The sequence below is a fragment of the Streptomyces thermoalcalitolerans genome (genome assembly GCF_039525155.1).
GTDB lineage: Bacteria > Actinomycetota > Actinomycetes > Streptomycetales > Streptomycetaceae > Streptomyces > Streptomyces thermovulgaris.
This window is the reverse complement of record NZ_BAAAHG010000010.1, coordinates 1-57,671: the sequence shown is the minus strand read 5'-3', so window position 1 is coordinate 57,671 and position 57,671 is coordinate 1. Positions and strand designations below refer to the sequence as shown.

General features: G+C 72.6%; 47 protein-coding genes. 20 read left to right on the top strand and 27 right to left on the bottom strand.

Features of this window, described 5'->3' with window-relative positions:
• Positions 1-168: 168 nt before the first annotated feature.
• Entirely contained in the window at positions 169-660 is a 492-nt protein-coding gene (locus ABD224_RS08720; protein WP_344048683.1) for a lamin tail domain-containing protein, read from the top strand.
• Positions 661-942: 282 nt separating this feature from the next.
• Here ABD224_RS08720 and ABD224_RS08715 read toward each other — a convergent pair whose 3' ends face one another.
• Entirely contained in the window at positions 943-1,881 is a 939-nt protein-coding gene (locus ABD224_RS08715) for an MIP/aquaporin family protein (RefSeq protein ID WP_344048681.1), read from the bottom strand.
• A gap of 474 nt (positions 1,882-2,355) precedes the next feature.
• Here ABD224_RS08715 and ABD224_RS08710 point away from each other — a divergent pair, with 474 nt between their 5' ends.
• Genes ABD224_RS08710 through sbnA form a run of 5 tightly spaced genes read left to right on the top strand, consistent with a single transcriptional unit; the run spans position 2,356 to position 11,401 of the window.
• Positions 2,356-4,884 (top strand): Pls/PosA family non-ribosomal peptide synthetase, encoded by a 2,529-nt coding sequence (locus ABD224_RS08710; protein WP_344048679.1) that lies wholly within the window; start codon positions 2,356-2,358, stop codon positions 4,882-4,884.
• Between the two features lie 14 nt (positions 4,885-4,898).
• Positions 4,899-8,183 carry a non-ribosomal peptide synthetase gene (locus ABD224_RS08705; RefSeq protein ID WP_344048677.1) on the top strand — a complete coding sequence of 1,095 codons (3,285 nt, stop codon included), beginning with the start codon at positions 4,899-4,901 and terminating at the stop codon, positions 8,181-8,183.
• A gap of 53 nt (positions 8,184-8,236) precedes the next feature.
• On the top strand, positions 8,237-9,241 hold the full coding sequence (locus ABD224_RS08700; RefSeq protein ID WP_344048675.1) for a TauD/TfdA family dioxygenase: 1,005 nt from the start codon (positions 8,237-8,239) through the stop codon (positions 9,239-9,241).
• Complete coding sequence (gene sbnB / locus ABD224_RS08695; protein ID WP_344048673.1) at positions 9,238-10,317, top strand: 2,3-diaminopropionate biosynthesis protein SbnB; 1,080 nt, start codon at positions 9,238-9,240, stop codon at positions 10,315-10,317. The genes ABD224_RS08700 and sbnB overlap by 4 nt, the downstream gene beginning before the upstream one ends.
• A 37-nt stretch (positions 10,318-10,354) precedes the next feature.
• Positions 10,355-11,401 (top strand): 2,3-diaminopropionate biosynthesis protein SbnA, encoded by a 1,047-nt coding sequence (sbnA, locus tag ABD224_RS08690; RefSeq protein ID WP_344048671.1) that lies wholly within the window; start codon positions 10,355-10,357, stop codon positions 11,399-11,401.
• A 189-nt stretch (positions 11,402-11,590) separates the two neighbouring features.
• Here the strand turns inward: sbnA and katG are convergent, their stop codons facing one another.
• The gene (katG, locus tag ABD224_RS08685) at positions 11,591-13,822 is read right to left on the bottom strand and encodes a catalase/peroxidase HPI (protein ID WP_344048669.1); all 2,232 of its coding nucleotides are present in this window, start codon (positions 13,820-13,822) and stop codon (positions 11,591-11,593) included.
• A gap of 32 nt (positions 13,823-13,854) precedes the next feature.
• Complete coding sequence (locus ABD224_RS08680) at positions 13,855-14,292, bottom strand: Fur family transcriptional regulator (protein ID WP_067389508.1); 438 nt, start codon at positions 14,290-14,292, stop codon at positions 13,855-13,857.
• 440 nt (positions 14,293-14,732) lie between these two features.
• On the opposite strand from ABD224_RS08680, the gene ABD224_RS08675 reads away from it, so the two are divergent.
• Positions 14,733-15,566, top strand: coding sequence for a CAP domain-containing protein (locus ABD224_RS08675; protein WP_344048665.1), 834 nt, complete (start codon positions 14,733-14,735; stop codon positions 15,564-15,566).
• 83 nt (positions 15,567-15,649) lie between these two features.
• Here ABD224_RS08675 and ABD224_RS08670 read toward each other — a convergent pair whose 3' ends face one another.
• The 7 genes from ABD224_RS08670 to ABD224_RS08640 form a co-directional block, all read right to left on the bottom strand.
• Complete coding sequence (locus ABD224_RS08670; RefSeq protein WP_344048663.1) at positions 15,650-16,465, bottom strand: SAM-dependent methyltransferase; 816 nt, start codon at positions 16,463-16,465, stop codon at positions 15,650-15,652.
• Positions 16,466-16,818: 353 nt separating this feature from the next.
• Positions 16,819-18,783, bottom strand: coding sequence for a helix-turn-helix domain-containing protein (locus ABD224_RS08665; protein WP_344048661.1), 1,965 nt, complete (start codon positions 18,781-18,783; stop codon positions 16,819-16,821).
• Positions 18,784-18,859: 76 nt separating this feature from the next.
• Positions 18,860-19,660, bottom strand: a complete 801-nt coding sequence (locus ABD224_RS08660; RefSeq protein WP_344048659.1) for a 3-hydroxybutyrate dehydrogenase — start codon at positions 19,658-19,660, stop codon at positions 18,860-18,862.
• A 54-nt stretch (positions 19,661-19,714) separates the two neighbouring features.
• Positions 19,715-20,194: an NUDIX hydrolase gene (locus tag ABD224_RS08655; protein ID WP_344048657.1), complete on the bottom strand. Its 480-nt coding sequence runs from the start codon at positions 20,192-20,194 to the stop codon at positions 19,715-19,717.
• Between the two features lie 92 nt (positions 20,195-20,286).
• Entirely contained in the window at positions 20,287-21,897 is a 1,611-nt protein-coding gene (gene lnt, locus ABD224_RS08650; protein ID WP_344048655.1) for an apolipoprotein N-acyltransferase, read from the bottom strand.
• 42 nt (positions 21,898-21,939) lie between these two features.
• Positions 21,940-22,482: a hypothetical protein gene (locus ABD224_RS08645; protein ID WP_344048653.1), complete on the bottom strand. Its 543-nt coding sequence runs from the start codon at positions 22,480-22,482 to the stop codon at positions 21,940-21,942.
• A 69-nt stretch (positions 22,483-22,551) separates the two neighbouring features.
• The gene (locus ABD224_RS08640) at positions 22,552-23,337 is read right to left on the bottom strand and encodes a glutamate racemase (RefSeq protein ID WP_344048651.1); all 786 of its coding nucleotides are present in this window, start codon (positions 23,335-23,337) and stop codon (positions 22,552-22,554) included.
• Between the two features lie 39 nt (positions 23,338-23,376).
• Between ABD224_RS08640 and ABD224_RS08635 the strand changes: the two genes are divergently transcribed.
• From ABD224_RS08635 to ABD224_RS08620, 4 genes are all read left to right on the top strand, one after another.
• Complete coding sequence (locus tag ABD224_RS08635; protein ID WP_425580940.1) at positions 23,377-24,576, top strand: glycosyltransferase; 1,200 nt, start codon at positions 23,377-23,379, stop codon at positions 24,574-24,576.
• 324 nt (positions 24,577-24,900) lie between these two features.
• Positions 24,901-25,458 carry a DUF6643 family protein gene (locus ABD224_RS08630; protein WP_344048647.1) on the top strand — a complete coding sequence of 186 codons (558 nt, stop codon included), beginning with the start codon at positions 24,901-24,903 and terminating at the stop codon, positions 25,456-25,458.
• Between the two features lie 686 nt (positions 25,459-26,144).
• On the top strand, positions 26,145-26,744 hold the full coding sequence (locus tag ABD224_RS08625) for an Rv1733c family protein (RefSeq protein ID WP_344048645.1): 600 nt from the start codon (positions 26,145-26,147) through the stop codon (positions 26,742-26,744).
• A 110-nt stretch (positions 26,745-26,854) separates the two neighbouring features.
• The gene (locus ABD224_RS08620; protein WP_344048642.1) at positions 26,855-29,287 is read left to right on the top strand and encodes a right-handed parallel beta-helix repeat-containing protein; all 2,433 of its coding nucleotides are present in this window, start codon (positions 26,855-26,857) and stop codon (positions 29,285-29,287) included.
• On the opposite strand, the gene ABD224_RS08615 is transcribed toward ABD224_RS08620, so the two are convergent.
• The gene (locus ABD224_RS08615; protein WP_344048830.1) at positions 29,257-31,533 is read right to left on the bottom strand and encodes a hypothetical protein; all 2,277 of its coding nucleotides are present in this window, start codon (positions 31,531-31,533) and stop codon (positions 29,257-29,259) included. The genes ABD224_RS08620 and ABD224_RS08615 overlap by 31 nt on opposite strands.
• A 361-nt stretch (positions 31,534-31,894) precedes the next feature.
• Here ABD224_RS08615 and ABD224_RS08610 point away from each other — a divergent pair, with 361 nt between their 5' ends.
• Entirely contained in the window at positions 31,895-32,722 is an 828-nt protein-coding gene (locus tag ABD224_RS08610) for a DeoR/GlpR family DNA-binding transcription regulator (RefSeq protein ID WP_344048640.1), read from the top strand.
• Positions 32,723-32,791: 69 nt separating this feature from the next.
• The gene (locus ABD224_RS08605) at positions 32,792-33,265 is read left to right on the top strand and encodes an SRPBCC family protein (protein ID WP_344048638.1); all 474 of its coding nucleotides are present in this window, start codon (positions 32,792-32,794) and stop codon (positions 33,263-33,265) included.
• 73 nt (positions 33,266-33,338) lie between these two features.
• Here ABD224_RS08605 and cds1 read toward each other — a convergent pair whose 3' ends face one another.
• Complete coding sequence (cds1, locus tag ABD224_RS08600) at positions 33,339-34,463, bottom strand: L-cysteine desulfhydrase Cds1 (RefSeq protein ID WP_344048636.1); 1,125 nt, start codon at positions 34,461-34,463, stop codon at positions 33,339-33,341.
• Positions 34,464-34,853: 390 nt separating this feature from the next.
• Here cds1 and ABD224_RS08595 point away from each other — a divergent pair, with 390 nt between their 5' ends.
• Together ABD224_RS08595 and ABD224_RS08590 are read left to right on the top strand one after the other, a co-directional pair.
• Positions 34,854-35,177 (top strand): hypothetical protein, encoded by a 324-nt coding sequence (locus ABD224_RS08595; RefSeq protein ID WP_344048634.1) that lies wholly within the window; start codon positions 34,854-34,856, stop codon positions 35,175-35,177.
• Between the two features lie 184 nt (positions 35,178-35,361).
• Positions 35,362-35,871, top strand: a complete 510-nt coding sequence (locus tag ABD224_RS08590) for an ATP-binding protein (RefSeq protein ID WP_344048632.1) — start codon at positions 35,362-35,364, stop codon at positions 35,869-35,871.
• Positions 35,872-35,958: 87 nt separating this feature from the next.
• Here ABD224_RS08590 and ABD224_RS08585 read toward each other — a convergent pair whose 3' ends face one another.
• Entirely contained in the window at positions 35,959-37,197 is a 1,239-nt protein-coding gene (locus tag ABD224_RS08585) for an ROK family protein (protein WP_344048630.1), read from the bottom strand.
• A 48-nt stretch (positions 37,198-37,245) separates the two neighbouring features.
• Entirely contained in the window at positions 37,246-37,896 is a 651-nt protein-coding gene (locus ABD224_RS08580; protein ID WP_344048628.1) for an alpha-ketoglutarate-dependent dioxygenase AlkB family protein, read from the bottom strand.
• A gap of 91 nt (positions 37,897-37,987) precedes the next feature.
• On the opposite strand from ABD224_RS08580, the gene ABD224_RS08575 reads away from it, so the two are divergent.
• Entirely contained in the window at positions 37,988-39,121 is a 1,134-nt protein-coding gene (locus tag ABD224_RS08575) for a methyltransferase (protein WP_344048828.1), read from the top strand.
• Positions 39,122-39,128: 7 nt separating this feature from the next.
• On the opposite strand, the gene ABD224_RS08570 is transcribed toward ABD224_RS08575, so the two are convergent.
• Together ABD224_RS08570 and ABD224_RS08565 are read right to left on the bottom strand one after the other, a co-directional pair.
• Positions 39,129-40,019, bottom strand: coding sequence for a class II fructose-bisphosphate aldolase (locus ABD224_RS08570; protein WP_344048626.1), 891 nt, complete (start codon positions 40,017-40,019; stop codon positions 39,129-39,131).
• Positions 40,020-40,044: 25 nt separating this feature from the next.
• Positions 40,045-40,926: an SIS domain-containing protein gene (locus tag ABD224_RS08565; protein WP_344048624.1), complete on the bottom strand. Its 882-nt coding sequence runs from the start codon at positions 40,924-40,926 to the stop codon at positions 40,045-40,047.
• Positions 40,927-41,438: 512 nt separating this feature from the next.
• Between ABD224_RS08565 and ABD224_RS08560 the strand changes: the two genes are divergently transcribed.
• Entirely contained in the window at positions 41,439-42,011 is a 573-nt protein-coding gene (locus ABD224_RS08560) for an Rv1733c family protein (RefSeq protein WP_344048622.1), read from the top strand.
• Positions 42,012-42,145: 134 nt separating this feature from the next.
• Positions 42,146-42,718, top strand: coding sequence for a MarR family winged helix-turn-helix transcriptional regulator (locus ABD224_RS08555; protein ID WP_344048620.1), 573 nt, complete (start codon positions 42,146-42,148; stop codon positions 42,716-42,718).
• A gap of 10 nt (positions 42,719-42,728) precedes the next feature.
• Here ABD224_RS08555 and ABD224_RS08550 read toward each other — a convergent pair whose 3' ends face one another.
• From ABD224_RS08550 to ABD224_RS08505, 10 genes are all read right to left on the bottom strand, one after another.
• Positions 42,729-43,454 (bottom strand): gamma-glutamyl-gamma-aminobutyrate hydrolase family protein, encoded by a 726-nt coding sequence (locus ABD224_RS08550; RefSeq protein ID WP_344048618.1) that lies wholly within the window; start codon positions 43,452-43,454, stop codon positions 42,729-42,731.
• Complete coding sequence (locus ABD224_RS08545; protein WP_344048616.1) at positions 43,451-44,941, bottom strand: aldehyde dehydrogenase; 1,491 nt, start codon at positions 44,939-44,941, stop codon at positions 43,451-43,453. Before ABD224_RS08545 ends, ABD224_RS08550 begins: the two co-directional genes overlap by 4 nt.
• 80 nt (positions 44,942-45,021) lie before the next feature.
• On the bottom strand, positions 45,022-46,476 hold the full coding sequence (locus ABD224_RS08540) for an APC family permease (RefSeq protein ID WP_344048614.1): 1,455 nt from the start codon (positions 46,474-46,476) through the stop codon (positions 45,022-45,024).
• 173 nt (positions 46,477-46,649) lie between these two features.
• Positions 46,650-47,336, bottom strand: a complete 687-nt coding sequence (locus tag ABD224_RS08535; protein ID WP_344048612.1) for a TetR/AcrR family transcriptional regulator — start codon at positions 47,334-47,336, stop codon at positions 46,650-46,652.
• 28 nt (positions 47,337-47,364) lie between these two features.
• Positions 47,365-48,210: a fumarylacetoacetate hydrolase family protein gene (locus ABD224_RS08530; RefSeq protein ID WP_067389422.1), complete on the bottom strand. Its 846-nt coding sequence runs from the start codon at positions 48,208-48,210 to the stop codon at positions 47,365-47,367.
• Positions 48,211-48,220: 10 nt separating this feature from the next.
• On the bottom strand, positions 48,221-49,147 hold the full coding sequence (locus ABD224_RS08525) for a 3,4-dihydroxyphenylacetate 2,3-dioxygenase (RefSeq protein ID WP_344048608.1): 927 nt from the start codon (positions 49,145-49,147) through the stop codon (positions 48,221-48,223).
• On the bottom strand, positions 49,140-50,606 hold the full coding sequence (locus ABD224_RS08520) for an aldehyde dehydrogenase (RefSeq protein WP_344048606.1): 1,467 nt from the start codon (positions 50,604-50,606) through the stop codon (positions 49,140-49,142). Before ABD224_RS08520 ends, ABD224_RS08525 begins: the two co-directional genes overlap by 8 nt.
• Positions 50,607-50,647: 41 nt before the next feature.
• Complete coding sequence (locus tag ABD224_RS08515) at positions 50,648-51,454, bottom strand: acetoacetate decarboxylase family protein (RefSeq protein WP_344048604.1); 807 nt, start codon at positions 51,452-51,454, stop codon at positions 50,648-50,650.
• Between the two features lie 34 nt (positions 51,455-51,488).
• A complete protein-coding gene (locus tag ABD224_RS08510) occupies positions 51,489-52,697 on the bottom strand; it encodes an NAD(P)/FAD-dependent oxidoreductase (protein WP_344048602.1) in 1,209 nt (402 codons plus the stop codon).
• Between the two features lie 3 nt (positions 52,698-52,700).
• Positions 52,701-52,889, bottom strand: coding sequence for a ferredoxin (locus ABD224_RS08505; RefSeq protein WP_344048600.1), 189 nt, complete (start codon positions 52,887-52,889; stop codon positions 52,701-52,703).
• Positions 52,890-53,241: 352 nt separating this feature from the next.
• Here ABD224_RS08505 and ABD224_RS08500 point away from each other — a divergent pair, with 352 nt between their 5' ends.
• Together ABD224_RS08500 and ABD224_RS08495 are read left to right on the top strand one after the other, a co-directional pair.
• On the top strand, positions 53,242-54,597 hold the full coding sequence (locus tag ABD224_RS08500; RefSeq protein WP_344048598.1) for a glutamine synthetase family protein: 1,356 nt from the start codon (positions 53,242-53,244) through the stop codon (positions 54,595-54,597).
• 80 nt (positions 54,598-54,677) lie between these two features.
• Positions 54,678-55,964 (top strand): cytochrome P450, encoded by a 1,287-nt coding sequence (locus ABD224_RS08495; RefSeq protein WP_344048596.1) that lies wholly within the window; start codon positions 54,678-54,680, stop codon positions 55,962-55,964.
• A gap of 200 nt (positions 55,965-56,164) precedes the next feature.
• Here the strand turns inward: ABD224_RS08495 and ABD224_RS08490 are convergent.
• A partial coding sequence (locus tag ABD224_RS08490) for a LuxR C-terminal-related transcriptional regulator (protein ID WP_344048594.1) occupies positions 56,165-57,671 on the bottom strand: 1,507 nt, incomplete at its 5' end.

The window sequence follows — 57,671 nt, the reverse complement described above, 5'->3', positions numbered from 1 at the left end:
AGGTGCACGGTAGCGAAGCCCGGTCGGGTTCTCCATCCCGGGACAGTGCGCCGCGCATTTTCCCGCCAACACAGGGGTCTTCACAATTCCCGCGCGAACTGGTCACCCGTTCGCCATGAAGTGTGTAAGCTCCTGCCGCTCCATTCGCACGACTGAGGGGGGAACCTCATGCGTATACGCGCCGCGCTCGCCGTCGCCGCCACGGCAGGCACCGTCGCCGTCGCCGCCGCTCCCGCGCAGGCCGCCGAGTACTCGTCGGCACTGAAGGTGCGGGGCATCCAGTACGACGCGCCCGGCCGGGACTCCAACAACTGCCGTACGGGCAACACCAAGAACGAGTATCTGACGATCAAGAACTACTCGCGCACCACGAAGGTCAATCTCAAGGGCTACGTCGTCAAGGACGCCGCCGGCAACAAGTTCACGTTCCGCGCCAACCACTACCTCGAGCCCGGCGACTACGTGCATCTGCGCGGGGGCAAGGGCACGGACTCCGACGCCAAGAACGTCGTCTACCGCCAGAACTGCAACTTCATCTGGAACAACGACAAGGACACCGTCTACCTGCTCAAGCCCTCCGGCGCCCGTGCCGACGTCCACTCCTACACCAAGGCCCGCAACGACCGGGACGGCAACGGTTACATCACCTACCACGGCTAGAAGGGGCCGTGCGCCAAAGCCGCCGGCCGCACCGGCCGCCCGCCGAAGCCGGCGGCGGCAGCGGTGGGAGCGGGGAAAGCACCACCCGCGGCGGCGTGTGCCCCACCGTCTCCGACTCCGGCACCTGCTGCCGGACGGGGTGGCTCTGCCGCACCGGCGACCGCGGAGCACGGACCGCCGCCGCGAGCGGCGCGCCGGCCACCCGCGTGCACCGCTCCGACACCCGGCGCTGGACGCGTTCCTGACCGGCACCGGGTTCTGACGTCCCGCCCGGTGGCAGTGTCACTCCTCCTCCACCGGGCGGGTGCGTCCGGGTTCCACGACCGCGCCCTCCTGGGCGCGGACGTGCAGGACGTCGCCGACGAAGAAGTCGTACACCAGGACGCCGACGACCCCGCCGATGAGCGGTCCGACGATGGGGATCCACCAGTAGCTGCTGAACGCCCCGGCCAGGCTGCCCGGAAACGCCAGGTCGCCCCAGCCCGCGGCAAAGGTGAACAGGCGCGGCCCGAAGTCGCGCGCCGGGTTGATGGCGTATCCGGCGTTCGGGCCGAAGGACATGCCGATGGCGGCGACCACGAAGCCGATGAGCAGCGGCCCGAGGTTGGACTGCACGGCCATGTTGCGCAGGTCGATGAGCGCCGCGACCAGCATGACCAGGAACGCGGTGCCGACGATCTGGTCCACCAGCGGGCCCCAGTAGCCGCCTTGGAAGTAGGGCGCCGGAAAGGTGGCGAAGATCGAGAAGGACGCGAGTGTGTGTCCGTTCGTCTTCGGTCCCGGCATCGCCTGGTCGAAGGCGTTGATGGCGTCGTGGTAGACGGCGTACACCAGCGCCGCTCCGGCGAAGGCGCCCACCACCTGCGCGGCCCAGTACGGGCCCACCTTCGCCCAGGGAAACCGGCGGCGCACCGCGAACGCGAGGGTGACCGCGGGGTTGATGTGCGCCCCGCTGACGCCTCCGGCCACGTACACACCGAAGACCACGCCCATCGCCCAGCCCCAGGTGATCAGCAGCCAGTCGCCGGAGCTGATGAAGAACGTCGTGGGCCCCGACGTACGGCCCGAGCCGGGCAGTCCGGCGACCGCCACGGCCACCGAACCGCATCCGAAGGCGATGAGGACAAGGGTTCCCAGGAACTCCGCCATGCATTCGCCCCAGAGCCCTCCACGGCGTTTGAGCCGTGAGGATTTCAACAAGGGCGGGATTTCCACGGCCATATCGGCCCCCTCAACAAAACGGTCGGGCGGACCATCGACACAGCCCTCCTCAGGGCGGCTCCGCCAGTGCTCAGTGTGCGCGTGGGGACGGACTGCGGCCACTTGACAGGATTGCACCTGAAAAATTCCCTGCTCCCGGCGCCCGTCCCCTCGAAGGCCCGGATCCGTCGAACACCCCGGCTCATAAGCGGGGCGATACGCCCACCGGCCCGCCCCAGAGGGGTACATGCCGCTCCGCATCCTCTCGAGGGGTGAACCCCCGTACGGGTGACATTGCTCGTCTCCCTGGCAGGGAGAACCGGGATGAAGATGCTTTGCGTGCTCCCGCGTCAGCCGATTCAACCGTAGTCCGAGTGGCAACCCGGCGATGACCGAACAAGACTGAGCCATGGTTTCGTGATCAGGCGAAAACGCACGGTCGCGGGAACCGGGCACCGCCGGCCGATGGTTTTTGACCTTTCTCAGGGAGCTCGCATGGTGGAGAAGTCTGCGGACATTCTGATGCCCGGGGCGGACGGATCCGCGCTCGTCGGGCGAGGAGACACCGCCCCGGCGACGACGGACACCGAAAGGGAACTCGCCGAAATCCTGGCGGACCTCGTGCACGTCGATCACGTTGCGCCCGACAGTCATTTCTTCGACGATCTGGGCGCCAATTCCCTCGTCATGGCCCAGTTCTGCGCACGGGTACGGAAGAGACCGAACCTGCCGTCCGTGTCCATGCGGGACATCTACCGCAACCCCACCATCCGCGACCTGGCCGCCGCTCTCGTCCAGACCGTACCGCCGCCCGGCGACACCCCGGCCCCGGACTCGCCCGCAAAACCGGCCTCGCCGGCCCCGCCGGTCCGGACGACACCGACGAGCACGGCGCGTTACGTCCTGTGCGGAACCGCTCAGTTGCTTGTTTTTCTCGGATATTCCTTTGCCGTCGCAGTGGCCACCGTAAAGGGCTATGCGTGGGTCGCCGCCGGGTCCGGATTCATCGACATCTACCTGCGCTCACTCGTGTTCGGCGGTGCCGGGTTCATCGCCCTGTGCGCCTTCCCCGTCGCCGCCAAGTGGATTCTCGTCGGCCGCTGGAAGCCCACCGAGTTCCCGCTGTGGAGCGTGGCCTATCTGCGCTTCTGGATCGTCAAGTCGCTGCTGCACGCCAATCCGATGGTTCTCTTCGTGGGGAATCCGCTGTACGTGATGTATCTGCGGGCCCTGGGGGCACGGATCGGCAGGAATGTCACGATTCTCTCCCCCTCCGTGCCGGTGTGCACCGACCTGCTCACCATCGGCTCCGGCACGGTGATCCGCAAGGACTCGTTCTTCCTCGGCTACCGCGCGCACGCCGGACGCATCCAGACCGGCCGGATCACGCTCGGCCGGAATGTCTTCATCGGCGAGAAGACGGTGCTCGACATCGACACCTCGATGGGTGACGGGGCGCAACTCGGCCATGCCTCCGCCCTGTACCGCGGCCAGCACGTCCCGGACGGCGAACGCCACCACGGCTCCCCCGCACAGCCCACGACGGTCGACTACATCCGGGTGGAACCGGCCCCGTGCGGCACGCTGCGCCGTGCCTGCTTCGCGCTGACCACCCTGCTGCAGCTGTTCCTTCTGTACCTGCCGCTCACGATCGGCGGCCTCTACATGCTGTTCGCACAGGTGCCGGCCCTGCGCACCCGGCTGGAGTCGGGCACGTCCCTGTCCTCGGTCCCGGAGTTCGTCACCGACACCCTGCTTCTGGCCAGCGCGCTGTTCTTCGGGCTCGTGGTCCTGGGCGTGGTGCTCCTGTTCACTGTTCCCCGGCTGCTGAACCTGGCCATCGAGCCCGACCGGGTCTACCCGCTCTACGGCTTCCACTACGCCCTGCACCGCGCGGTGGCCGCCATGACGAACATCAAGTTCTTCACCTGGCTGTGCGGCGACAGTTCGTACATCGTCCCCTATCTGCGCTGCCTCGGATACGACCTGTCCAGGGTGGAGCAGACCGGGTCGAACTTCGGCACCGAGCTTCAGCACGAGACGCCGTTCCTGGTGACCGTCGGCAGGGGCACGATGGTGGCGGACGGGCTGTCCGTCGTCAACGCGGACTTCTCCAGCTCCTCGTTCAGGGTGAGCCGGGCGACCATCGGCCCGCGCAACTTCCTCGGCAACAACATCGCCTATCCGGCCGGGGCCAGGACGGGCGAGAACTGCCTGCTCGCGACGAAGGTGATGGTCCCCCTCGACGGCGAACTGCGCCAAGGCGTCGGGCTGCTGGGCTCACCGTGCTTCGAGATCCCGCGGACGGTGGAGCGCGACACCCGCTTCGACCACCTCAGGACCGGTGAGGCGCTGCGCCGCGCCCTCGCCGCCAAGAACCGCTACAACCTCCGTTCGATGGCGCTGTTCCTGCTGCTGCGCTGGGGGAACGCCGCACTGCTGACGGCGCTCGCGCTGGCCGCCGTCGACCTGTACGGCCTGCTGGGCCCCGCGGTGATCGCCGGCTATCTGGCCCTCGCCCTGGCCGTCACCGCCGCCTACTGGATCCTGGTGGAACGGGCCGTCGCCTCCTTCCGCGCGCTCAGCCCGCGGCTGTGCTCCATCTACGACCCGTACTTCTGGTGGCACGAGCGCCTGTGGAAGGTCCCGGACGAGTACCTCGAGGTGTTCAACGGGACCCCGTTCAAGAGCCTGGTGTGGCGTCTGCTGGGGGTGCGGATCGGACGCAGGGTCTTCGACGACGGCTGCTACATCACCGAACGCACGCTCACCACCATCGGGGACGACTGCACCCTGAACGCCGCCAGCAAGATCCAGTGCCACTCGCAGGAGGACGGCACCTTCAAGTCGGACCGCACCACGCTCGGTGCCGGCTGCACGATCGGGGTCGGCGCGCATGTGCACTACGGCGTGACGGTGGGCGACGAGGCCGTACTGGCCCCCGATTCCTTCCTCATGAAAGGCGAGGAAGTCCCCGCACGGACGGAATGGGGCGGAAACCCCGCCGCTCCGATGGCGAGTTGAGGAAGAGGCATTCGATGGAAACGCTCGTGGCAGCGGACAGGGAGTTCTGGAGCGAGGTGCTGACCGCCGGCGGTTTCACCGCCGTTCCGCGGTGGGCGCGCGAGCCGGTGGCCGGTGTGGCCGAACACGAGGAGACCGTGCCGGCGGACACGACCCGGGCGGTGCGCGCTCTGGCGGCACACCTGGATGTGCCGGTGAGCGCGGTGCTGCTGGCCGCCCATGCCAAGGTGCTGGCCGCGCTGTCGGGTGAGCAGGACGTGGTGACCGGGTATGTCACGGGACCCGGACGCGGCCCGCTGCCCTGCCGGCTGACCGTCGCACCGCGGTCGTGGCGCCGGCTGGTGCTCGACGTCCGCCGTGTCGAGGCGGACCTGATCGCCCACCGGGACTTCCCGGTCGGCGAGCTGCGCCGGGACCTGGGGCTGACGGAACGGTCGTACGAGGTCGTCCTCGACCCCGCGGACGCCGGGTGCGACCTGCCCGAGGAGGAGGCCGTGCTGCGGGTGGCGTTCGGCGAGCGGGACGACCGGACGGTGCTGCGGCTGCGGTACCGCACGGACGTCCTGGACGCCGAGGCCGCGGCCCGGGTCGGCGGCTACCACCTGACCGCGCTGCGGCTGATGACGGCCGACCCGGACGCCGGGCACATGGGGCAGAGTCTGCTGTCGCCCGAGGAGGTGCGCCACCAGCTGGAGGGGCTGGCCGGCCCCCACCGGGAGCTGCCGCCGCTGCGGGCGCACCAGATCTTCGAGGAGCGGGTGCGGGAGCACCCGGACGCGGTGGCCGCGGTGCACAAGGACCGCTCGTGGACGTACGGGGAGCTGAACGCGCGGGCCAACCGGCTGGCGCGGGCGCTGCTGGCGCGCGGTCTGGGCCGGGAGGGCGTGGTGGCCGTGGTCACCGAACGCAATCTCGACTGGCTGGCCGCGGTGCTGGCGGTGTTCAAGGCCGGCGGGGTCTACCTGCCGATCGAGCCGCACTTCCCGGCCGGCCGCATCGCGGCGACGCTCTCCCGCGCCGGGTGCCGGCTGGTGCTGACCGAGCCGGGCAGCACCGGCAGCCTCGACGAGGCCCTGGCCACGCTGCCGGAGAAGGCCGGGAAGCTGCTCATCGAGACGGCGTACGCCGAGGGGCATGCCGACGAGAACCCCGAGGTGGAGGTCTCCCCCGGCCAGCTGGCGTACATCTACTTCACCTCCGGTTCCACCGGCGAGCCGAAGGGGGCGATGTGCGAGCACGCGGGCATGCTCAACCATCTGTACGCCAAGATCGACGACTTGGGGATCGGTCCCGGCCGGGTGGTGGCGCAGACGGCCCCGCAGTGCTTCGACATCTCGCTGTGGCAGCTGATCGCCGGACTGCTGGTGGGCGGGCGGACCCTGCTGGTCGAGCAGGACGCGATCACGGACGTGGAGCGGTTCGTCGACACCCTGGTGCGCGGCCGGGTCGCGGTGGCGCAGCTCGTGCCCTCCTATCTGGAGGTGGTGGTCTCGTACCTGGAGCGGCACCCGCGCGCACTGCCCGACCTGACCTGTGTGTCGGTGACCGGCGAGGCGCTGAAACGGGAGCTCGTGCAGCGCTGGTTCGCCCTCCAGCCGGGCATCAGGCTGGTCAACGCCTACGGTCTGACGGAGACCTCGGACGACACCAACCACGAGGTGATGGACACGGTGCCGGACCGGGTGCTGCTGGGACGCCCGGTCAGCAACGTACGGGTCTACGTCGTCGACGAGCGGCTGTCGCTGGTGCCGCTCGGCGCCCCGGGACTGATCGCGTTCTCCGGGGTGTGCGTGGGACGCGGCTACGTCAACGATCCCGAGCGGACCCGTGAGGCCTACCGCACGGACCCGTACCGGCCGGGCGAGCGGCTCTACCTGGGCGGCGACTGGGGGCGCTGGCACCCCGACGGAAAGCTGGAGTTCCTCGGCCGCCGGGACAGCCAGGTGAAGATCCGCGGGTTCCGCATCGAGATCGGTGAGATCGAGAACACCCTGCTGCGGGTGCCCGGCGTCCGGGACGGCGCGGTGGTCGTCGCCGACCTGGCGGGCCGGAGCACACACCTGATCGCCTTCTACACCGGCCGGCGCCTGCAGCCCCGGGAACTGCGGCAGGCGCTCGGGGCCTCGCTCCCCGCGTACATGGTTCCGTCCGCCTTCCACTGGCAGGAGGCGCTGCCGCTGACCGCCAACGGCAAGATCGACCGCAAGGCGCTGACCGCGCTGGCCGAACGGAGCGCGCCGTCGGCACAGAGCGGCACCGCCGGGGAGCGCACGGCGGGAGACCACGAAGACGCACCGCACACCCCGACCGAGCGCAGGCTGGCGGCCGTCTGGGCCGAACTGCTGGGCCTGGACCCGCACACGATCGGCCGGCGGGCCCACTTCTTCGACCTCGGCGGCACCTCGCTGTCGGCGGTGAAGCTCACCATCGCCCTGAACCGCGCGGTGTCCTTGAAGGACATCACCCGGCACCCGGTGCTCGCCGATCTGGCCGCGCGTCTCGACGGCACGGCCCGCCGGCGCCCGGAGCTGCTCCAGCCGCTGTCGGAGCCGGACGGCACCCCGGAGTGCGCGCTGGTGTGCTTCCCGTACGCGGGCGGCAACGCGGTCAACTTCCAGCCGATGGCGAGCGCCCTGGCCGGCGGCACCCTCGCCGTGTACGCCGTGGATCCGCCCGGGCACGACCTGGCGGCCGTCAGGGAGCCGTTCGCGCCGCTGGAGCAGGTGGTGGAGCAGGTCGCCGCCGAGATCGCCGGGCGCGGTCTGGGACGGGTCATGCTGTGGGGCCACTCCTCCGGTGCCGCGGCCGCCCTGGAGACGGCCCGGACGCTGCTCGGACGCGGAATCGAGGTGACGCGGGTGTTCCTCGGTGCGCAACTGCTCGGCACCGCCGCCGAACGGCGCGCCGCGATCGCCGAGCTGACGCAGCGGAGCAACGCCGAGATCGCCGCCGGACTGAGCGCGGACAGCGGCTACAGCGAACTCGGCGAGCTGAACGCGGAGCACGCCGAGCACATCGGCGCCGCCTACCGGCACGACTGCGTGTCCGCGCACCGCTATCTGGCCGACGCCCTGGAGAACCCGCCGGCGGTGAGACTGACGGCGCCGGTCACCGTGGTCGTCGCCGCCGACGACCCGAGCACCGCACGGTTCCGCGACCGCTGGCGGGACTGGGAGCTGCTGGCCGAGCAGGTGGATCTGCACGAACTCGCCGACGGGGGCCACTACTTCCCGCGCACCCGTCCCGCCGAGACCGCACGGGTCGTCCTGGGCGCCGCCGAACTGCTGGCCTCCTCCTGACCCCCTTCGAGGCTCGCCCGGGCCTCCTTGGTGACGAACGAAAGGAAACCGAGATGTCGTTCTCGTCCCCGGCGTCGGTGCTGGAGGTGGAGCTGCGGCCCGACCGGCCCCCCATCCTGCACCTGGAGCCCCCCGCGGACGCGGTCGGATGGGCGGCCGAGCACCGTGAGGCGCTGCGCGCGCAGGTCATCGAGCACGGAGCGCTGCTCGTGCGGGGCCTGGGACTGCGGGAGCCGGACCTGATCGCCGCCGTCTTCGCGGAACTGGGCGGCCCGCTCATGGCGGAACGGGAGGCCTTCGCTCCCCGGGAGCCCCGCGGCCCGGGGCTGTACTCCTCCACCGCCTGGCCCGCCAACCAGCCCATGTGCATGCACCACGAGCTGAGTTACGCGCTCGAGACCCCCGGTCTGATGCTCTTCGCGTGCACCGTCCCGCCCGCCGAGGGCGGGGCGACCGGCGTGGCCGACGCGGAGGCCGTGCTCCAGGCACTGCCCGCCGAGCTGACCGAGCGGTTCGAACGCGAGGGCTGGCTGCTGGTCCGCAGCTACAACGACGAGATCGGTGCCTCGCTCGCGGAGTCGTTCGGCACCGACGACCGCGAGACCGTGGAGAACTACTGCCGCGCCCACGCCATCGACTTCACCTGGCAGCCCGACGGCACTCTGCGCACCCGGCAGCGCCGCGCCGCCGTGGTGCGGCACCCGGTCACCGGCCGGCGCTGCTGGTTCAACCAGATCGCCTTCCTCAACGAGTGGACGCTGGCCCCGGAGGTGCGCGAGTACCTGGTGGACGAGTACGGCGAGGACGGGCTGCCGTTCAACACCCGTTTCGGGGACGGCAGTCCGATCGGTGAGGACGTCGTCCAGCTGCTCAACGAGACCTACGAGCAGCACACCCGGCGCGAGCCCTGGCAGGCCGGCGATCTGATGCTGGTCGACAACATCCGTACCGCGCACAGCAGAGAGCCCTTCACCGGCGACCGTCAGGTGCTGGTCGCCATGGCCGAGCCGCAGCGCCTGGCCGCGTACGACCCGAATCCGAAGGGAAGCCGTCGATGACTTCTGTGACCTCCCCCGCCACCGACCCGGAGGCCGCCCGCCCGGCCCCGGTGCCGTCCTTCGCGGTGATCACCGGCGCCCAGGTGCAGCGGGCGCTCCAGGGACGCGAGAAGGAACTCGTTCATCTGATCGAGGCGGCCTACCGGCTGCACGGCTCCGGTGAGACGGTGAACCCGCCGTCGTACTTCCTGCGTTTCCCCGACCGTCCCACGTCCCGGATCATCGCGCTGCCGGCCTCGGTCGGCGGGCCGGTGCGGGTGGACGGCCTGAAGTGGATCTCCAGCTTCCCGGACAATGTCTCCTCCGGCCTGCCCCGGGCGTCGGCGGTCCTGATCCTCAACGACCACGACACGGGCTACCCGTTCGCCTGCCTGGAGAGCTCCATCATCAGTGCCACCAGAACCGCGGCGTCCGCCGCGCTGGCCGCCGACTGGCTCACCCGCAACCGGCCGCGTCCCACCCGGGTGGGTTTCTTCGGCACGGGGCTGATCGCCCGCTACATCCACACGTTCCTGACCGGCACGGGATTCGCCTTCGACAGCGTCGGGGTGTACGACCTGTCGGCCGACAGCGCCGCCGGGTTCTGCGGCTATCTGCAGAAGGCCGGTGAGGCCGGGCAGGCCCCGGACATCACCGTGCACGACAGCCCCGAGGAGCTGATCCGCTCCAGCGATCTGGTGGTCTTCGCGACGGTCGCCTCGGAGCCGCATGTCACCGACCCGGCCTGGTTCACCCACCATCCGGTCGTGCTGCATGTGTCGCTGCGCGACCTCGCCCCGCAGGTGCTGCTCTCCTCGGCCAACTTCGTCGACGACGTCGAGCACTGTCTGAAGGCCGGCACCTCACCCCATCTGACCGAGCAGCTCACCGGAAGCCGGTCCTTCCTGGACGGCACCCTCGACGACGTCATGACCGGGCGGGTGGAGCCGCGCACCGACCGGACGGTGATCTTCTCCCCCTTCGGTCTCGGGGTCCTCGACCTCGCCGTCGGCAAGTACGTCTACGACGCGGTGGCCCGCGCCAACGACCTGCACGTCATCGACGACTTCTTCCACGAGCTGCGCCGATACGGCTGAACACCCCTTTTCTCGGCCCAGGCATCAGGAGGCCAGCGTGCCCGTCATATCCGCTCCCCACGCCTTCAACGAGGGTCAGCTCTATGTCGACCTGCGGTCGATCTTCGGGCGCTCGCTCTACCTGAAGTGCGAGGGCTTCAATTTCGCCGGCTCGATCAAACTGAAGGCCGCGATAGAAATGGTGGAGGCCGCAGAACAGCAGGGACTGCTGAAGCCCGACTCGATCCTGATCGAGTCCTCGTCGGGCAATCTGGGCGTGGCACTCAGCATGATCGCGGCCAGCAAGGGCTATCGCTTCCTGTGCGTGACGGACTCCCGCTGCAACCTGTCGGCCAGGCTGCTGATGGAGGCGCTGGGCAGCGAGGTGCACGTCATCGCCGACCTCGACGCCAACGGCGGGTTCCTCGGCGCGCGCATCGACTACGTACGCGGGCTGTGCGACTCGGACGACCGGTACGTCTGGCTCAGCCAGTACACCAACCCGAACAACTGGGGAGCGCACTACCGCAGAACGGCCCCGGAGATCGCCCGGCAGTTCCCGCGGCTGGACGTGCTGTTCGTCGGCGCGGGCACCACCGGCACCCTGATGGGGTGCGCGCGCTACTTCCGCGAGTGGCACCGGCCGGTGCGGATCATCGCGGTGGACACCGTCGGCTCGGTGGCCTTCGGCGGCAAGCCGGGCCGCCGGATGATCCCCGGGCTGGGCATGAGCATGCGCCCGCCGCTGCTCGACGAGTCCTTCGTCGACGAGGTGATCCAGGTGGAGGAGGCGGACACCATCCGCGCCTGCCACCGCCTCGCCCGGCACGGGTTCCTGTTCGGCGGTTCCACCGGGACGGTGGTCAGCGGTGCGATGGACTGGCTGTCCCGGTACGGAAGCGACGACCTGACCGCGGTGGCCATCGCCCCGGACCTCGGCGAGCGCTACCTCGACACGATCTACCAGTCCGCCTGGCTGAAGGATCTGTACGGCGATCAGATCCTCGATGCGGACACTCCCCAGGAGGTCACCGTCGGCTCCCCGGCCACCGGGTCCCGTCCGCAGCAGACCCCGAACGGACACCGCAAGGAGCACAAGGGATAGGAGACGCAGAAGGTACAGGAGACACAAGAGACAAAGGGCGCAAGGGGTACAAGAGGCAGACGAACCCCGCGTCATCGCAAGGGACAGCGCGCCGCCGGGGCCTTTGGGAGGAGTCGCGGGCGGACGCGCCCAGGCCGACCGGACGGACCGGTCGGCCTGGTGGTCGTGCGCGGTTGCGCCCGGCCGGGATCAGGCGAGGTCGAACCGGTCGAGGTTCATGACCTTGACCCATGCCGCGACGAAGTCCTTGACGAACTTCTCCTTGGCGTCGTCACTGGCGTAGACCTCCGCCAGCGCGCGCAGCTCGGAGTTCGACCCGAAGACCAGGTCGACACGGCTGCCCGTCCACTTGACCTCGCCGGTGGCGACGTCACGGCCCTCGAAGGTGGTGGCGTCCTCGGACGTCGGCTTCCAGGTGGTCCCCAGGTCCAGCAGGTTGACGAAGAAGTCGTTGGTCAGCAAGCCGGGGGTGCGGGTGAAGACACCGAGCTGCGACCGCTGGTGGTTGGCGCCGAGCACCCGCAGACCGCCGACGAGGACCGTCATCTCCGGGGCGCTCAGGGTCAGCAGGTTCGCCCGGTCGATCAGCAGGTACTCCGCCGGGAGCCGGTTGCCCTTGCCGAGGTAGTTGCGGAATCCGTCGGCGGTCGGCTCGAGCACCGCGAACGACTCCACGTCGGTCTGCTCCTGCGTGGCGTCCACGCGGCCCGGTGTGAAGGGCACCTCGATCTCGAACCCGCCCTCCTTGGCGGCCCGTTCGACGGCCGCGCCGCCGGCGAGCACGATCAGGTCGGCGAGCGATACCTGCTTGCCGCCGGTCTGGGCGGCGTTGAAGGACTCCTGGATCCGCTCCAGGGTGCGCAGCACCGTCGCCAGCTCGTCGGGGTCGTTGACCTCCCATCCGCACTGCGGCTGAAGGCGGATGCGGGCACCGTTGGCACCGCCGCGCTTGTCGCTGCCGCGGAAGGAGGAGGCCGATGCCCATGCGGTGGACACCAGCTGGGACACCGACAGACCGGAGTCGAGCACCTGGGCCTTGAGGGCGGCGATGTCCTCGGCGTCGATCAGCTCGTAGGTCCGCTCGGGCAGCGGGTCCTGCCACAGCAGCGTCTCGGAGGGCACCTCGGGGCCGAGGTAGCGCGAGACCGGGCCCATGTCACGGTGGGTCAGCTTGAACCACGCGCGGGCGAAGGCGTCGGCGAACTCGTCGTGGTTCTCCATGAAACGCCGCGAGATCTGCTCGTAGACCGGGTCGTACCGGAGCGCCAGGTCGGTGGTGAGCATCGTCGGGGCGTGGCGCTTGGACGGGTCGTGGGCGTCGGGGACGGTTCCGGCGCCGGCGCCGTCCTTCGGCCGCCACTGCCAGGCGCCGGCCGGGCTCTTGAACAGCTCCCACTCGTAGCCGAACAGGATCCGGAAGAAGCTGTCGTCCCAGGTGGTCGGGGTGTCCGTCCAGATGCCCTCGAGACCGCTGGTGATCGTGTCGGCGCCCTTGCCCGTGCCGTAGGTGCTCCGCCAGCCCAGCCCCTGCTCCTCCAGCGGGGCGGCCTCGGGGGCGGGGCCGACGTGGTGGGCCGGTCCCGCGCCATGGGTCTTGCCGAAGGTGTGGCCGCCGGCGATCAGCGCGACGGTCTCCTCGTCGTTCATCGCCATCCGGCGGAACGTCTCACGGATGTCGCGGGCCGCGGCGAGCGGGTCCGGATTGCCGTTCGGGCCTTCGGGGTTGACATAGATGAGCCCCATCTGGACCGCCCCGAGCGGCTCCTCCAGCTCGCGGTCGCCGGTGTAGCGCTCGTCGCCGAGCCAGGTCGTCTCGGGACCCCAGTAGACGTCCTCCTCCGGCTCCCACACGTCCTCACGGCCGCCGGCGAAGCCGAAGGTCTTGAGGCCCATGGTCTCCAGGGCCACATTGCCGGCGAGGATCAGCAGGTCGGCCCACGAGATCTTCTGGCCGTACTTCTTCTTCACCGGCCACAGCAGACGGCGGGCCTTGTCGAGGTTGGCGTTGTCCGGCCAGCTGTTGAGCGGGGCGAAACGCTGCTGGCCGGAGCCCGCGCCACCGCGGCCGTCGCTGATCCGGTAGGTGCCGGCGCTGTGCCACGCCATGCGGACGATGAACGGCCCGTAGTGGCCGAAGTCGGCGGGCCACCAGTCCTGCGAGGTGGTCAGCACCTCGGCGATGTCCCGTTTCACGGCCGGGAGGTCGAGGCTCTTGAACGCCTCGGCGTAGTTGAAGTCCTCGCCGAGCGGGTTGGCCGCGGGGGGATTCTTGGCGAGGATCTTCAGATTGAGCCGCTCCGGCCACCACTGGTGATTTCCGCCGCCCTGGGTCGGATGCGGTGCGCGTCCGTGCGCGACCGGGCAGCCTCCCGTTCCCTCCGTGTTCGCTTCGGTGACGATCTCATCGGGGTTCTCGGACATGAACTTCCTCCCGGGCTGGGCGTATCACGAGCTCAGGTACTGCCGGAGTCGGAACATCCGGGGCACAGGCCCCAGTAGATGACCTCGGTCTCGTCGATCGAGAAGCCGTGGTCCTCGGACGCGGTCAGACAGGGGGTGTCGCCGACGGCGCAGTCGACATCGGCGAGGGCACCGCACGAACGGCACACCACGTGGTGGTGGTTGTCCCCGACGCGCCCCTCGAACCGGGCCGGACTGCCGGCCGGTTCGACACGGCGCACGAGTCCCGCGGCGGTGAGCGCGTGCAGAGCCTCGTACACGGCCTGAAGGGAGACATGGCCCACGCGTTCGCGTACGCCGGAGGCGATCGCCTCGACACCGAGGTGATCACCCTCCCGCACGGTCTCGAGCAGCGCGACGCGCACGGCCGTCACCCGCAGGCCGGCACCGCGCAGCTCCTCGGCGGTGGCCGGGGTCCGGGGTCCGGTCATGCGCAGAACCTATGCGGGTACACATGAACGGCTCAAGGAAACGAACAAGACAAACCCAGGAGAGGCGCGCCCGTGACATCCGTCACATCCGCCGCCCTGCCTGAGCGTGCGGGATAGTAGACAGACCCCTCCCCATATGGGGTTATTTGCCCGATTGGCGGGGGCGTGCATCACGGTGGGCTCACAGATCCGCCCGTCCTCCCGGCGTACTCGCCGGTATCTCACACGGGACGCGGATCTGACGGGGCGACGGCACTTCACAGGGCGGGCAGAAGCCGGGACAGCATGTCCCGGTCCCCCTCCACAAGGGCTGCCCGCATCTACGATGCACAGTAGCAGCAAAGCCCTTTGCACTCACTGCGAAGCCGTTCCAACAATGGCCATCCCCAGGACGTCGCCGCAGGTCAGCAGCTTTCGGCGATCCCCCAGTGAGGTCACGCATGGGCAAGCACCGCAAGAAGAAAATTCACCGTCGCATAGTTGTCGCCGCCGTCGTCGTGAGCGCCGTGGGTGCACCGTCCGTCGCCCTGGCCTGCAGCGACTGGTGGGGCGGCGGAGGGTCCCCCGGCCAGGGGAACCAGGCGCCGGTCTCGGCACCGTGGAAGGCTCCGGCCGCTGCGAGCACTCCGGACGTCACCGCCCCGAAGCCCTGGACCCCGCCCCAGAAGTCCGAGGGCCAAAAGCCGGGAGACCAGAGGCCCTGGGCCCACAAGTCCGAAAACCGGAAGCACTGGGCACAGAAGCACTGGACCCAGAAGCACTGGGCACAGCAGCCCGAGCGCCGCAAGCCCTGGACCACCGCGCCCGGGTCCGGACCGGACTCCTCCGCTCCCTCCGCTCCCTCGACCCCCACCGCCCCCTCGTCACCGGACACGCCGGCCTCCGACGTCCCGATGTCCGATGCCGCCACGCGCATCGTGGAACTCGTCAACTCCGAGCGGGCCAAGGCCAGTTGCTCGCCCCTGAAGCCGAACACGACACTGACCAAGGCGGCCCAGGCGCACAGCGAGGACATGGCGGCCCACCGGAACATGTCGCACACCGGGTCCGACGGTTCCTCCCCGGGCGACCGGCTCACTCGCGCCGGGTACGACTGGCGCACCTACGGCGAGAACGTCGCCTACGGCTACAGCACTCCGGAGCAGGTCATGGCCGCCTGGATGTCCAGCTCCGGCCACCGGGCCAACATCCTCAACTGCTCGTTCACGGAGATCGGCGTCGGTCTCGCCCAGCCCGGCAGCTACTGGACCCAGGACTTCGGAGCTCCTCGGTAGGCGGGCAGCGGCCACGGTCCTGTCCGTCGGCCGCCGTGCCGAAGCGGCGGCCGACGGACAGGGCGCCGCGCCCGTCGCCGGGCTCAGTTCTTGCGCCCCACTCCGCCGAACATGGCGACCTCGGGCCGCTCGCGCTCGGCGCTGTCGTCGGGGCGCCAGTGGTTGCAGGAGACCACGCCGGGTTCCAGCAGTTCCAGCCCGTCGAAGAACCGGGCGACGGCGCCGGGGGTGCGCTGGGTCAGTTTCGGGGTGCCGTGCTCGTTCCAGAACGCCACCGCGGCATCGACGTCGGGCATGTCCGGCCGTGTGATGGTGTGCGACAGCACCAGGAAGCTGCCCTTCGGCAGACGGTCCATGTAACGCCGCACGATCCGGTACGCCTCCTCGTCGTCCTCGATGAAGATGACGACGCCGAGGAGCATCAGTGCCACGGGCTCGCTGAAGTCCAGGGTGCGTGCGGCCTGCTCCAGAATGGAGTCGACATTGCGCAGGTCATCGTCGAGATAGTCGGTGCGCCCCTCGGGAGTGCTGTCGAGCAGGGCGGCGGCGTGGGCGAGGACGATCGGGTCGTTGTCGACGTAGACGATACGGGACTCGGGCGCGACCCGCTGGGCGACCTGGTGGGTGTTGTCCGCGGTGGGCAGTCCGGTGCCGATGTCGAGGAACTGCCGCACACCCTGCTCACCGGCGAGGTGCCGCACGGCCCGCCCCAGGAACTTCCGGTCCGCCTGGGCGTAGTCCCCGATTCCCGGGTGCAGACGGCGGATCTCGTCCCCCGCCCGCTGGTCGACCTCGTAGTTGTCCTTGCCTCCCAGCCAGTAGTTCCAGATCCGGGCCGTATGCGGCTGGTCCGTCTTGATTCTCCTGCCCGGCTCGCCCAAGGCCGCTTTCTCGGTCACGTGATGCCCTCCAGGTCGGACCGTTGATCTCCAAGTAGCAATCTAGCGGCATGAGTTGAGGGAGAGGACCGTTTCGGCGGCGGGCCGGTGGGCGAAGTCGGCGCGTTCTGCGACCGGGTGGCCTGCAGGGTTCCCGGGCGCCCCCCTCCCCCGGGGCCGGTGCGCCGGGCGGAGACCGGATGCCCCCGCGGTCACCGCACCGCCGCCCGTGGAACGTGCCGGGCGGGGCATGGAGATGTCGCCCGTCGCTGGTCCGCCCGGGTCGCCCGCCCCGCTCGCACTCGTCGTCGCGGTGCGCCCACGGCCGCCGCCCCGGACGCTTCTCCCCCGGACCCGTGCGTGTGCCCGCGGGGTCAGCCGCGCAGGGCCGGTGCCGACAGACGGTGCAGGCGCAGAGCGAGCTGGATCTCCAGGGCACGGGCGGGGGTCTGCCAGTCCTCGCCGAGCAGACGGCCGACGCGCTCCAGGCGCTGGGCGACGGTGTTCACATGGACGTGCAGTTCGTCCTTGGTGCGGGCCGGGCTCATGCCGGAGGCGAAGTACGCCTCCAGGGTGCGTATGAGATCGGTGCCGCGGCGTTCGTCGTAGGCGATGACCTGGCCGATGGTGCGGTCGACGAAGCCGGCGACGTCCCGGTCGCCGGCCAGCAGCAGACCGAGGAAGCCGAAGTCCTGGGCGGCGGCGCCGTCGCCGGCGCGGCCGAGCAGACGCAGGGCCTCCAGACAGCGCCGGGCCTCCTCGTAGGCGGCCGTGACGGTGTCGGGACGGGCCGTCAGGTTCTCGACGGGGGCGGAGGCCCCGACGGTGACCGCCTCGTTGACCGCGGTGCCGAGGTGACGGGCGATACGGCGGGCCAGTCCCGTCGCGCTGTCCCCCTGGGGCAGGGGCAGCAGCAGGACCGTGCCGCCGTCGCGGGCGGCGGCCAGGCCCTGCTGGGTGGCGGCCAGATGGGAGACCGCGGACCACAGACGGCGCCGGGCCGCGGCCTCCTGCTCGGCGTCGGCGTCCGGGGCGTCGAGGCGGGCGGCGAGCACGACATGGGTGGCGTCGAGGTCGGCGTGCAGCCGGGCGGCGCGCTCGCGCAGCAGACGGGGGTCGCGGTCGCGGGCGTCCAGGAGGTCGTCGAGCAGCTCGCCGCGGACGCGCTGCTCGGCCTCGGCGGCGGACCGCCTGGCGAGCATCAGCAGTGAGGTGACCATCGCGGCCCGCTCCAGCGTGCGCTGGTCGACGGGGTCGAGATCGGGATGGCCGCGCAGCACGAGGGCACCGAGCAGTTCGCCGCCCGCGGCCACGGCGGCGATCCAGTCCTGCCCGTGCCGCACCGCGTGTCCCCCGGCCCGGGAGGCCTCCAGGGCGTCGGCGGGTGCGGCGGCGGCCTCGGTGAAGTCGACGGTGCCGTCGAGCACTTCGGAGACGGCGGCGGCCACGTCGTGCACCCCGCCGCCGCGCAGGACGAGTTCGGCGAGCCGGTCGTGGACCTCCGAGGCACGCTCGATGACCGCGCTGCGGTCGCGGATGATCTCGTTGGCCCGCTCCAGGTCGGCGAGGGCGGAGCGGGTCTCGGCCAGCAGGTTGGCGCTGTCGATGGCGGCCGCGGCGAGCGCCGCGAAGGAGCCGAGCAGCGCGATCTGCTCGCGCTCGAAGATCCGGGCCCGGCGGTCGGCCGCGAACAGCACGCCGATCACATGCGGCCCGAGCATGAGCGGCACCCCGAGAATGGCGACCAGGCCCTCGTCGCGCACGCCCGCGTCGATGGCGCCGGTGTGCTGGAAGCGGTTGTCCTTGAAGTAGTCGTCGGTGACGTAGGGGCGGGCCGTCTGCGCGACCAGGCCGCCGAGCCCCTCCCCCATGCCCAGGCGCAGCTGCTGGAAGCGGGCCGACACCGAGCCCTCGGTGACGCGCATGTAGGTGTCGCCGCGGGCGGGGTCGTTGAGGGTGAGGTAGGCGACGTCCGTGCCGAGCAGGGAGCGGGCGCGCTGCACGATGGCCTGCAGCACCGAGTCCAGGTCGCGCAGGCCGGCCAGGTCGTGGGCGGTCTCGAACAGCGCCGACAGCTCCGCCTCGCGCCGTCTTCGTCCCTCCAGCTCGGCGCGGACGCGCAGCGCGAGCAGCCGGGCGCGTTCCAGCGCGTCGATCCACTCGGCCGGCCGGCCCTCGGCGCGGGCGAGCAGCACGGGCTGTTCGTATGCGGCGACGGGCGCGCCCCGGGCCAGCAGTTCGAGAAAGGGCGCTTCGGCGCTCCCGGCCGCCGAATCGCCGGTGGCCGGTCCCGGGCCGGCGGCGGGGCGCTCGGTGAACCGTACGTGATCGCTGGACATGTTCACAGGATCACCCATCGTCCGCTCCCCGTGGGAAGCCTGTGGAAAACTCCGGGCGGGCGGCGCGGGACGGCGGTCAGTGCGCGCTCCAGCCGCCGTCCAGCACCAGTGAGGTGCCGGTGACGGCGGAGGCGTGCGGGCCGCACAGATACGCCACGGCCTCGGCCACTTCCTCGGGTTCGAGCAGCCGTTTGACCGCGCTGTCCCGCAGCAGCACCTCGGACAGCACGCGCTCCTCGGGGATGCCGTGGGCCCGTGCCTGGTCGGCGAGCTGCTTCTCGACCAGGGGCGTGCGCACATAGCCGGGGTTGACGCAGTTGGAGGTGACGCCGTGCGGGGCGCCCTCGAGGGCGGCGGTCTTGGACAGTCCCTCCAGGCCGTGCTTGGCGGCCACGTACGCCGACTTGTAGGCGGAGGCGCGCAGGCCGTGGACCGAGGAGATGTTGACGATCCGGCCCCACCGCTGCCCGTACATGTGGGGCAGGGCGCCGCGGATGAGCCGGAACGGCGCCTCCAGCATCACGGTGAGCACGGTGTGGAAGACCTCGGGCGGGAAGTCCTCGATGGGGCGCACCAGTTGCAGCCCCGCGTTGTTGACGAGCACATCGGTTCCGGCGGCCGCCTGCTCGGCGGCGTCGAGGTCGGTGAGGTCGAGGACCCGCGGTTCGAGGGTGCCGGCCAGCGGGCCCGCCTGCCGGGCGAGCTCGTCCAGGCCCGCCGCGTCCCGGTCGAGGGCTCTGACCTTCGCTCCGGCGGCGGCCAGCCGCAGCGCGCAGGCGCGGCCGATGCCGCTCGCGGCGCCGGTGACGAGCGCGGTGCGGCCGCCGAGGTCGAGCGAGGGCGTGTGGGGGGTGGGAGGGGAACTCGGCGAGATCATACGCCGACCCTAGGCAGCTCCGCCGCCTCCCCCCATGTGGGCGCAGCCTACATTTCAGCTGGTTCCCATAGGGTCGAACCACGTGGGTGCATCGGACATGGCCTGCTTGATCCGGAAGAGGGCGAACTCGTTCAGGTCGGGCAGCGCGTCCACGGGGAACCAGCCCACCTCCAGCGACTCGTCGTCGTTGACCCGTGCCTCGCCGCCCACGGCACGGCAGCGGAAGGTGATGTCCATGTACTGGCAGATGTCGCCGTTGGCGTAGGTGACGGGGGACAGCGCCTGGACGAGGACCACCCGCTCGGCGACACAGCGCACCGCGGTCTCCTCCTCGACCTCGCGCACGGCGCAGGCGGCCGGCTGCTCGCCCGGCTCCGGGATGCCGCCGATCACCGACCAGGCGCCGGTGTCGGAACGGCGCCCCAGCAGCACTCTGCCCTCGTCGTCGAAAACGACGGCGGTGACCCCGGGGAGCCACAGCAGCCGGTTGCCGACGGCGGCCCGGAGCGTACGGAGGAAGTCGGGAATGGCCATGGAGCGACCCTAACGGCCGGGAGCCCGGTGTCCGCGCAGTTCACGAGACGGTTCACGAAACCGCGCCCCCGGCGCACGGTCAGGCGTCCTGGTCAGGCGTCCTGGACGCGCCGCCGGCGCCGCCCGGCGCCGATCGCCTGGCCCAGGCCTCCGGCGGCGACCAGCACCAGGGTGATCTCCGGCAGGACGCCCAGCCGGGTGGCGGGTGTCTCGAAGGAGCGCAGGGGCACCTTCTGGACCAGGTGGGCGGGCACGAACATGCCGGTCTTCCGGGTGACCCGCCCGTCGGGCATGATGATCGCGCTGACGCCGCTGGTCACCGGGACGGCGACGGCCCGGCTGTGCTCGACCGCGCGGATCCGGGACATGGCGAGCTGCTGATAGGTCATCTCGCTGCGGCCGAAGGTCGCGTTGTTGCTCGGCACGGAGATCATCTGCGCGCCGGCGGTGACCGTGTCGCGCACCGCCCAGTCGAAGGCGGCCTCGTAGCAGGTGGCCAGGCCCACCTTCACGCCGTCGACGGTGAACACGCCCGGTTCGCCGCCCCGGCTGAAGTCCTGCCGGACCATCGCCGTCCACTCCTCGTTGACCGCCCCGAGCAGCGGGCGCAGCGGCAGGTACTCGCCGAACGGCTGGACCTGCCGTTTGTCGTACGTCTGGGTGGGTCCCTGGACGGGGTCCCACAGGATCTGCTCGTTGAGCAGCCTGCCGTCCCGTGTCACGACACCGCCGACGGAGACCGGCACCCCGACCGCCTTGGCGGCCCGGTTGACGACGTCGCGCGCGTCGGGGTTGACGAAGGGGTCGATGTCGGAGGAGTTCTCCGGCCACAGCACGAAGTCGGGCCGCGCGACCTCGCCCGCCCGCACCGCCTCGGCCAGCCGCTCCGTCTCGCGCGCGTGGTAGTCCAGGACGGCACGCCGCTGGGCGTTGAAGTCCAGGCCCGCGCGCGGCACGTTGCCCTGGACGACGGCCACGGTCGCGGTGCCGTTCTCGGCCCGGTCGCTGACCAGAGAGCGGGCGGCCGCCGCGCCCGCCACCGGGACGACGACGCTCAGCAGGGCCGCGGCGGCGGCCGAGCGCCGTACCGTGCGGGTGCGCCGTGCCCGCACCGCCAGGCGCAGGACCTCGTACAGGCCGAAGCCGCACAGGACGACCGCGAAGCCCAGCACCGGAGTGCCGCCCACCGCGGCCAGCGGCAGGAACACGCCGTCCGCCTGCCCGAAGGCGATCTTGCCCCAGGGGAAGCCTCCGAACGGCACACGCGCGCGTACCGCCTCACCGGTGATCCACACGGCCGCCGCCCACACCGGCCAGACGGGCAGCCGGGAGACCGCGGCCACGCCCACGCCCGTCAGCGCGACGAAGACCGCCTCCACCGCGACGAGGGCCAGCCACGGGACGGGGCCGACCTCCACCCCGGTCCACACCAGCAGCGGCAGCAGGAAGCCGAGGCCGAAGAGGTAGCCGAGACCGAGCGCCGCCTTCCAGGTGCGCCCCCGCAGCACCCGGCCGAGGACCGCGAAGGCGGGCAGGGCCAGCCACCACAGGGGGCGCGGCGGGAAGCTGAGGTACAGGAGCAGGCCGGACAGCGCCGCGGCCGCGGCGGGGGCGGGCCGGGCGAGCCGCGCGCGCCAGGGCACGGGCGCCGTCCGCGGTCGCAGCCGGTCCGGCTCGTCGACGGAAGGAGCGGTGACAGTCACCCCGGGAGTCTACGGCCGGTCACCGGGACGCCGGCGGCGTGGTCAGGTCCGGCCGGGGGCCGGCGGACGCAGCCGGTCCTTGATCACGCGTACCGCCGTCTCGGCGTTGTCGATGGTGACCGTGAACGTGTGGCCGTCCCACAGGCGCAGGACGACGCCCTCGCCGCGCCGTACGACGACCGCGGTGCCCTTCTCGGGCAGCCAGCGGTAGCCCCAGCCGCCCCAGTGGCGCGGGGTGACGTGCGGGGCGAACTCGGCGCCCGCGATGTGGGAGAGCGGGATGCGGCGGCGCGGCAGGCCCATGTGCCCGCAGCGCACCTCCAGGGCCTCCTTGTCGACGCGCACCGCCACGTGCACGAAGGCGAGAGTGCCGCAGATGACCAGCAGACCGGCCGCGATGCAGCCCACGACGGACATCGCCAGCGGGACGACGCCGGAGTGCCAGGCGGAGTCGACGGCCAGCCCGATGCCGAGGGCCACACAGGCGGCCCCGACGAGCGCCAGCAGCCACTGGGCCCGGTTGGTGGCGCGCCCGGTCCACACCTCGGGGTGGGTGCTGCCTTCGCGGTGGGACTGCTCCCTCATGGGCATGAGGGTACCCGGGTTTCGCCCGGACGGGCGGCCCGTCGGGGAGGCGGTCGAGGCGGCCGCGCGTCAGCGGACGGGGGAGGTCTGCGCCAGAAGGCGGCCTTCCGCGTAGGCCAGGGCGGATGCGGGCAGGGCGCCCTCCCGCCCGTTCAGCAGAACGGTCACGGTGCCCTCGGCCGGGGCCTCGGGCTCGGGGCGGGCGCCGATCCGGCGCAGTGCCTGGGTGGCGACGGCGCCCGCGGAGCCGTGGAGGACCAGCGGGGGCCGGTCCGGCCGCTGCACGGCGGCCCGGACGCGGTCGGCGACCAGTTCGTAGTGGGTGCAGCCCAGGACGACGGTCGTCACGTCCTCGGGGGTCCGCGCGGCGGCCGCGCGGACGGCCTCGTCGATCACCGCCTGGTCCGCCTGCTCCACGGCCTCGGCGAGCCCCGGGCAGGGCACCTCGGCGACCGGCACCCCCTGGGCGAACTCACGGATGAGGTTCCGCTGGTAGGGGCTGCCCGTGGTGGCGGGCGTCGCCCAGATGGCGACGGGTCCTCCTCCGGCCGCGGCCGGTTTGATCGCGGGCACCGTGCCGATGACCGGCAGGTCCGGTTCGAAGCGGGCCCGCAGGGTCGTCAGGGCGTGCACGCTCGCGCTGTTGCAGCCGACGATCAGGGCGTCCGGGCGGCGGGCGGCGGCGGCCTCGGCGACGGCCAGGGCGCGTTCGGTCAGGTCCTCCGGGGTGCGCGGGCCCCAGGGCATGCCCGCGGGGTCCAGTGAGAGCACGAGATCTGCGTCGGGGCGCAGGCGCCGTACCGCGGCGGCGGCCGCCAGCAGCCCGATACCGGAGTCCATGAGCGCGATCTTCACCCGGCCACGATAGACGATCCCCTCGAACCGGCCGCCCGTGTGGGGCAGACTGCGCGGGTGAGCGTGATCGTGTGGAGCGCCGTCGGGTCACTCGCCGCCTGGCTGTGGCTGCTGCTCGGCCAGGGCTTCTTCTGGCGCACGGACGTCGGGCTGCCGCCCGGCGAGGACCCGGCCCCGGACGACTGGCCGCCGGTGTGCGTCGTCGTCCCCGCGCGGGACGAGGCGGCCGTGCTGCCCGCGAGCCTGCCCTCGCTGCTCGCGCAGGACTATCCGGGGCGGGCCGAGGTCTTCCTGGTCGACGACGGCAGCACCGACGGCACCGGGGAGCTGGCCCGGGAACTCTCCCGGCGGCACGGCGGGCTGCCGCTGACCGTGACCTCGCCGGGCGAGCCGCCCGCCGGCTGGACGGGCAAGCTGTGGGCCCTGCGGCACGGCATCGGCCTGGCACGCGCGCGCGGACCCGAGTACCTGCTCCTGACGGACGCGGACATCGTCCACGCCCCGGACAGCCTGCGCCGGCTGGTGGCGGCGGCGCGCACCGGAGGTTTCGACCTCGTCTCGCAGATGGCCCGTCTGCGGGTGGAGACCTGGTGGGAACGGCTCGTCGTGCCGGCCTTCGTCTACTTCTTCGCGCAGCTGTACCCCTTCCGCCGGATCGGCCGCAGGGGCACGCGGACGGCGGCGGGCGCCGGGGGGGGGGGGGGGCTGCGCACCGAGGCCGCCGAGCGGGCGCGGATCCCGGAGGCGATCCGGCAGGCGGTGATCGACGACGTGGCCCTCGCCCGGGCCGTCAAGGGCGGCGGCGGGCACATCTGGCTGGGGCTCGCCGAGCGGGTGGCCAGCGTGCGTCCCTACCCGCGGCTGCGCGACCTGTGGCGGATGGTCTCGCGCAGCGCCTACGCGCAGCTGCGCCACAACCCGCTGGTGCTGCTCGGCACGGTCGCCGGACTGGCGCTGGTGTATCTGGTGCCGCCGGTGGCGCTGGCCGCGGGCCTGGCGGCGGGCAGCGCGGCGGCGGCGCTCGCCGGGGGGCTGGCGTGGCTGGTGATGGCGGGGACGTACGTCCCGATGCTCCGCCACTACCGCCAGCCGCCGTGGCTCGCCGCCCTGCTGCCGTTCACCGCGCTGCTGTACCTGCTGATGACGGTCGACTCGGCGGTGCGGCACCACCGGGGGCGGGGCGCGGCCTGGAAGGGGCGCACCTACGCGCGTCCGGACGTCCTGCCCGACGAGGGGTGACCGGCGCGCGGGCTCACGGCCCGCACCGGCGTGTCCGCCTCCTTCGGCACGGGCGTGCGTGCCTCTCCCGCATGCCGGCCGGACGAGGTCCCGGCAGTCTCTCCCGCAAAAAGGGCCGGAACCTTCCGCAAGAAGGGCCGGAACGCATCGGTGAACCGCCGGTAACCCGCTCCGGAGCTCGAGCTTTTAGCACTCGGCTGCACCCGATCTCCGCCCTGCTTGTCCAAATTCACTCGTATTAGTGAGTTCGCATCACTGCCGACACGGGAAACAACCCCCTTATCGGTCTCCCCAACCCGCACGTCGTGGGCTTAACTTATGGCCATGACCTCCCCCCGCTCCTCTTATGGAGGCGGCTACTACTCTGCCTCCTCCTTCCCGGACACTCCGATCTACGACTCGCTCGTGGCCGAGCGGGGTACCCCGCAGATCGCTCCGATCCGGGTCCCCGCGCCGTACGACACGGGCAGCCACCTGAGCACGGGCGGCGGCAGCCAGCTGCCGGCGCTCCCCTCGGCGCTGCCCGCTCTTCCGTCGGCCCCGTCCCAGCCCTCCTACGGCGGTTATCCGCAGGCGCCGCAGCCCGTCCCGCCGCAGCCCGTCCCGCCGCGGCCCGCTCCGCTGCAGTCCGCTCCCCTGCAGCCTGCCCCGCTGCAGTCGGCTCCGCTGCAGTCCGCTCCGCTGCAGCAGGTGCCCCCGCCGGGCTACATCCCGCAGCAGGCCACCGCGCCACGCGGGTACCCCGGCCCGCAGCAGCCGCAGCCGCCGCGCCCGGCGGGGAACAACATCGGCTACGAGGCCATGCGCCCGGCCACGCCCCGCCCGGCTCCGGCGCCCTATCAGGACCCGTACGGCAACCAGCAGCAGTACCGCGGCTACTGATCCCCTCCCGGCTGCCCGTGCCACCCGGGGGAAAGGCCGCCATGGAGTCCTGGGGCCGGCCGGCAACCGGTGCTGGGCGTTGATCGACGACGGGGGAAAGGTCGTCGCACAACGCCGGCCGCCACAGCTCGCCCTGGCCGCACGCGGACGTGCTCCGGTCACGGTGTCCGCCTCGCGGCCGGGTGTCACGGCGTCGGTGGGCGTCCTCGGCGCACGGTGAAGGCCGTTCCGGCGGGCGAGACCGCCCGCGTCCGGTGCGGCGGCCCCGCGGGAGCCGCCGTCCGTCCCCTCCGCCTGGGCGCCTCCCGCCGCACGCCGTCCCCTCGCCCCGGACCATGCCCGGCCGGGCAGGACGGCGAGGCCCGCCGGCGGTCCCCCCGCTGCTCACCCCGCAGTTCCCCTGGCTCTCCCCCGCCCCCGACCGCCTCCCCTCGACACGCCGGTCACCGGGGACGGCCGGCGGCGCAGCGCACCCGCCCCGTTCAGCACCCCGCGCCGGCCTTCGCCCGCCGGGAACCCGGGCCGGGGCCCGGCCGTTGGTCCTCCCAAGACATTCCCGGGAGTCCTGGATCGACACCCGGGAACGATGCGGCTTTTCTCGACCGCGTCCGGGAACGGCCCGTCCCGCCGGAGACTTGACGGAACGGGACGGAACGGGAAGGAAGGGGAAGGGGGGTGCGGAGACCGTGCGAGCGATCAGCGGACTCTGGCGCTGGCGGCACAACCCGCTGCGGCGCACGACCGATCTGGTCGAGTCCTGGACGGCGCTGACGGCCCTGCTGCTCGTCCTCGTCGTCGCCCCCGTGACCGGTGTCCTGGCCGGCACCGCCGCCCAGCAGACCCTGCAGCAGTCCGTGCGCGACCAGCACCGGACCCGGTACGAGGTGACGGCCACGGTGGTGAAGGAGCTGAACCGGCCGGAGCCCGATCCGGAGCTCTCCCCGGGGCAGACGATGCGCACCCGCGTCCTCGCCGCCTGGACGGCCCCCGACGGCACCCGGCGGCACGGCCCGGTCCCCACGACCCTGAAGGACCCGAAGCCCGATGAGACCTTCGCGCTGTGGACCGACGCGCACGGCACCCCGGTGCCCCGCCCCCTGGACCCCACCGCGGCCGCCACCCACGCGGCCCTGGCGGGAGTCGGCGCGGCCCTGCTGACCGCGGGCCTCGTCGAGGCCGTACGCCGGCTGGTCCTCCGGCGCCTGGTCCGCCTCCGGTATGCGCAGTGGGACCGCGCCTGGGAACGGATGGGACCGGACTGGGGCCGTACCGGTACCGGTATCTGACGGCCTTCCGACTCCGGTCAACCCGCCGTCCGCAGGCACGCTACGGTGGACCGGCCGACGCACTCGGCATCGACCAACCCGCGTACGACGAGGTGGGGGCGCAGCAGAGCATGGCACAGGGCACGGTCCAGGTGACGCACACCGGCACATCGCGGTGGCGGCGCCGCACAGGTGAGTACGCATCGCTCGCCGCCGCCCTGGAGGCCGCGGCGGACGGTGACGTCCTCACCGTCGCCCCGGGCACCTACCGCGAGAATCTCGTGGTCCAGCGGGCGGTGACCCTGCGCGGCCCCGAGAACTCCCCCGGCTCGGTGCGCATCGCCCCCCTCGACGGGGTACCGCTGACCGTGCGCGCCTCGGCGGTGGTGCGGGACCTGCATGTGGAGGGCCAGGACACCACCGCGCCGGCCCTGCTGGTGGAGGAGGGCACGCCGGAGATCGCCCAGGTGCGGATCGTGACCCGGTCCGCGGCCGGCGTCGAGGTGCGCGGCGACGCCCGGCCCACCCTGCGGCGCTGCACGGTCGACAACCCGGCCGGCGTCGGCATCGCCGTGCTCGGCGGCGGCGGGGTGTTCGAGGAGTGCGAGGTCGTCGCGGCCGGGCAGTCGGGCGTGGCGGTCAGCGGCGCCCACCCCCGGCTGGAGCGCTGCCGGGTCCACCACACCTCCGGTGCGGGCCTGTCGGCGACGGGCGGCGACTCCGCGCTGGAGGCGGTGGGGTGCGAGGTCTACGAGGTGCGGGGCAGCGGCGTCCAGGTCACGGACGGGGCCACCGCGCACCTCACCGACTGCGATGTGCACCGCACCACCGGGGACGGCGTCACGCTCGACACCGACGCCGTGCTGACGCTCGCCGACTGCCGGATCCACGACATCCCGGAGAACGCGGTGGACCTGCGGTCGCGTTCGGTGCTGACGCTGACCCGGACGACGGTGCGCCGGTTCGGGCGCAACGGCCTGTCGGTGTGGGACCCGGGCACGCGGGTGGACGCCAACCAGTGCGAGATCTTCGACAGCACCGGCGACTACCCGGCGGTGTGGGTCAGCGACGGCGCCACCGCGGTGCTCGACGCCTGCCGGGTGCACGACGTGCCGGACGCGCTGTTCGTACTGGACCGCGGCTCCCGCGCGGACGTCGTGGACAGCGACCTGACCCAGGTGCGCAACACGGCGGTGTCGGTGAGCGACGGCGCCACCGTGCAGCTGGACGACTGCCGGATCAAGGACGCGTCCACGGGCGCCTGGTTCCGCGACCACGGCAGCGGCGGCACCCTCGGCAACTGCACCCTGGACGGCACCCGGACCGGCGTGATCGTCACCAAGGGCGCCGACCCCACCATCGAGCGGTGCACGGTCTCCTCCCCCGCCGAGGCCGGTGTCTATGTCTCCGCCGGGGGCCGCGGCAGCTTCCTGGGCTGCCGGGTGACGGACAGCAACGGCTACGGCTTCCATGTGATCGACGGCTGCCGTACGACGCTGAGGAAGTGCCGTACGGAGCGGTGTGCGCGCGGCGGTTACGAGTTCGCGGACGGCGGGCCGGACGCCGGGGCGGGATCGGGCCCCGTGGTCGAGGACTGCAGCAGCGACGAGAGCGGCGCGGTGCGCCTGCCCGCGGCCCGGGAGACGGTCGTGCAGACGGTGAGTGCGCGCCCCGGTCTGCTGAGCGCGTTCCCCGGGCAGCGCGCCACCGAGCAGGAGCCGCCGGTGCCCGCCGCCGGGCCGGAGCGGCCCGCCCGGACCGCGAAGGACGTCCTCGGGGAACTCGACGCTCTGGTGGGCCTGGACAGCGTCAAGCGGGAGGTGCGCGCCCTGATCGACATGATCGAGGTGGGCCGGCGCCGGCAGCAGGCCGGTCTGAAGGCCGCCTCGGTCAAGCGTCATCTGGTCTTCACCGGTTCCCCCGGCACCGGCAAGACCACGGTCGCCCGTCTGTACGGCGAGATCCTCGCCTCCCTGGGCGTTCTGGAGAAGGGGCACCTCGTCGAGGTCTCCCGGGTCGACCTGGTCGGCGAGCACATCGGCTCCACCGCGATCCGCACCCAGGAGGCGTTCGAACGGGCGCGCGGCGGTGTGCTGTTCATCGACGAGGCGTACACGCTCGCCCCGGAGGACGCCGGACGGGACTTCGGCAGGGAGGCCATCGACACGCTGGTGAAGCTGATGGAGGACCACCGGGACGCGGTGGTGGTGATCGTCGCCGGGTACACCGCCGAGATGGAGCGCTTCCTTTCCGCCAACCCCGGTATCGCGTCCCGCTTCTCCCGCACCATCACCTTCGGCGACTACGGTCCCGAGGAGCTGCTGCGGATCGTGGAGCAGCAGGCCGAGGAGCACGAGTACCGGCTGGCGCCGGGGGTGGCCGAGGCCCTGCTGGCGTACTTCACGGCGCTTCCCAAGGGCCCGTCGTTCGGCAACGGCCGGACCGCGCGGCAGACCTTCGAGGCGATGCTGGAGCGGCACGCGGGCCGGGTCGCCCAGCTCGCCGACCCCAGCACGGACGATCTGACGCTGCTCTACCCCGAGGACCTGCCCGCGCTGCCCTGAACCCCGGCACCGTCCGGCGGCTCATGGCCGTCGGACGGCGTGCCGTCGGGCGGCTCGTGACGCTGTGCGGGCAGGTCCGGGCGCAGCCGGGCGAGCAACTGCTCGCGTTCCTCGGCGAAGGCCGGGTCCGCCTGGTAGTCGGAGTGGCCGAGGACCGGGGCGGGCAAGGGATGCCGGGCGGTGCGGCCGTAGGCGAGCGGGTCCTTCAGCGGGGCGCGGTCCACCTCGAAGCCGCGGTCGCCGTCCGGCCGGACCGGGCCGCCGATGGGGTCGGTGAGCCGGTACAGATTGCGCCAGCAGTTCACGTCCCGGTGCAGGGCCTCGAGGGCGTCCGGGCCGAAGTGGGCCGGGAACCAGCGGCCGTAGAGCCGCTCCAGCGGCGAGCCGTAGGTCAGCAGCGCGACCCGTCCACGGACCTGCGGGGTGAGCTGCCAGGCCGCGGCGGCGGCCAGCACACTGCCCTGGGAGTGCCCGGAGAGCACCAGCCGGCCGCCGGTGGACCGGATCCAGGTCGCCATGCGCCAGGTGAGGTCGGGCACGGCCCGTTCGGCGTAGCAGGGCGGGGCGAAGGGGTGGGCGGCGCGCGGCCAGAAGGTGCCGACGTCCCACAGGATGCCGATGGTGCGCCGGGCGGAGGCGTCCTTGTAGGCGCGCCGGCCCCAGGTGACGAAGAGGGCGAAGCCCAGTCCGATCAGCCAGGAGCCCAGGAACTGCGCGGTCTGGGCCGCGCCCTGGAGGGCGGGGTGGGTGCCGGAGGCGGCTCCGGCCGGGGTTCTGCCGGTGGTGAGGGCGCCGGTGAGTGCGGCGGCGCCGAGGGCGAGGGTGACGGCGGAGACGACGCCGACGACGAGGGGGGCGTCGTCGGTGAGCGTCGCCATGGCGCGGGTGCGGGCGATCCGGCGCGTGCGCTCGGGGTCGGGCGGTTCGCCGGGGTGCTCCTGTTCGACCGTGGTGCGCAGGGCGCGGGCCAGCCGCCAGGTGCGCCCGGCGAGCCGGCCGCAGAGCACCAGCAGGACGAGGAGCACCGGCGGGATGATGGACGCCTGCCAGGTGAGCGTGACCGGCGGGCCCGGGATGGAGGTGCCGGTGCCGTCCAGCCAGTCGGCCACGCGCTGGCAGACCCCGCCGGACATCACGCCGCCGAGCGCGCAGGCCAGCGTCGCGACCGCGGGCCCGCCGAGGCCCCGCAGCACGGCGCGGGGGTCGGGGCGGGTGCGGTACAGGGCGTGCGCGGTGATGCCGAGGGCGATAACCAGCAAGCTCTGCACCAGCGCGAGACCGCCGAAGGCGGTGTCGCCGGCCAGCCGGCCCGTCGAGGTCCAGCCGGGGCGCGACCAGCCGGTGTACACGGCGGTGAGCAGGAGCAGCAGAAGGGCTCCGAGCGGCAGCCGCCGGGCGAGGTGACGGTCCAGACGCCGGTCGAGCCGGCGCTCGGAGCGGCCCCGGCGGCAGACGACCCAGACCACGGCGGCGGTCCAGGCGAGCAGGGCGGCGTGCAGAAGCCAGCCCAGGACGTCGAGGACCGCGGGGCCGCCGGGGCGGCGGTCGAAGGCCGCCGCGGGCGCGGCGACCGCGGCGGCGACGGTGAGCAGTCCGGCGGCGGTGTGGGCGGCACGCAGCCGGGCCACCAGGCGGCGGCCGTACCAGAAGCCGGGCCGGCCCAGGGAGCCGCTGCCGCTGTCCTCCTCGGGCTCGGGGTCGCGGGACATCGGCTGCTGGGACTCGTAGGCGCTCCAGGTGCGGTGGGACAGGTACCACAGCAGGCCGGTGAGCGCCGTCGGCACCAGGGCGGCGAGGACGAGACGGCGTCCGGGCGGGCTCCACCAGCCGCCGGCCGCGGGCGACAGGAGGCCCAGCCAGGAGTGGCGTGCGGCGCACGCGGGGGTGCCCGCGCACTGCCAGGCCGCGAGATCCAGGGCGACCTCGCAGGCGGCGGCGACGAGCAGGACGGTCAGGGTGAGGCCGGCCAGCCGTACCAGCAGGCCGTACAGGCGTACGGTGCGGGGGCGGCCCGCGGTGGCGGGGCGCATCCAGTGGGCGAGGTTGACCACCATGAACGGCAGCAGCAACAGCCACAGGGCGCGGGCGCTGTTGCCGGAGGTGAGGTTGCACCAGACGTATGCCTCGGGCACCGGGGTGTCGCGGTGCTTCTCGGGCCGTGATTCGGCGTCGACGTCGTCGGCGCGGCGGAAGACGGCCGCGGTGTCGTCGCCGGTGATCCGCACCGTCCGCGGATCGTCCAGCATTCTCTCGGGCGTGGTGCCGCCGACCCCGTGGACCAGGAGCTCCAGGGCGCATCCGGTCGCCGGATGCCGCTGCGCACGCTCCACCGTCCGCTCCCCCCGTGACACGTCCGTGGGTGTGTGGTGAGCCTGTGTCCGTGCGGACACCAGGATCGCCGCTCGTGGCGCGTGGCACACCCCCTGTCACCGAAATCTCCCCGGTACGGGTGACGAGCGCACACACGAGGGGCACAGGAGGACGGGGACGGCGGGTGCGCGGGCGGACTCCGGCGCGGCGACCGCCGACGCGGTGGACGCCGCACCGTGCGAGGATGGGATCTCCGCGCGTGTCGGACGGCTTGAGGCGAAAGGAACCGAAGCACACGTGAGCGAGAATCAGAACCTCCTCGCGGAGCAGCGGCGTGCCCTGATCGTGGACGAGGTCCGGCGCCGTGGCGGTGTCCGGGTCAACGAGCTGACCCGGAAGCTCGGCGTGTCGGACATGACGATCCGCCGCGATCTGGACGCGCTGGCCCGCCAGGGCGTGCTGGAGAAGGTGCACGGCGGGGCGGTTCCGGTCATGGAGGCCAGTACGCACGAACCGGGTTTCGAGGCCAAGTCGGGCCTGGAGCCGACCGCCAAGGAGGACATCGCGCGGGCGGCGGCCCGGCTGGTCGCGCCGGGTACGGCGATCGCCCTCTCGGGCGGGACGACGACGTACGCGCTGGCCCACCATCTGCTGGACGTGCCCGATCTGACGGTGGTCACCAACTCGGTGCGGGTGGCGGACGTCTTCCACGCGGCGCAGCGCGGCTCCGGTCAGCGCCAGGGCCCGGCGACGGTCGTCCTGACCGGCGGGGTGCGGACGCCGTCCGACTCGCTGGTGGGTCCGGTGGCCGACCAGGCGATCGCCACCCTCCACTTCGACATGCTGTTCCTCGGGGTGCACGGGATATCGACCGAGGCCGGTCTGTCCACGCCGAACCTGGCGGAGGCCGAGACCAACCGGCGGCTGGTGCGGTCCGCACGGCGCGTGGTGGTGGTCGCCGACCACACCAAGTGGGGTGTGGTGGGCCTGAGTTCCTTCGCCTCGCTGGAGCAGGTCGACACCCTGGTGACGGACGCCGGGCTGCCGGCCGAGGCACGTGCCGAGGTCTCGGAGCATCTGCGGCTGGTGGTGGCGGGCGAGACCGAGGACGCGGCGGACGCCTGACCGGGTGTCGGATACAGTGGCCGTGCACGGTCCGGCCGTCCGGTTCGCATGCCTGAGGGGGTTGCGTCCATGGCTCGCCAACTGCGCCCGGTGGGGATCGACTTCGTGGGCGGCGCGCCCGTACGGCTGGTGTTCGCGCGGGAGATCTCCGCCTCCCCCGGGCGGGTCTTCGGCGCGCTCGCCGAGGACGTGCCGGGCTGGACCGAGTGGTTCTCGGCGGTGACGTACGCGCGGCCGGCCGACGGCGGCGCCAGGCGCGAGATACACCTCAGGGGCGGGGCCCGCTTCCAGGAGACGATCCTCGCCGCGCGGCGCCCCGAGCTCTACGCCTATCGCGTCGACACCACCAACGTGCCGGGCGCCCGGGCGCTGGTCGAGGAGTGGCGTCTGGCCCCGGCCGGCACCGGCACCCGTGTCCAGTGGACCGTCGCGGCCGACGGCACGGCCCCTTTCCGGCTCGCCCTGACCCTGGCCCGGTGGGGTCTCGGCCTCTCCTTCCGTGACGCGGTGACGTCCCTGGACCGCCGTCTGTCGGTCCGGTGACCCGGCCGGACCGCAGCGAACACACCTGACGGACCCGAAGAACGCACCCGGCGGACCCGAACGGGCCGCCCGCTCAGTCCGGCCACACTCCCGTCGCCAGGAACGACTCGATCGCCGCCGTGTACGGGGCGCAGTCCAGGCCCTGTTCGCTCAGCCAGGTGTCCGAGTAGTACTTGTCGAGGTAGCGGTCGCCCGGGTCGCACAGGAGGGTGACGACGCTGCCGCGGCGGCCCTCGCGCAGCATCTCGGCGACGATTTTCAGAGCGCTCCACAGCCCGGTGCCGGTGGAACCGCCCGCCTTGCGGCCGATGGCCCGCTCCAGGGCGCGCACGGCGGCCACGGCGGCGGCGTCCGGGACCTTCATCATGCGGTCGATGGCGGCGGGCACGAAGCTCGGTTCCATGCGCGGCCGGCCGATGCCCTCGATGCGCGACCCCGAGTCGCAGGTGACGTCCAAATCGCCGGTGGTCCAGCCCTCGAAGAAGCAGGAGTTGTCGGGATCGGCGACGCAGACACGGGTGTCGTACTGCATGTAGCGGATGTAGCGCGCGATGGTCGCCGAGGTGCCGCCGGTGCCCGCGGTGGCGACGATCCAGGCCGGTTCCGGGAACCGTTCCAGACGCAGTTGACGGAAGATGGACTCGGCGATGTTGTTGTTGCCGCGCCAGTCCGTGGCCCGCTCGGCATAGGTGAACTGGTCCATGTAGTGGCCGCCGGTCTCGGCCGCGAGAGCGGCGGAGGCCTCGTACACCGCGCGCGGGTCGTCCACGAAGTGGCACCGTCCGCCGTGGAACTCGATCAGGCGGCACTTCTCGGCGCTCGTCGTACGCGGCATGACCGCGATGAAGGGCACGCCGATCAGCTTGGCGAAGTACGCCTCCGAGACGGCCGTCGAGCCGCTGGAGGCCTCGATCACCGGGCGGCCCGGACGGATCCAGCCGTTGCACAGGGCGTACAGGAACAGCGAGCGCGCCAGACGGTGCTTGAGGCTTCCGGTCGGATGGGTCGACTCGTCCTTCAGATACAGATCGACGCCCCACTCCTCGGGAAGCGGGAAGCTCAGCAGATGGGTGTCGGCCGAGCGGTTGGCGTCGGCCTGGACCTTGCGGACGGCTTCCTTCAGCCAGTCGCGGTATCCGCTGTCGCTGCGGTCGACGTCCAGGGTGCCGCTGGTCCGCCGCTGCCGGGTGATGCTCACGCAGGGCTCCTTGTGCTGTGCGCCGACAGCGTGTCGCGCGGCCGGACACTCCCGATGATAGACACCTTCAACACGCTTCTCACCTGCATAAACGAACCTTTGAGAGGCTCAAGGACACCCTGGGGGCACGGCTCACCGAAGCCTTTGCGGGGCGCAGGGCCGCACGCAGGGCTGCACATGGCCGGGGACGCGTTCGCACACGTGCTCCGAAGCGCCGTCCGTGAGCCCTCCTGGGGCACTGGTGCTCGCCGCCGAAGAAGTGCAGACTGCACCGCGCGGGACGAAAGAGCCCGACGGGCCCACACTGGATGCGGACGAGCCCGGCGTCGACCCGCGGATCGGACGGAGTCGTCGAGCCGGCGACGCGCGCGAGCGAGGGGGCGGGACGAGATGGCGGAACCGGAATTCACGGCCACAGGCGTGCGCATCGGCAAGCGGCTGCGCTCGCTCACCCGGGCCGGGCAGGTCCGGATCAGCGACGGCAGGCTGGAGCTGCTCACCAGCTACGGCAGTGAGATCGACAGCGCGCCGCTGAGAGCGGTGCGCGCGTCCCAGCCCTGGTACGCCCCGGACGACCGGGCGCTCGCCGATCTCGACGGCAAACGGTACGTGCTGACCCTGGGCGACCACGACCCCGCACCGGGCGAGCAGGGGCCGCCGGCGGCCCGCCGGTTCATCGAGGCCGTGCGCCGGGCTGCGAAGCGTAGCGGCTGAGCGACGGCGAGTTGCAAGACCCTGTGTCGTAGGTCACTCTTGTCTCACGTCACTCAGGGTTTACCGGCGATAACGCTGCGAACCAGCCCGCCGGCCACGACAGCAGGCGGCAGTGTCACGGAGGCGCCCTGCTGCATTCGAAACGTCGTGTTCTTCCGGACCTCAACGTCGGGGAGTCGCAGCCGTGATCAGTCACCCCAGCAGGCACTGCACGGTGGAGCTCCAAGCCCTGCCGTCGCGGATCGGTCAGGTCCGCAGAATCGTATCGGCGCATCTGCGCTACTGGCATCTGGACTCTCTGATCGACCGGGCCGCGCTCGGTGTGACAGAGCTGTTGACCAACGTCCACCTGCACGCCCAGCCGGACAAGTCGTGCACCGTGGAGCTCGAGCTGCTGCTCGACCGGCTCACGGTCTCCGTACGCGACCACGACCCCCGTCTTCCCGTGGTGGAGGACATCGGCAAGATCGCACCGCTGGCCACCGAGGGGCGGGGGCTGGCGATGGTGGCCGCGATGAGCGAGAGCTGGGGCGCGCGCCCCGACGGCGACCGGGGCAAGGTCGTCTGGTTCACCCTGCCGACCTCCGTCCCCTCGGTCGCGATGCCGACACGTGCACCGGCCCTGGTGACCGCGGAGCAGCCCGCGCGCCGCCTCGCCGGTCCCGCCCCCGCCCGGTCGGCCGTCGCCGGCTGACCGGGCATCGCCCGGTGCCCGCGGGCACCGCCCCTTGTCCCCTCTTGTCTCTCCTTGTCTCCTCTTGTCCCCGCGCGCCCGGACGGCTCAGGCCAGCGCTGTCAGCGGGTCGTCCAGGACCGGCTGCCAGGCCAGTTCCGCCGCGCCGACCAGGCTGTTGTGGGCCAGGGTGCAGGGAAGGACGGGGACCTCGCCGCTCTGGCCCCACAGACTGCGGTCGGCGACGACGGCACGCAGACGGTCGGGAGCGGCCTCGAGAAGGGTGCCGTGGAGACCGCCGAGGATGATGCGGTCGGGGTTGAGGATGTTCACCAGGCCGGCCAGGCCCAGGCCGAGGCGGTCGACAAGGGCTTCGACGGCCGCGCGGACGGCCGGGTCGTCGTAGTGGTGGCGGATCAGGTCGTCGGCCTGCCGCAGCAGGGAGATCTCGGGACCCGGCTCGCGGCCGGCGGCGGTGAGGAAGGCCAGCGGATCCGCCTCGACGTCGAGGCAGCCGCGGCCGCCGCAGTGGCAGGGGCGGCCCTCGGGGTTGACGGTGAGATGGCCGACCTCGAGCGCCAGGCCCGAACTGCCCGTGTGCAGCCGTCCGTCCAGCACCAGCGCGCCGCCCACGCCCCGGTGTCCGGTCGCCACGCACAGCAGGTCGCGGGCGCCCCGGCCGGCGCCGTGCCGGTGCTCGGCGAGCGCGGCGAGGTTGACGTCGTTGGCGGCGAACGCCGGTCCGGTGATCCCGGCCGCGCGCACCCGCTCCGCGAACAGCCGGCGCACCGGCGCGCCCGGGGGCCAGGCCAGGTGGAGCGGGTTCAGGGCCAGGCCCTCCGGTTCGGCGACCGCGGAGGGCACGGCGAGCCCGGCGCCGACGCAGCGCCGGCCGGTCGTGCGCAGCAGCTCCGCGCCGGCCTCGACGACGGAGTCGAGCACCTTGGCCGGGTCGGCGTCGACGATCTCATGGCCGGACGCGGTGGCCACGATCCGGCCGCCCAGCCCCACCAGGGCGGCACGGAAGCCGTCGGCGTGCACCTGCGCGGCGAGCACGACAGGGCCGTCCTCGGCCACCGAGAGCCGGTGCGAGGGACGGCCCTGCGAGCCGGCCGCCGCGCCCGGCCGGGCGTCCACCCGGATCAGGCCCAGCGCCTCCAGCTCGGCGGCCACCGCACCGGCCGTCGCCCGGGTCACTCCCAGCTCCGCGGTGAGGACCGCGCGGGTCGGGGCGCGGCCGGTGTGCACAAGCTCCAGCGCGGGCCCGAGCGCAGCGCGCCCCCGGTCCAGCCGCGTTCTCGAGGTGCTCCCTTCCCCCGCCGTCCGGGGGTCCGCCTTGCCGCTCATGAGGGCGAGTCTCCCATGATCCGCATCCGTCGCGATCAGGGGCGCGGTCTATGCGCCGCTCACCCTCAGGGTGATGTTCAGCCGCCCGGTCAGCCCCAACTCCGGTGGGGCCGTGCCCGGGTGGATCCGCGGTACGCCGTGATGGGCGAAGCGGGAGGGGCCGCCGAAGACGAACAGGTCGCCGCCGCGCAGTTCGACGTCGGTCCAGGGCCGGGCACGGGTCTCGGTGTTGCCGAAGCGGAACACACAGGTGTCGCCGAGGCTCAGCGACACCACCGGCGCGTCGGACTTCTCGTCGCTGTCGCGGTGCATGCCCATGTGCGCGTCGGCGTCGTAGAAGTTGATCAGGGCGATGTCGTACGCCGCCTCCGGGACCGCCTCGGGGCCCAGCGCGTCCGCCACCGCCCTGCGCCCCAACTCGCCCAGCCAGGCGGGGAACGGCTTGACCGGGGCGCCGTCGCCGTCGACGGCCGTGCGGGCGTAGCCGTACGGGTACCAGTGCAGGCCGAGGCAGACCTGCCGCGCGGTCATCGTCCCGCCGCCCGGGGTGCGCACCGTGCGCAGGCCGGCCGGCGGGCGGGCCCACGCGCGGCAGGCGGCGAGCAGCCGGTGCTGAAGCGCCGGATCCAGCCAGTCCGGTACGTGCACGGCTCCCGGAGCGATCCGCGCACGGCTCCGGGGGAACAGCTCGGCGTTCATGCCTCCATCCTGCCGCAGCGGCTGTGGGCTGCGGCTCGGCCGGCCCGGCGGCGACGAGCCCTCGGTTAGCCTGGCGGCGATGAACCAGCGTATGACGACTGCCTGGGGCGAGCCGGTGCTTGCCCGGTTTCCCGAGGACCCACGCGACCGGCTGCGGGCCTGGGACGCCTCCGACGAGTACCTGCTGCGGCACCTCGACGAGCGGAAGGCGGATCTGTCCGGGACCGTCGTGGTCGTGGGCGACCGGTGGGGCGCCCTGGTCACGGCGCTGGCGGCGCACCGGCCGATACAGATCACCGACTCCTTCCTCGGGCAGGAGGCGACCCGTGCGAACCTCGCCCGCAACGGTGTCGGGCCCGGCACGGTGGGCCTGCTCACCACGCAGGACCCGCCGCCCGGCCGTATCGACGTGCTGCTGGTGCGGGTGCCCAAGAGCCTCGCCCTGCTGGAGGACCAGCTGCTGCGTCTGGCGCCCTCCGTGCACGCGGACACGCTCGTGGTCGGCACCGGGATGGTGAAGGAGATCCACACCTCGACGCTGACGCTGTTCGAGCGCATCCTCGGCCCGACCAGGACCTCGCTGGCCTGGCGCAAGGCCCGGCTGATCTTCTGCACCCCCGACCCCTCCCTGGAGCGGCCCGCCAATCCGTGGCCGTACAGCTACGCCCTGCCCGACGGCATCGGCATCATGTCCGGCCGGACCGTCGTCAACCACGCGGGGATCTTCTGCGCCGACCGCCTCGACATCGGCACCCGCTTCTTCCTGCGGCACCTCCCCGACGGCCGGGGCGCCCGCCGGGTGGTGGACCTGGGCTGCGGCAACGGTGTCGTCGGTACGGCGCTGGCGCTGGCGAACCCGGACGCGGAGGTGCTGTTCACGGACGAGTCGTTCCAGGCCGTGGCCTCGGCGGAGGCGACGTACAAGGTGAACGGCGCACCCGGGCGCGCCGAGTTCCGGATCGGCGACGGGCTGGCCGGGGTGCCGGCGGGCAGTGTGGACCTGGTGCTCAGCAACCCGCCGTTCCACTCGCATCAGGCGGTGACGGACACGACGGCCTGGCGCATGTTCACCGGCGCGCGGCGTGCGCTGCGCCCCGGCGGCGAGCTGTGGGTGATCGGCAACCGGCACCTGGGCTACCACGTCAAGCTGCGCCGGCTGTTCGGCAACAGCAGGCTGGTCGCCAGTGACCCGAAGTTCGTGGTGCTGAAGGCCGTCAAGAGGTGACCCCCCTTCAGGAGGCGGTCCCTTCACCGGGCGTGGCCCCCGCACGGGGTGTGCCGACCACCCCGATGAGCCTGCGCACCTCCCCCGCCATCGCCTCCCGCCCCGCGCCGAGATAGGTGCGGGAGTCGACCGCCTCGGGGCGCTCGGTGAGAAAGCCGCGGATCGCGCCGGTCATCGCGAGGTTGAGGGCGGTGCCGACGTTGACCTTGGCGATGCCGCCGGCGACGGCGGCGGTCAGCTCGCCGTCGGGCACTCCGGAGGAGCCGTGCAGGACGAGGGGGACGTCCAGGGCGCCGGCGAGACGCTTGATCAGATCGTGGTCGAGGGAGGCGGTGCGCTCGGTCATGGCGTGGGTGTTGCCGACGGCCACGGCCAGGGCGTCCACCCCGGAGCCGGTGACGAACGCGTGCGCCTCCTCGGGGTCGGTGCGCGCCCCGGGGGCGTGGGCGTCCAGCGGCGGTGCGCCGTCCTTGCCGCCGACCTCGCCCAGCTCGGCCTCGATCCACAGCCCTCGGGCGTGTGCCCAGGCCGCGGCGGCGCCGGTCGCGGCGAGGTTCTCCGCGTACGGCAGCCGGGAGGCGTCGTACATCACGGAGCTGAAGCCCGCGTCGGGCGCCTGGCGCAGCAGGTCGTCGCTCTGCACATGGTCGAGGTGCAACGCCACGGGCACGGCGGCCCGTTCGGCCGCGGCGGCGGCCGCGCGGGCGAGCGGCAGCAGCCGTCCGTGACGGAATCTGACCGTGTTCTCGCTGACCTGCAGGACGACGGGCGCGCCGGCCGCCTCGGCACCGGCGACGACGGCCTCGATGTGCTCCAGCGTGATGACGTTGAAGGCGACGACGGCGGAACGCGCGGCGGCGGCGCGGGCGACCAGTTCGCCGGTGGCTGCGAGCGGCACGGTCTGTTCTGGCCTTTCCTGCGGGCTACGGCGTGAGGATCACCGAGCGGGTGAGGTGGCGGGGGCGGTCCGGGTCCAGGCCGCGGGCCTTGGCGACGGCGACCGCGAGGCGCTGGGCGCGGATCAGTTCGGCGAGCGGATCGAGTGCGCTGTCGATCCACAGCCCGCCCGTGGCGCGCACCTGTTCGGCCAGTCCCGGCGGGGCGCTGCCGAGCATCCAGGTGGCCGTGCCCCGGGTGGTGATGCTGATGGGGCCGTGGCGGTACTCCATCGCCGGATACGACTCGGTCCAGGACTGCGAGGCCTCACGCATCTTCAGCGCGGCCTCGTGGGCGAGGCCGACGGTCCAGCCCCGGCCCAGGAAGGTGAACTGCGTGCAGTCGACGAGCCGTTCGGGCAGCGGGGCGGACAGCGCCGTGCCGGCGTCGGCGACGACGTCGTCGCTGTGCAGTCCGAGGTGGGCGCGCAGCAGGGTGAGGGCGGTGGTCGCGAACCGGGTCTGCACCACGGAGCGTTCGTCGGCGAAGTCGAGCACGACGACCTCGTCGGCGGTGTCCACGACGGGGGTGCCGGGGTCGGCGGTGACGGCCGTGGTGGGGGTGCTTCCCTTCAGCTCCGTGAGCACGTCGAGCACTTCGGTGGTGGTGCCGGAGCGGGTGAGGGCGAGGACCCGGTCGTAGGAGCGGCCGTGGGGGAACTCGGAGGCGGCGAAGGCGTCGGTCTCCCCCTGCCCCGAGCCCTCGCGCAGCGCGGCGGCGGCCTGGGCCATGAAGTACGACGTGCCGCAGCCGATGATCGCGACCCGCTCCCCCCGGGCGGGCAGTGCCCGGCCGTGGACGGCGATGTCGCCCGCGACGCGGGCCCAGCACTCGGGCTGGCTGGTCAGCTCGTCCTCGACATGGCTCATGCCCCGTCCTCCCGCATCCGCCGGTTCCTGCAGGAGCAATGCCACTTTCCGACCGTTTTCAAGCATGCGGCCGAGGGGAGCGCACGGCCGGACACCGGGTGCGCCGGGGGCGCGGAAGACCGTTTGGCACAGGCCGCTGTTGCCGTGTGACGTGCGCCGACGGGCGCAGCCGGCTCCGCCCGTCGAGCGGGGCCGGCCGGCGGATCGCGTGTCCACGGCCGTACGCGCCGATCGCTCCACCGGTGGACGGCATGCCGGGCCGGACCGCCTCCGGCGTGGCGGTGGCCGGGGTGACCGCCTCCGGCGTCACGCACGGCGCGGCGGCCCGCGATGCGACCGGGCCCGCCGTCGGCCGGGTGCGGGGCGTACGGCCCTGCTCGCACCACCTGAGGGCGGCCCTGCTCGCACCCTGTGGGCCCCGGCGTCCCTTCCCCGTCCCTCCGGGCGCCGCTGATCGCCTCTGGGGGCACACTGGAGGGAGAGCCGTCGATACTCACGAGGGGGTGTCGAAGGTGACACGTCGTGCAGGAGTGCGGCTGTGGCGGTGGCGCCGGAATCCGCTCAGGCGGACCAGCGACATCGTGGAGGCATGGATCCTGCTTGTCGCCTGGGTCCTCGCCGTGGTCGGCGGCGTGCTGACGGGGGTGCTGACGACAGGGGCGATGCAGCGGAGCGCGGACCAGGTCCGCAGCACGACCCATGAGCGCTCGGCCGTGCTGACCCGGGAGGCGCCCCACGGGGCGTCCGGGCCGGCGAACAGTGCCCTGAAGTGGGGGACGGTCCGCTGGACGGATCCGGACGGCTCGGTGCACACGGGCCGGACCAGGGTCCCGGCCTCCGCGGCGCCCGGCACCCATGTCACGGTGTGGACGAACGGACGCGGCGTCCTGACCTCCCCGCCTCCCTCCCGGGCCGACAGCACGTTCCAGTCCGTCCTCGGCGGCCTGTGGGCGGGCGCGGCCACCGTGGGCGTGGTCGTCGGCGGCACCAAGCTGGCGCGGTCCCGGCTCGAGCGCCGCCGCCTCGACCAGTGGGACGAGGAGTGGGCGCGCGTGGACACGCCCTGGGGCTGGAAGACCGGCTGACGGCGGCGTCGGCGGACCGGTCGACGACGGCCCCGGGCACGGCCTCCCCGGACTGATCGCCGTACACTTTGGGTCCGAACGACCGGGCGGGCGGTACCGGCCTGTCCGACACGGCGACCAGTGAGGGAGTGTCCGTGCCCGGCCAGCGTTCCATCACCGAGGCGGAGAAGCTCGCGCGGGCCAAGCTCGGTGGCATCCGCGTGCGCCGGGAGCGGATGGCGGCGGTGGCCAACATCTACCGGGCCGCCTCCGCGGTGCGCCAGCACCTGGAGAACTCGGTGCTGCGCGACTCTGACCTGACCTGGACCGCGTTCGTCGTGCTGTGGGTGGTCTGGGTGTGGGGCGAGTCGGAGACCCGGCATGTCGCCGAGGAGGCCGGCATCTCCAAGGGCACCCTGACGGGGGTCTCCCGCACGCTGGAGTCGCGCGGACTGCTGCGGCGCACCGGCCATCCCACGGACGGCAGGCTCGTGCTGCTGGCGCTCACCGACGAGGGCGAGGAGTTCATGAGGCGGGTCTTCCCGGCGTTCAACGAGGAGGAGACCTTCGTGACCTCACGGTTGAGCGACGAGGAGTGCCGGGGCCTGGCGGAGATGCTGCGGCGTGTGGTCCTGCAGGTCGAGGAGCACGGCGAGGACCGCCGCCGGTCGCTGCTGAACGGCGCGGACCCGGCGCCGCGCCGCAGCGGACGCCGCGCCAGGAGGTGAGCCGGCCGGTTCACCGGGTCCGGGGCCGCCGTGCCGCCTCCACCAGCGCGTCGAACAGGCGCTGCTGCACCGGATCCTCGTGCGCGGTGTCCTCGGGATGCCATTGCACGGCCGTGAACCAGCTTGTGCCGCCGGTGAGTTCCACGCCCTCGATCGTGCCGTCGGCGGCCCGTGCGGTGACCGTCAGGCCCTCGCCCAGCCGGTCGATGTGCTGGTGGTGATAGCAGGAGGCCTCCACCTTGTCGGCGCGGGTGATCTTTGCCAGGACCGAACCGGGGGCGAGGCGGACGGGGTGTCTGACGTGCCGGTGGTCCTGTCCGGGGCCGCCCATGTCCTGGTGCAGCGTGCCGCCCAGCACCGTGTTGACCACCTGCAGGCCGCGGCAGACCGCCAGCAGGGGCAGGCCCGACTCCAGCGCCCGGCGGGCCGCCTCCAGGTCGAAGGCGTCCTGGAGGTCGTCGACGTCGTAGACGCTGTCGTGGGCCTCGGCGGCGCCGTACCGGTGCGGGGCGAGGTCGCCGCCGCCGGGCAGCAGGACACCGTCGAAGCGGGCGAGCCGCGCGGCGACATCGTGCTCGGCGGGGTCCGCGGGGTGGACGGTCACCGGTTCGCCGCCGGCCCGCCACACCGCCTCGACGAGGGCGCGCGCGGTGACCTCGGCGGCGAAGCGCAGCGCGGAGGCGGTGGCGGAGAAGCGGGCGGGGATCGCGATCAGGGGGCGGGCGGTTCGGCTCACAGCTGGATCCAGGTGGTCTTCAGTTCGGTGTACTTCTCCAGGGCGTGGACGGACTTGTCCCGGCCGTTGCCCGACTGCTTCATGCCGCCGAAGGGCACGGTGAGGTCGCCCTCCTCGTAGCAGTTGACCCAGACGGTGCCGGCCCTCAGCGCCCGGGAGAGGCGGTGGGCGGTGGACAGGTCGGAGGTCCACACGCCGGCGGCCAGGCCGTACTCGGTGGCGTTGGCGAGTTCGACCGCCTCGTCGATCCCGTCGAAGGGGAGGACGGACAGGACCGGGCCGAAGATCTCCTCGCGGGCGAGCCGGCTGCCGGGGCCGACGCGGTCGAAGACGGTCGGCTGGAGGTAGACGCCGCCGCTTCCGGTCAGGGTCCGCTCCCCGCCGGTGCGCAGCCGGGCTCCTTCCTCGACACCGCGCCGGACGTGCTCCAGGACGCGGCCGAGGTGGGCCTCACCGACCAGGGCTCCCATCTCGGTGGCCGGGTCCAGGGGGTCGCCGACGCGCAGCTCGCGCGCCCGCGCCACGACCGCCTCGGTGACCTCCTCGGCGATCGAGGAGTGCACCAGCAGCCGGGAGGGAGCGGTGCACATCTCGCCCTGGTTGAAGAAGATGCCCCAGGCGGCGGTGGCGGCGGCCTTCGCCAGGTCGGGGGCGTCGGGCAGGACGATGTTCGGCGACTTGCCGCCGAGCTCCAGCCAGACCCGCTTGAGGTTGGAGTCGGCGGAGTAGCGCAGGAAGTGCCGGCCCACGGCCGTGGAACCGGTGAACGCCAGCACGTCGACGTCCGGATGGAGGCCGAGGGCCCGCCCGGCCGCCGGACCGTCGCCGTTGACCACGTTGAGCACGCCGGGCGGCAGTCCGGCCTCGGTGGCGATCCGGGCGAGCAGCAGGGCGGACAGCGGCGAGTTCTCCGAGGGCTTCAGCACGACGGTGCAGCCGGCCGCCAGCGCGGGGGCCACCTTCCACCCGGCGAGGGTGAGGGGGAAGTTCCACGGCACCACGGCGCCGACGACTCCGGCCGGCTCGCGGGTGACCAGGGCGAGCGCGTCCGGTGCGGTGTGCGGGGCCTCGTCGGTGAGCTTGTCGGCGAGCTGGCCGTACCAGCGGAAGGTGTTGATCACGGCGCGCAGTTCGATGTCGTGCGCGTCGGTGATCGGCTTGCCCATCTCCAGGCTCACCGCGAGGGCGAGCTCCGCACGCCGCTCCTGGAGGAGATCGGCGATGCGCTGGAGGACGTGGCCGCGGTCGGCGGGCGCCCACCGCGGCCACAGTCCGCTGTCGAAAGCACGGCGAGCGGCGGCCACGGCGGCGTCGACCTCGGCGGCACCGCCGTCGGCGACCTCGGCCAGCACCCGGCCGTCCCGCGGGGAGACGACGGCGAAGGCGGCACCGCCGCCGGCCTCCTCGGCACCGTCGATGTAGTGCGCGCGAGGCGGCTGGAACTCCTTCGCCCGGCGGAGCCATTCGTCGTGGGTGACAGCGGACATGCGGTCCTCCAGACCACGTTGATCGTGCGATCGTCGTTCGAGCGTTCAGTCGTGTGCTCGCTGCGGAGCGAGAGAGGGGGTCACGGCGTCGTCCGGCGCTTTCGCCCGATCCGCTCGTTCACCGCGCCGGCCGCCAGCACCACGGGCACCAGCAGGGTGAGACACACGGCCGTGGTGGTCGACCCGCCGATGAGCGTGGTGAAGTTGGCCAGGATCAGCCAGATCGCGCCCGCCAGGCCGAGGGCGCCCAGCGCCGGGGCGGCCAGGGTGTTCCACAGGCGGGAGTCCAGGCGCCTGCGGCGGAAGAAGACGACCACCGACACCGAGGTCAGCAGGTACAGCAGCATCATCGCCAGGACGGCGACGCCGCTGAACCAGGAGAAGAGGGTCAGCACCGGGTCCTTGCCGGTCAGCGCGAAGGGGACGACCAGGGCCAGGGCGGCCGCGGTCTGCACCCAGCCGGCGACGGACGGCGCATGACGGTCGTTGAGGCGGCGCAGGCCCTGCGGCAGCTGCCCGTCGCGGCCGAGCGAGAACAGGTAGCGGTTGGCGGAGTTGTGGAAGGTGAGGATGCCGGCGAACAGGGAGGTGGCGAGCAGGACCGGCAGCACCTCGTTGACCCAGCCGCCGAACCGGGCGGCGACGGGGGCGAAGACGAAGCCGGCGGAGTCGCCGCCGGCCAGCGCCTCGAGGGCGGCCGCGGGCGCCTTGGAGGCGCCGTAGGAGGAGATCAGCATCCAGGAGGTGAGCGCGAAGAAGCAGGTGACCATGAACACCGACAGATAGGTGGCCCGCGGGACGGTCTTCCTCGGGTCGCGGGCCTCCTCCCCGTAGATCGCGGTGGCCTCGAAGCCGAACATGGACGCGACGGCGAACATCAGGGCGACGCCCGGCGCACCCTGCAGCGCCGCCGCCGGCGAGAAGCTGTCGGCCGCGCCGAGCCCCTCGGGGCCGCCGCCCTTGACCAGGGTGACCAGGCCGAACACCAGCAGGATGCTGAACTCGGCCGAGACGAGGACGGCCAGCACACGGGCGCCCATCTCGATGCCCAGGGCGCCGAGCACCTTCACCACGGCCATGGTGAGCAGCGCCCAGACCCACCACGGCAGTTCCAGGCCGGTGTGATGGGCGACCAGACCGCTGACGATCGAGCCGTACAGGCCGTACATCGCCGCCTGGATGGCGCAGTACGAGAACAGGGCGAGACACGCGCTGCCGGCTCCGGCGGTGCGGCCGAGACCGGTGCCGATGTAGGTGTAGAAGGCGCCGGCGTCGACGACGTGCCGTCCCATGGCGACGAAGCCGACCGAGAACAGCAGGATCATGGCGCCCGCCAGCACATAGGCGGCGGGGGTGCCGGCACCGTTCCCGATGGCGACGGAGATCGGGGCCGCCCCGGCGATGCCGGTCAGGGGGGCCTGCGCGGACAGGACGAAGAAGAGGATGCCCAGAACACCCAGGGCGTCGGGCTTGAGCGTGGCTGCGGTGGACGTGTCCCGCGCGGTCCGCTCCGTGGAGACGGTCTGGCTCTCCACTCGGATCACCTGCCTGAGATGGGGAGGATCGTTTCAGGCCAAACGAGTTGCCCCATCGTGTGGGCGGCACTATCCGTTTGACAAGGGGTTGGGGGACGGGAATCCGTGCGGATCACCGATTCCCGGGCCGTCGTGGCCCGTGGTTCCGTGCGGCGTGCGGTCGGGTGCGCCGCTCAGGCGCCGTCCGGGTCCGCGGCAAGCCGCCGGAGCAGGTCGCGCAGCCGGTCGAGGGCCTCCTCGGTGACCTCGCGCTCGCCGAACACGAGCTGGTGCAGCACCAGGCCCTCCAGGGCCGCGAAGACCAGCCGGTAAAGGCCCCGGTCCACCGGCCGGGACAGCATCTGGGACAGCTCCCGCCGGGTGGCCTCGAAGTACTCCTCGTACAGCTCGCGCAGATGCGTCAGCAGTTCCTCGCGGCGGCGCGCCTCCAGCAGCAGCTCGTACTGGAACGCCTGGAGGTCCGGGCCGGACTCCACCATGTCCGCCAGCCCGGCGGAGAAGTCCGAGGCCCGGCCCGTGCCCGGCTCGAGCATGCTGCTGTTCATCGACACACGCACGGCGTGGGCGAGCGCCTCCTCGATCAGCGCGTCACGCGACCCGAAGTGGTGCACCACGAGCCCGTGGGTGACCCCGGCCTCCTGCGCCACGGCCCGGTAGGTCAGCCTGCGCAGCCCGCCCCGCGCCACCACGCGCACGGCGGCGTCGAGCAGCGCCTGCCGTCCGGCCCCGTAGGTCCGCACCCGCTTGCGCGGCTGCCTCCGGCCGGTCCCGGCGCCGGACTCCACGGCCCCGTCGGGCTCGGCGGCCTCCACGGAGGCCGCCGGTTCCGACGGGTTCACGGTCCTTGCGGGGTCGGTCATGGGCACGACCCTACCGGTGCCGCGCCGTTCAGCGGCGGGGCGGCCTGATGCCACGGAATTCCCAGTCGCCGCCGAGCGCGGTGGACAGGACCTCCTCGGACTCGGTGGGCTGGGCTCCCACGTCGGTGCGGACGGGGGTCGGGCCGGTGACGATGTGGTTGGTGAGCCGGCCCAGTCCCTCGACCTCCACCTCGACGACGTCGCCGGGCCGGACGGGCCGGGAGTTGGCGGGGGTGCCGGAGAGCAGGACGTCGCCGGGGCAGAGGGTGATGGTGCGGGCGATGTCGGCGACGAGATAGTGCATGTCCCAGGTCATCTCGTCGGTCGAGCCGTCCTGGACGACCGTGCCGTTGACGTAGGTCCGCAGCCGCTTGCCCCGGAAGTCCCAGTCGGTGACCAGGCCGGGGCCGAGCGGGCAGAGGGTGTCGGAGCCCTTGACGCGCAGCATGGAACCGGCGTCGGTGTCACGGAAGTCGTGCAGGCCGTAGTCGTTGGCGATGGTGTACCCCGCGATGTACTCCCCCGCCTCGGCCGGGGAGATGTTGCGGGCGGTCCTGCCGATGACGATGGCGACCTCGCCCTCGTAGTTGAGCCACTTGCAGCCCTCGGGACGCACGACGGCGCCCTTGTGGGCGTTGAGGGCGGAGACCGGCTTGTGGAAGTAGGTCGGGGTGTCGGGCAGGCTGATCCGGAACTCCTCCACCCGGCTGCGGTGGTTGAGGTGGACGGCGATCACCTTGGAGGGGACCACCGGGGGCAGGTGCTGCGCGTCGTCGGCCCTGACGCGGCGGCCGTCCCCGGCGACCAGCTCGTCCCCGTCGACGGTGACCTGGACGGCGGCGCCGTCGAGAAGGATGCGGCGGTACTCGGGCATGGCGGACCTCTCAGGCGGGCGTGTTCGGGGCGGAGGACACGGGCAGGCCCGCGCCGGTCCAGCCGCCGGCCGGGCGGTCGAACCACAGGTGGACCTGGCCGGTGCCGATGGAGTTCTCGTACTCGCCGTACTGGCGGGCCCTGGCCACGCAGGCCCGCTCGCCGAGCGCACCGGCCATCATCAGGTAGTGGAAGAACTTCGCCTCCGGCTTGTACGTCCAGAACTCGTCCATCGTGTCGAGGACCCTGTCGTGGCGGCCCTCCTTGAACCAGGCGATGCGCTCGTGGTCGGCCTCGCGGGCCTCGGGCGTGAAGATGTGCGACGGGTCGCTGGCCTCGTGGTCGCGCAGCTCGCGCAGCGGCCAGAAGGTGTGCGACAGGGCGCCGGAGGCGATCAGCAGGACACGCCGGCCGGGGGTGGCGGCGACGCCGTCGGCGAGAGCGCGGCCCAGGCGCAGATGGTCCTCCATGTCACCGGTCTGGCAGACGCTGATGGTCACCCACCGCTTGTCGGGCAGTCCCTCGCCGAGGAACTTCCACAGGTTGACCGTGGCGTAGAAGATCGGCAGGTACTCGTCGTCGATCGGCGTGATCCAGGTGCCGTGCTTGCCGGCGAACGAGGCGATGTTGTGCGCGAGCTCGGGGTCGCCCAGGAACTCGTACGGCATCCGGCACATGCCGCGCGGCAGCTCCTCGGAGGTGAACAGACCGGCGCGCCGGTGCTGCGCCGTGACGACGAACTCGACGGTGGTCGCCCAGTGGGAGTCCAGGACGACGACGGTGTCGTAGTCGTCGCGTTCGAAGACGTCCTTGCGCAGCTGCCGCAGGCCGGTGACGAGGGTGATCTCCTTGCCCTCGTTCAGCTTCAGCCGGTCCTCCTTGGGCAGCACGATGGTGGGGACGTGGGCGAGGAGCCCGGCCCCGACGATCTCACCCATGGTCCTTGAACCCCTTCGGTGCGGTGACGGTGTTCTTCAGGTCGCAGTAGAAGTCGAAGCTCCAGGTACCGCCCTCCCGGCCCATGCCGGATTCACGGGAGCCGCCGAAGGGCGCCCGCAGGTCGCGGACGAAGAAGCAGTTGACCCAGACGGTGCCGGCGACGAGCCGGGCGGTGACGCGTGCGGCGCGGTCCCGGTCGCCGGTGGCGACGGTGGCGGCCAGCCCGTAGCGGGTGCCGTTGGCGAGGCGGACGGCCTCCTCCTCGGTGGCGAAGGTCTGCAGGGTCAGGACGGGACCGAAGACCTCCTCCTGGACGATCTCCGAGTCCTGGGCGACGTCGGTCAGCAGCGTCGGCGCGTAGTACAAACCCTCCTTGCGCCGGCCGCCGATGACGGCCCGGGCCCCGGCCGCGAGCGCCCGCTGCACGAAGCCGTCGATCCTCTCCAGCTGGCGGGGGTGGATGACGGGGCCGATGTCGGTGGCCTCGTCGCGCGGGTCGCCCTGCACCAGCCGGGACGCCCGGTCCACGAAGCGCCGGGTGAACTCGTCCGCGACCGACTCCTCGACCAGCAGCCGGGTGGCCGCCAGGCAGACCTGGCCCGCGTTGTCGTACTGCTCCACCGCGAGGTCGACGGCGAGGTCGAGATCGGCGTCGGCGAAGACCAGCAGCGGGGACTTGCCGCCGAGTTCCAGGCTGAGCGGGGTGAGGTTCGCGGCGGCGGACGCGGCGATGCGGCGGGCCGTGGGAACGGACCCGGTGAAGCTGATCCGGCGCACGTCAGGGTGCGAGGTGAGCGCGTCGCCGATCTCCGCGCCGTAGCCCTGCACGACATTGAGGACGCCGGCCGGCAGTCCCGCCTCGGCGGCGATGTCGGCGAGCAGCGAGGCGGTCAGCGGGGACCACTCGGCGGGCTTGAGGACCACCGTGTTGCCGGCGGCGAGGGCCGGGGCGACTTTCCAGGTGGCCAGCATCAGCGGGGCGTTCCACGGGGTGATCAGCACACAGGGGCCGGCCGGGTCCCAGCTGACGTGGTTGGTGTGGCCGCGGGTGTCGAAGTCCTCGTGACCGAGCTTCAGCAGCCAGTCGGCGAAGAAGCGGAAGTTGTGCGCGACGCGCGGCATGACGCCGCGGCGGTGGGAGCGCAGCAGGGCGCCGTTGTCGCAGGTCTCGACGATCGCGAGCTCTTCGAGCCGCTTCTCGACGCCGTCGGCGATAGCGTGCAGGACGCGGGCGCGTTCGGCGCGCGGGGTGGCGGCCCAGCCGGGAAAGGCGGCCTTGGCGGCGGCCACGGCCGCGGCGGCCTCCGCGGGCGTACCGCGGGCGATCTCGCCGAGCACGGCGCCGTCGATGGGCGAGACGTCGGTGAAGGTCTCGGCGGAGGCGACGCGTTCGCCGCCGATCCAGTGCCGGGTGTCGACGGCGACGCCGGCGACGGTGGTGGTGCGGGTGTCGGTCATGTCCGGGTCTCCTGGTGTGGTCTGTGGTGTCCGCAGGCGTGTCACTCGGCGCCGGACGTGCCGGACTCCAGCAGGCGGCCGCCGTCCCAGACCACGCCGACCTGGCGGTAGTACGCGGCGATCGGCTCGCGGACCTCCAGCCGGGCCAGTTCCTCGGTGGGCGACTCGAACAGCTCCAGCTCGGCGTCGCCCACCCACGGCTGCCCGCCCTCGAAGGAGGCGGCGCCGGACTCGATCAGCTCGTCCAGGGCGAGGCCCTTGCCCTTCTCGATGGAGGGCAGCCAGCGGTGGTGGGCCATGGGGTGGGCGTTGACGAAACCGTTGCTCTGCGACGGTTCCCGCAGGGTGACCACGGCCTGGGCGATACGGCGGTCGGCGGCGGCGAGCGTCGCGCCGAACCGGGCTCCCGCCTCGATCCGGGGAGCCGGCCCGTAGGGGTGCGGGCGGGTCTGGTGGATCGAGCCGAGCTTCTTCGGGTAGCCCTGGTGCAGTCCGCGGGCGAGGGCGAAGTCCTTGTCCACCCAGATGTAGACGCAGCGGGTGTACGTCCGTCCCTTGTACTGGCAGCGGACGACGGCGAAGGCCTCCTTGTACTGGGCGCGCACCGGGTCCAGCAGCTCCTCGCCCGAGGCTCCGCAGGACTGCCAGTCGGCCCAGATCAGCGCCACGGCCCCGGGGTCCTCGTCGGCCGGCTCCAGGGGCTCGGGCAGCAGTTCGCGCACGCGTGCCGGGTCGGTGCGGTACTCGACGGTGAGCAGGTCGCCGGAGTAGTACCAGGGCGGGGAGGGGATCAGCGACGAGGCACCCGTCGCCGTCTTGGGGTGGAAGTATCCGCGGACAGTGGGCATGGCAGGCGTTCCTTGGGCGGTGGGCGGGCGTTTCTCAGGCGGTGGGGACGGGCGGTTCGAGCAGCTCGGCGCGGTGACGGGCGGCGGCGGCCGCCGCGGCCTGGCCGCCGAGGGCGACGACGCCGACCAGGCGGCCGTCGCGGTGGTAGCCGACGAGCACGTCCCCGTCCGGATCGCCGTCGAGGATCCGTACGTCGTCCAGGCCGAGCCCCGGCGCGCCGAAGGACTGCAGCCGGAAGTCGTGCTGGTCGCTCCAGAAGGTGGGCAGCGGTGCGAACGGGGCCATGTCCGGCTCGGCGCCGCCGAGACGGGCGGCGAGCACACGGGCGGCGTGCTTGGCGGTGTCGGCGGGGATCGACCAGTGCTCGACGCGGCGGGGTACGCCGTCGTAGCGGGCGTTGGGGAAACGGGCCACGTCGCCGACCGCCACCACCTCGGGCCGTCCGCCGACGCGCAGGTGCTCGTCGGTGAGCACCCCGTCGGTGAGGTCGAGGCCGTTGCCGTCGAGCCACTCGGTGTTGGCGACCGAGCCGACGGATTCCACCACGACGTCCGCGGGGAGCACGGTTCCGTCGTCGAGCCGTACGCCGGTGACACGGCCGGTGCCCTCGAAACCGGCCACGCCGGTGCCGAGCACGAAGCGGACTCCGCGCTTTTCGTGCCGTCTGAGCAGGGCGCCGGCGAGCAGTTCGCCGAGCGGGCCCACCATGGGCAGGGGCAGCGGGTCCACCACGGTCACCTCGGCGACGCCGAGGGCGACGGCCGTGGCGGCGACCTCGCAGCCGATGAATCCCGCACCCACCACGACCACCCGGGCGCCCGGACGGGTCAGGGCCTCGCGCAGCCGGCGGGCGTCGTCGATGGTGCGGACGGTGTGCCGTCCGGCGAGGGGACCGGGGCAGCGCAGCCGGCGGGGCCGCATACCGGTGGCGACGACCAGTGCGGCGTACGGCAGCGACCCGCCGTCGTCGAGCTCGACGAGCCGCCGGTCGAGATCGGCCGCGACGATCCTGGTGCCCAGGCGCCACTCGGCGTCGGCGACCGCGGCGCGGGGCCGGAAGGCCAGTGACGCGAAGGACGCCTTGCCGGCCAGGACCTCCTTGGACAGGGGCGGCCGGTTGTAGGGCATGTGGGGTTCCTCGCCGACCAGGGTGATCGGCCCCTTCCAGCCGGCGGCGCGCAGCTGCTCGGCGGTGCGCAGGCCGGCCAGGGAGGCGCCGGCCACGACGACGGGTGCGCTCACGGCTCAGTCCTCGATCCGGATGGCCTGCAGCGGGCAGACGTCGGCGGCCGCTTCGACCTCGTCGCGCAGCGCGTCGTCGGGCTCGCTGATGTAGACCAGATGGCCGGCGTCGTCGAAGCTGAAGACGTCGGGGGCGGCGAAGACGCACTGACCGTGGTCCTTGCACTTGTTCATGTCGACGACGACCTTCATGGGCGGTTCTCCTCGTGCTGAGGGCGTCGGGGCGGGGGCTGGAGAGAAGAAGAGGGCCGGGGCCGAGGCCGATGCGGCCGGGCCCCGGCCGGCGGGGCGGACGGACATCCCGCCCCGGACTCGTTTGGCATCAAACAAAATAGGAAGCGGCCGAACCCTGGTCAACACCTATCCGAACGGATAATTTTTTGCGCCCGCCCCCTTGCGGCGGGGTGACGGGATCCATACCGTTTGGCGCCAAACGTTGAGCGGCCCCGCTCCCCCACGGCGCGACGCCGCCCCTCCCTTTTCCCCTCTCCCAGCGCCTGTGCCGGCCTGGGAAGCGCCCCCGCATTCCCCAGAGGAGACACTGGTGAGCGCATCCGACTCCCCATCCGTCCGCCGCCACCAGGAACGGCTCGCCGCCGAGGGCATCGACGTGGTCCGGGTGACCTATCCCGACCTCATCGGCACCGAGCGTGCCCGGGACGTCCTCCTGGAGCATCTGCCGTCGGCCTGCGACCACGGCCTGGCCTTCTGCCGCGCCGTGTACCACACCACCCCGCAGGGCGACGTGGTCCCGATCACGGGCGGCCTGGACGCGGGCCTGCCCGACATCCGCGTGACACCGGACCTCGACACCCTCGTGCCGCTGCCGTGGGAGCCCGGGGTGGCAAGCTGCCTGGGCGACGTCACCGACCAGGTCACCGGAGCACCCGCCCCCGAGTCACCCCGCGACCTGCTGCGCACCGTTCTCGCCCGCTGCGCGGAGCACGGGCTGCACCCGGTGATCGGCCCCGAACTGGAGTACTTCCTGTGCGAGCCCGCGCCCGGCTCCCCGCGGGGCTGGCGCCGCTACAGCGACGCCCAGGGCATCGTCTACACCGCGGGCCTGCGCGCGGACGGCGACAACCACCTGCTGCGGACGCTCCGCCTGCTGCACGACGCCGGCCTCGGCATCAGCGGCGGCAACCACGAGTTCGACGGGGGCCAGTTCGAGATCAACCTGACCCACTCCGACGCCCTGTCGGCCGCCGACCGGGCCTTCCGCTTCAAGGCGGCGGTCAAGGAACTCGCCCGCAAGGAGGGACGCCTGGCCACGTTCATGGCCAGGCCGTTCAACGACGCGGGAGGCTCCGGCTTCCATCTGCACCTGTCCTGCGAGAGCGAGGACGGCCGCAATCTCTTCGACGATCCCTCGGCGCCGCACGGACTGTCCGCGACCGCCCGTCACGCGGTGGCCGGCATCCTCGCCCACGCACCCGCGCTCGCCGCGCTGGCCAACCCGACGGTCAACTCCTACAAGCGCTTCGGCCCGGACACCCTGGCCCCCTGGCTGATCGACTGGGGCCTGGACAACCGCAGCGCCATGGTCCGCATCCCGCCCGAGCGGGGCTCCGGCTCCCGTCTCGAACTGCGCCTGGGAGACGCCGGCGCCAACCCCTACCTGCTGATCGCCGCCACCGTGGCCGCCGCCCTGCTCGGCGTGCTGGCCGGCGAGGAGCCACCGGCCCCGCTGGAGGGCTACGGCTACGACTCCAGCCGGTCGGCCATGCTCCCGGCCACCCTGTCCGCCGCGCTGGACGCCCTGGAGGCGGACACCGCGCTGACCGACGTCCTCGGCAAGGACTTCACCACCTCCTACCTCGCCTACAAGCGCAACGAGGTCGAACGCTTCGAACGGCACGTCACCGACTGGGAGTTCACCGAATACGCCCACCACATCTGACCACCCGCCCGACCGCCCGCCCACCCGTGACACCGAGTCCGGCCGCCACCGGGCCGCATGACGTCAAGGAGACGCCGCCCATGACCACCCCGACCCTGTCCGAGGCCATCCACGAGCCGCTGCCGCTGGCCGAGGTGAACCTCGCCGACCCCGACAACTTCACCGACGGCATCACCCCCTGGCGCATGTTCCACACCCTGCGCCACGAGGACCCGGTGCACTGGCAGCCCGAGGAGGCGCCCAACTCCGGCTTCTGGGCGGTGACCCGGCACGCGGACATCGTCCGCGTCGACCGCGACCCCGAGACGTTCACCTCCACCAGGTTCGTCAACCTCGAAGAGCTCGACGACGACCAGATCAAGAAGCGTGCCTCCATCCTCGAACTCGACGGGGTCCGCCACCGGGCGCTGCGCGGCCTGATCCAGCGCCAGTTCGGCGCAAGCGTGATCAGCAGCTACACCGACTTCCTGCGCGGTCTGACCGCGACCACCCTGGACGCGGCCCTGGCCAAGGGCACCTTCGACTTCGTCAAGGAGGTCTCCGCCGACTTCCCCATCAACGTGCTGGCCCGGCTGCTCGACGTGCCCCCGGAGGACAACCGGCAGCTCATCGAGTGGGGCAACCGCATCATCGGCAACACCGACCCGGACTACGCCGACGTCCTGCTGTACAGCGAGGAGAGCGAGAAGTACCGCGATCTGCCCTTCCGCTCCCCCGCCGCCCTGGAGGTCTTCGCCTACGGCCGCGAACTGGCACGGCAGCGGCGCGGCGGCAACGGCACCGACCTGGTCTCCCAGCTGGTCAACACCACCCCGCGGGACGGTGTCCCGCTGTCCGCGCAGGACTTCGACAACTACTTCCTGCTGCTGGTGGTGGCGGGCAACGAGACGACCCGGCACACCATCACCCACTCCATGCTGGCCCTGATCCAGCACCCCGAGCAGCTGGCCCGTCTGCAGGAGGACCCCTCCCTGATCCCCACCGCGGTCGAGGAGTTCCTGCGCTGGGCCTCCCCGGTGTACCACTTCCGCCGCACCGCCACCCGGGACGTGGAACTCGGCGGCAAGCAGATCAAGGAGGGCGACAAGGTCGTCATGTGGTTCGCCTCCGGCAACCGTGACGAGGAGGTCTTCGGCAACCCGTACGACTTCGACGTCACCCGGCGGAACAACGACCACATCACCTTCGGCAAGGGCAGCCCCCATCTGTGCCTGGGCAACCTCCTCGCCCGCACCGAGATCCGGATCATGTTCGAGGAGCTGATCCCACGGCTGGCCGACATCCGCCTGGTCGGGGACGTGCCCCGGGTCCGCTCCAACTTCGTCAACGGCATCAAGCAGCTCCCGGTGGAGGTGACGCTCGCCTGAGGCCCGTTCCCCGGCCGGGGCGGGCCCCGCCCGCCCCGGCCGCGCCCGGGCCGGTGCTGCTCACGGGTTCCGGACCGGCTTTTGTGAACCCCGCGTGAGCCGCCTGGTCCCTCTCCGGCACCGCCGGCCTGTGCGGAGTGCCGGTCCTCGGGCGGCGGGAAGCAGCAGTCGCCCGCTTTCCGGGGACGGCGGCATGCCGGTCACAGGTCCAGCGGGAGGGCGGCGAGCTCGGCCCGGGAGGCGATGCCGAGCTTGCTGAACACATTGCGCAGGTGGAAGTCGACGGTACGGGGGCTGACGAACAGCTGCGTGGCGGCCTCCCGGTTGGACAGGCCCTGCCGGACCAGGGCGGCGACCTGCCTCTCCTGCGCGGTCAGCTCGGTGGCGGCGGACACGTCGCGGCGGCGGGCGGTCTCCCCGGAGGCGCGCAGCTCCCGTGCCGCGCGCTCGGCCCAGGGGACGGCGCCGAGTTCCTCGAACAGCGCCAGCGCCGCGCGCAGGTGCCCGCGTGCGTCGACCCGGCGGCGGGAGCGGCGGAGGTGCTCGCCGAAGGCCAGCTCGGTACGGGCCCGGTCGGGCAGCCGTGGCGAGCCGGCGTGCGCGGCGAGCGCCCGCGCGAAGTGCTTCTCGGCGTCGTCACCGTCGGCGAGCAGGGCACGGCCGTGTTCCACGACCGCGGTGGCGGCCGGGGCGCCGGTGCCCTCGGCGAACGCCGCCAGCTCCTCGACCCGGGCGCGGATGACGTCCGGGCGGCCGCCGCGGGCGGCGGCGTCGAACAGGTCGAGCGCGGCCATGCGCCGCAGCACCGGCCCGTGGATCCGTTCGAGGTGGTGCAGCGCGGCCGTCGGCTGCGCGGCCGCGCGCAGCCCCCGGGCCCAGTGCGTCAGGTCCACCACGATGCCGTCGGTGATGCCGACCGGATGGGTACGGCGGATCTCGGCGACCTCGGCGAGGTGACGGTCGTCGGTGTCGCCCCGCAGGGCCGCGACCAGGGCGAGTTCGGCGGTGGGCAGCGCGGTCAGCCCCGGATGGCCGGTGCTCGCGGCCAGCGGCAGGGCCTCGGCGGCCGCGGCGGCGGCCTTCGCCCAGGCGCCCGTGGCGATCTGGGCGAGGAAGCCGCGGGTGAGCGCGTGCTCGGCCATCGTCAGCGCACCGGCGCGCCGGGCAGCGGTCAGCTGCTGTTCGTGCAGGCGCAGCCCGCGCTCGTCGTCGTCGATATGCAGCGCGGCGATGCCGAGGTTGGGCTGCAGCATGTGGTCGTCGACCGGGTCGGCGTCGGTGAGGGCGAAGGCCCGCCGGAACAACCCGGCGGCGGCGGCCCAGTCCTGGCGGGCGGCGGCGGCGAAACCGTGCAGCAACGCGTCGGCGGCACGCACCCGGGCGGGGGCGTCGGCGGCGGGTGCGGGGACCAGCGTCGCCGGATCGACCGGGCGGGACGAGCGGGCGCCGAAGGCCGCCAGCGACGCGGCGAGCATCGCCAGCTGCTGCGCCATCGCGGCGTCCGCCCCGGCGGCCACCTGGGCGGCCTGCAGGACGAGGTCGTAGCCGTCGTTGAGCGAGCGGGTGTTCCACTCGACCTGCCCCTGCAAGGTCAGCAGCCGCGCCCGCAGCCGCGGCTCGGTCACGTGCGACGCCGCGGCGGCCGCCAGTGCCGCCGCCCGTGAGGGGTGCGCGCCCAGCCAGGCCGACGAGGCGGCCAGGTACAGC

What these genes read in the sequence shown, in the direction of transcription:
- ABD224_RS08720 (WP_344048683.1), top strand. Translation starts at nt 169, where the DNA reads ATGCGTATACGCGCCGCGCTCGCCGTCGCCGCCACGGCAGGCACCGTC.
- ABD224_RS08715 (WP_344048681.1), bottom strand. Translation starts at nt 1,881, where the DNA reads ATGGCCGTGGAAATCCCGCCCTTGTTGAAATCCTCACGGCTCAAACGC.
- ABD224_RS08710 (WP_344048679.1), top strand. Translation starts at nt 2,356, where the DNA reads ATGGTGGAGAAGTCTGCGGACATTCTGATGCCCGGGGCGGACGGATCC.
- ABD224_RS08705 (WP_344048677.1), top strand. Translation starts at nt 4,899, where the DNA reads ATGGAAACGCTCGTGGCAGCGGACAGGGAGTTCTGGAGCGAGGTGCTG.
- ABD224_RS08700 (WP_344048675.1), top strand. Translation starts at nt 8,237, where the DNA reads ATGTCGTTCTCGTCCCCGGCGTCGGTGCTGGAGGTGGAGCTGCGGCCC.
- sbnB (WP_344048673.1), top strand. Translation starts at nt 9,238, where the DNA reads ATGACTTCTGTGACCTCCCCCGCCACCGACCCGGAGGCCGCCCGCCCG.
- katG (WP_344048669.1), bottom strand. Translation starts at nt 13,822, where the DNA reads ATGTCCGAGAACCCCGATGAGATCGTCACCGAAGCGAACACGGAGGGA.
- ABD224_RS08680 (WP_067389508.1), bottom strand. Translation starts at nt 14,292, where the DNA reads ATGACCGGACCCCGGACCCCGGCCACCGCCGAGGAGCTGCGCGGTGCC.
- ABD224_RS08675 (WP_344048665.1), top strand. Translation starts at nt 14,733, where the DNA reads ATGGGCAAGCACCGCAAGAAGAAAATTCACCGTCGCATAGTTGTCGCC.
- ABD224_RS08665 (WP_344048661.1), bottom strand. Translation starts at nt 18,783, where the DNA reads ATGTCCAGCGATCACGTACGGTTCACCGAGCGCCCCGCCGCCGGCCCG.
- ABD224_RS08660 (WP_344048659.1), bottom strand. Translation starts at nt 19,660, where the DNA reads ATGATCTCGCCGAGTTCCCCTCCCACCCCCCACACGCCCTCGCTCGAC.
- ABD224_RS08655 (WP_344048657.1), bottom strand. Translation starts at nt 20,194, where the DNA reads ATGGCCATTCCCGACTTCCTCCGTACGCTCCGGGCCGCCGTCGGCAAC.
- ABD224_RS08645 (WP_344048653.1), bottom strand. Translation starts at nt 22,482, where the DNA reads ATGAGGGAGCAGTCCCACCGCGAAGGCAGCACCCACCCCGAGGTGTGG.
- ABD224_RS08630 (WP_344048647.1), top strand. Translation starts at nt 24,901, where the DNA reads ATGACCTCCCCCCGCTCCTCTTATGGAGGCGGCTACTACTCTGCCTCC.
- ABD224_RS08620 (WP_344048642.1), top strand. Translation starts at nt 26,855, where the DNA reads ATGGCACAGGGCACGGTCCAGGTGACGCACACCGGCACATCGCGGTGG.
- ABD224_RS08615 (WP_344048830.1), bottom strand. Translation starts at nt 31,533, where the DNA reads ATGCTGGACGATCCGCGGACGGTGCGGATCACCGGCGACGACACCGCG.
- ABD224_RS08605 (WP_344048638.1), top strand. Translation starts at nt 32,792, where the DNA reads ATGGCTCGCCAACTGCGCCCGGTGGGGATCGACTTCGTGGGCGGCGCG.
- ABD224_RS08595 (WP_344048634.1), top strand. Translation starts at nt 34,854, where the DNA reads ATGGCGGAACCGGAATTCACGGCCACAGGCGTGCGCATCGGCAAGCGG.
- ABD224_RS08585 (WP_344048630.1), bottom strand. Translation starts at nt 37,197, where the DNA reads ATGAGCGGCAAGGCGGACCCCCGGACGGCGGGGGAAGGGAGCACCTCG.
- ABD224_RS08580 (WP_344048628.1), bottom strand. Translation starts at nt 37,896, where the DNA reads ATGAACGCCGAGCTGTTCCCCCGGAGCCGTGCGCGGATCGCTCCGGGA.
- ABD224_RS08575 (WP_344048828.1), top strand. Translation starts at nt 37,988, where the DNA reads ATGACGACTGCCTGGGGCGAGCCGGTGCTTGCCCGGTTTCCCGAGGAC.
- ABD224_RS08565 (WP_344048624.1), bottom strand. Translation starts at nt 40,926, where the DNA reads ATGAGCCATGTCGAGGACGAGCTGACCAGCCAGCCCGAGTGCTGGGCC.
- ABD224_RS08545 (WP_344048616.1), bottom strand. Translation starts at nt 44,941, where the DNA reads ATGTCCGCTGTCACCCACGACGAATGGCTCCGCCGGGCGAAGGAGTTC.
- ABD224_RS08535 (WP_344048612.1), bottom strand. Translation starts at nt 47,336, where the DNA reads ATGACCGACCCCGCAAGGACCGTGAACCCGTCGGAACCGGCGGCCTCC.
- ABD224_RS08530 (WP_067389422.1), bottom strand. Translation starts at nt 48,210, where the DNA reads ATGCCCGAGTACCGCCGCATCCTTCTCGACGGCGCCGCCGTCCAGGTC.
- ABD224_RS08525 (WP_344048608.1), bottom strand. Translation starts at nt 49,147, where the DNA reads ATGGGTGAGATCGTCGGGGCCGGGCTCCTCGCCCACGTCCCCACCATC.
- ABD224_RS08520 (WP_344048606.1), bottom strand. Translation starts at nt 50,606, where the DNA reads ATGACCGACACCCGCACCACCACCGTCGCCGGCGTCGCCGTCGACACC.
- ABD224_RS08515 (WP_344048604.1), bottom strand. Translation starts at nt 51,454, where the DNA reads ATGCCCACTGTCCGCGGATACTTCCACCCCAAGACGGCGACGGGTGCC.
- ABD224_RS08505 (WP_344048600.1), bottom strand. Translation starts at nt 52,889, where the DNA reads ATGAAGGTCGTCGTCGACATGAACAAGTGCAAGGACCACGGTCAGTGC.
- ABD224_RS08495 (WP_344048596.1), top strand. Translation starts at nt 54,678, where the DNA reads ATGACCACCCCGACCCTGTCCGAGGCCATCCACGAGCCGCTGCCGCTG.